Origin of the sequence: Novosphingobium fuchskuhlense (assembly GCF_001519075.1) — a bacterium.
GTDB lineage: Bacteria > Pseudomonadota > Alphaproteobacteria > Sphingomonadales > Sphingomonadaceae > Novosphingobium > Novosphingobium fuchskuhlense.
The window spans coordinates 828,238-885,908 of the sequence record NZ_KQ954245.1 but is presented as its reverse complement, the minus strand read 5'-3'; the positions used below and the strand labels follow the sequence as shown (position 1 = coordinate 885,908).

Here is a 57,671-nt window from a genome sequence, read left to right as displayed (position 1 = left end):
CGTGCCGATGGTGGTTTCCAACAGGGGCACATCGGTCGGCCCCTTGGCATAGGACAAACCGGGCATGGGTCAGGTCCTCAGAACTTTGCGCCTGCTGTCACGCCGTACATCCTCGGATTGCCCACGTGGTTGTAGTCGAGACCGAAGCCGGTGAGATCGATCCGCGAGGTGAAGTAGAACTTGTTGCCCAGATTGCGTGCCCAAGCCGAGAGGCTGTAGCGACCATCGGTGCTGTTCCAGTCGATATGGCCACCGAAGAGCGCATAGCTTTGCTGGCGCAGGCGCGGCACGTTGATGTTCTCGAAGAACTGGCTCGACTGGTAGGCGACTTCGGGATGGACCGAGAAGGCGCCGTAGCCGCCCTGCACCACGGTCCAGTCGACGCTGGCGTTGAAGGTGAGCGACGGCGCGTTCGAGAGGTGGTTGCCGGCGACGTTGATGCCGCTGATCACGCCGTTGGTGATCTTGGTCGAAAGCAGGCCGAGGCCCGAATGCAACGTGAAGGTATCGCTGGCGCGCACCGTCAGCTCTGCCTCGGCACCGTAGAGCCGGGACTTGGGAATGTTGAGCAGCTGCTGCGAGGCGTCGACCGGGTTCACGTTGATGAACTGCTGGTTCTTGTAGTTGTAGTAGAACGCCGCCATGTTGAGCGTGATGCGGCGATCCCAGAATTGCGTCTTCGCGCCGGCCTCGAACGCGGTCACTTCTTCGGACTTCGCCACACCCACTTCAGCAGGGCTGAAGAAGGCCTGCGCGTTGAAGCTCGGCGCGCGGTAGCCGCGGCTCACGCTGGCATAGAGCAGGTCGCCGCTGGCCAGCTTGTAGTCCAGACCGAGTTTGCCCGAGACGTTGTCCTGCTTGAACGCAAGGTTGGTGAGCGGGATCAGGTTGGCGATGAAGCGCTTGTCGATCGCGAGGGCATCGGACCGGAAGTCGGTCTGCTGGCCATCGTCGTGCGTGTAGCGCAGACCACCGCGCACGGTGAGTGCGTCGGTCAGCTTGTACTTGAGGTCCGAATAGAGCGCGATGCTCTTCTTCAGCTGGTCGAAGTGGTTGCGGATGCGGCATGCAGCCGGAAGACCTGCCGCGCAGTCCGCCGCCGTGACCCGTCCGTCACCGTTGACATCGGTATCGAGCAGGACTTCCAGTGTGCTCTGGTTGTAGACCTTCTCGCGGTTGTAATATGCGCCGAGGATGAAATCGAACGGCCCGCCGGTGTTGCTGGTCAGGCGCAGATCCTGCGCGAACTGGCTGGCCTGGTCGAAATAGGGCACTTCAAGCACGCGCGCGGCGATGCCGTCGGTGTCTTCCTTGAAGAACAGATAGCCCTTGTCATAGCTCGTGATGCTGGTCACCGCGAGCGTGTCGCTGACGTCGATGTTGGCGGTAAGGGCGACCGACGTGGTCTGCGCAAGCCGCTTCTGCGGGACGTTCGAGGCGATCTGCCACTTCGACAGGCCTGGCCGGTTGACCGCTTCGGGCTGGGCATAGATGCCGTAGTTCTGCGGGCTCTGGCGGCTGTGCGAGGCGCGCAGGGTGAACCTGGTGCCGCTGGTTGGCTCCCACTTCAGCGTGCCGCGGATGGCCCATTCGTTGGTGCTGGCAAGATCGGGATTCCCGACCACGACATTCTTGAACCAGCCATCGCCACGCGCATAGGTGCCCGCCACGCGCAGCGCAGCCTTCTCGCCGAGCGGTACGTTGACCGCGCCATTGAGATCGACGCGGCTGTAGTTGCCATAGCCAGCGTTGATGTAGCCGCTTGTCTCGCCGAGCTTGGCATCGCGGCTGATCAGGTTGACCGCACCGCCGGTGGTGTTCTTGCCATAAAGCGTCCCTTGCGGTCCGCGCAGCACTTCGACACGCTCGATGTCGTAGAGCGCGACGCCGAGGAACGCGAAGTTGCCCTTATAGACTTCGTCATAATACGTCGCGACCGGGCTCGACTGGTTGAGGCTGAAGTCCGACATAGAAACGCCGCGCAGCGCGAAGATCGGGGTGTTGTCACCCACCGTCGAGGTCAACTGGAGGTTGGCGACCTTGTTGACGAGGCTGTCGACGCTGGTGATGCGCGATTTGGCAAGGGCATCACCGGTGACGGCCGAAACGGAGATTGGCACCGACTGGAGGTTTTCCGAGCGCTTGGCAGCGGTAACGACGATCTCGCCAGTGTTTTCTGCCTCTGTCGCAGTCGCCCCGGCTGCCTGCGGCGCCTGCTGTGCAAGGGCCGGTTGCGCTGCCAGGATCATGGCCATCGGAGCAGCCAGCGCCGCGCTGGAAAGAAAGACGGTCCTCATGATATTCCCTCGCTTCTTATAAATTTACCTATCTAAACGCATCAATCGTGGCCGGTCTTGGCAAAACCGGCCACCAGACGCGCTCTCATGACGGCGCGTTCCAGGCGGAGCGGGCTGTGCCGCAGCCTTCCGATCTCCTCGGCAGTGTAAGGTTGAAAGCCTTGCGGTACATGTGCGGGATCAAATCGGTGTATCGTCCAGTTCACGAGATTGGCGAGCCGGTCATCCGGCAGATCGACTGTCGCCACGCCGGGCACCCGGCCGATGAATTCGCGCCCGCCCGGAACAGACAGGAACTTTGCAACGATGCCGCGCATGGGCGGGTTGGAGTGATCATCGCCGCTGCCATCGGGGCGGTGGCAGCCCTGGCACTTGAGCTGGTAGTCGGTGCGCGCCTGATAGGCGTCGCTCACGCCGGGGATCGCCGCCTCATCAGCCCGAACCGCAATGCCGACCACCAGCGCGAGGCTGAGCGCTGGCACGGCGAGCAGGGCAAGGCGGCCGGGCTTCATTGGCCGCCTGCGCTGGCGTGAAGTTTGCCCACGTCCTGCGCCGAAAGTCTGGCACCGCCCGCCCGCAATGCGGCGACTTCGGCTTCGGCGAAAGGCTTGAAGGCGGGACCGGTCTTGGCAATCTCGGTGCCCACGTGGTTCAGCACGGCGGCGACCGAGGCATCGTCCAGCGTGGCCTGCGCGGGCATCACCCCGGCATAGGGCTTGCCGCCGACCTTGATCGGACCGCTGATGCCGCGGGTCACCACGAGCGCGAGATAGCGACGTCCCGCATCGCTGGCAGCCATGACGCGGAAGTCTTCGCCAAGCGGCGGGAACACACCCGGAACGCCCGCTCCGGTCTTCGTGTGGCAGGCGGCGCAGCGGCCGTAGACCGCCGCACCATCCGCGGCGGCATGGACCGGCAACGTCAGGCCGACAAGGGCCCCGGCAGCGGTGGCTGCGAGGAAGAGCGGGGCCGCGCGCTTCACTTGGCCGCCGGCAGAGCGACGCCGATGACTGCAGCCACCGAGCAGTTGTAGACCGAGCTTTCGGAGCCGAGGCACCAGTTGTAGTCGTTGTTCGACTGCGGACGGACCTGGGGGCGATCGCCTTCGTTGCGGTTGCACAGGCACTGGCCGCACGAGGAGGTGCCGCAGCAGTCATTGTAGCTGATGACATAGGCACGGCCGTCGGCCGGGTTGGTGCAGGTGCCGATCCAGGTGATCGGCGACATTTCAGTCCCCGGCGGGCAGGTGTTCACCGAGCCGCCGCAGCACGAGCAGAGGAAACCGTCGATCGCGCAGTAACGCCAGTAGTCGCACGAAGTGCGGTCGCCCGGGTCTTGTTCGAGGCCTGAGACGACAGCCGGCCGAGCCGCGCCGGCACCATGGGGCCCATGCGGGGCTTCGGGGGCAGGTGTCGCCGCGCGGGCAACTGGGAGCAGCGGGATCGAGGCCGCGCCGGTCATGCCTGCGCCGAGCCAGGCGAGCAGCGAGCGGCGCGACGTGCCCCGGGCAATCCCGCGCGCGAGGTTTTCAGTCAGCTTGTCGAAACGCGCCATTGGTCAGGCCTCCTGATGAGCAGCTTGGCGGCGGGAAAGGAATTCCTGGATCGAGGCGACACCTCGCTCCTTGGCCTCGAAGAGGCTTTCGAGATGTTCGCGGCTGTTGACGAGGCCGAGCGAAGCGACCCGGCCTTCCTCGTCGAGCAGCACGGCATAGGGTAGTTTGGACACGCCGAAGGCACGGCCCAGCGCTTCGGAGAGCACCACCGGCATCGCATCGAGCCCGTGATCGCGCACCATCGCGAGATAGCCCGGCTTGCCGCCGTCCCCCGCGACAACGATGTCCAGCCAGCCCGCCTCGGCGCGGGCGGCGCTGCGCACGATGGGCAGCAGGGATTTGCACATCGGGCAATCGGGCGAGGCGAAGAACAGCAGCTGGCTGCGCCCCTGGCGCTGGCCGCCTATGGCAATGCCGACGCCGTTCATGTCGGCCAGCGTCATGGGCGTGGCCTTTTCGCCCAGCGCAACCTTCTGGTGCAGGGTGAGCGCGCCGGCAGGCGCGATCCGTTCGTGCAGGACGCCGACCTGGCGCGCGAGCGCGGCGATCAGCAGGGCCTGCACGATCACGGCCGCCCACAGCAGAATCTCGCTTGTCAGCATCATGCAGCTTTCCAGTATGCAGCAGGGATCGCGAGCAGTTCGCTGGCCCCGAGGTAGAGTGCAAGCATCCCGGCGGCCGCAAACGGCGCGTCGAGGGTGAACGGTGTGTCGGGCAGCAGCGCGACAAGGACGGCCAGAGCCGCGAGGGTTGCGGCACGCAGGACAAGGGCGGTCGTGATCGGCTTGCTGCGCACGGCGAGATCGCAGCCGCAATCGAGTGTTTCGCCCCGGCGGCGGGCAAGGGCGATTGCATAGGAGCCCCAGACCAGCGCGGCGATCCCCCCTCCGACGAAGCGCAGCGGCGGTGCGAGCAGGCATGCCGCCGCCACCAGCTCGAGGGTGCCCGCCAGAATCAGCAGCAGCTGCGCCGGCACTGCGCCAACGCTTGCTAGTCGCGCAGTGGCTTCGGCCAGCCGCGTGCGAGCGAGCGCCTTGTGCAATGCCGAGGCCGCCAGCAGCGCCGCGCAGAAGAGCACGAGCGCGATCATCAGGGAACCTGGATCAGGATCGGATTGGCCGCGACGGTGGCGCCGAGCGAACGGACGAAGGCACCGGTTGCCGCGTCATAGATGTCGATCTCGCCGCTGGCCTGTGCGGCCACCAGATGCGGCGTGCTTTCCTTCGTGACGGCGATGGCCAGGGTCTGACCTTTGAGCGGGATGCGCATGGTGCGCGCCTTTTTGGCCGGATCCACCACCCAGACTTCGGTGCCGCCGTCCTTGTGGCTGCCTTCCTTGCCGTAGGGGCTCATCAGGACGTAGAGCTTGCCGGAAGCGTCCGCATTGATGACCTGCCAGCCGCCGGGACGCCATTCGGGCGCTCCGCCTTCCGCAGTCCCGACGCTGAAGCTGCCGGGCAGTGGCTTCGCGACGGTGCCGGAGAGATCGAAGCCCTGCACCATGCCGTGGAAGCTGACGAACCAAGCCGTCTTGCCCACCATGGCGGGCGTGCTGAACAGCGCCTGGTTGTCGATATCCTGAACCTTGGGCACCGACTTCGACGAAGCGGCGGCGCCATTGGCATCCAGTGCAACGCTGAACAGCGAGCCGTCGGCGCAGAGGCTGGTGAAGCCGCGCTCACCAGTCGGGTAGATCTGTGAGCAGCCGGGCAGATCGATCTCGCCCAGTACTTTGCGCGCGGCGAGATCGACCACGGTAACCGACTGCGCGGGGGTGAAGTTGGCGACCAGCGCCCACTTCCCGCCGTTGGTGAACTGGAACAGGTGCGGGTAGGTTACCGATTGTTGGCGCTTGCCGCCGGGCAGGACGATCTCGCCCTTGGGCTGGAGCGTCGCCATGTCCCACACCGTGATCGCGTCGGTCCGTTCACCGCGGGTGAGGCGGGTGTAGAACGTCTCGGCAGTGTAGATCTCGCCCTTGTCCTTGGCGATCAGGGCATTGGCGAACTGCGATGCACGGACGAGGCCCTTGAGCGGCTGGACCTGGTTTGCCGTATCAACCACTGCGATGCGGCCATCTATGATCGCGTTGAAGTGAAAATCGTGGATAGTGACCCAGCTGAGCGGCCATTCAGCAGGCAGCTTCGCGACGCTGGGCAGGCTCTCTTCGGCAAGCGGCTGCGGAAAGCGGTTCTCGGCGGCTGCTGCCGGAGCAGACAGCAGCGCCGCGACTCCGAGCGCAGACGCGAAAACGGGTGCGATCAATCGCATGGTATTCCCCTATCAAAACGGGCTGACCCCGCCTTCCCGACGGGAGCGTGCCCCAATGGGCATAAAATTGTCAACTGTCCTAAATTGGACGATGGACATAAATTCGGGCTTCGCTAGGCTTGGCAAGGAAAGGGTTCGTCAAAGCGAGGGAGAAGAAGTTGGATCAGATCCCCAAGCTGGTAACCGATCTGCTCATGCCCGGCCGGGAAGGGGGGTATGCCAAGGGATACGAGACGCGCGAGCTGATCGTCCGCACAGCCCTCCATATCCTGATCGAGGAGGGGTATCGGGCCATGTCGATGCGGCGGATTGCGGCTGCCTGCGGCATGCGCCTGGGTAACCTGACCTATCACTATCCGACGCGCGAGGACCTCCTGCGCGAGCTGCTGAATGCGGTGATCAGCAGCTATGAGGCAGAATTTGCCACCATCGTTCATGCCCCTGGGGTGCCGCCTGAAGAACGGCTCGCGCGGGTCTGCGGCCTGATCATCGAAGACATCGGCAGCAAGAAGACGACCCGCCTGTTTCCCGAGCTCTGGGCACTCGCGAACCACGATGCATTTGTCTATGAGCGCGTGCACGAACTCTACGATCGCGCGCGTGCGCCGCTGGTGGAAATCATCGCGGAAATGCGACCCGATCTGGCAGAACCGGCGCGGCTCGATCTTGCGTTGTTCATTTCGGCTTCGATGGAGGGGCTCACCGTTTTTGCCGGGTACAGGATGCCGTTTGCCGAGCGGCTTCCCATCGTGGAGCGGATCGCGATACGCTCGTTCATCGATATCGTGCGCAGCTTCAGTCCGGCCGGTTGACGCGAAAGCGGCCCCGCTGCCACGAAGGCAACGGGGCCGCATTGGACTTGACGTCTCGCCAGTGATCAGAGCACGAGGTCGGCCAGCTCGATCGGGGTCGTGCCGTCGATGCGGATCGCGAAGTCGGCAAGACCGTCGCCATTGGTATCGCCCGAAAGCAGCATAGCCTTGCTGCCGATATCGAGGTGCAGCTCGCCAGCGGTGTGGCTGAAGGCCGCCGTGCCGATGAAGGCAAAGCTCTGGTGGCCGGCTGTTACGGTGTCGGCGTCGATCCCGCTAAGGTCGATCATGTCGCCCTGCGCATGGCTAAAATCGGTGATGCGGTCCGCCGTCTTGAGGCTCGTGCCTGATAGATCGCCATCGGCGAACACGAAGTGATCCGCGCCCAGCCCGCCGGTTAGCAAGTCCTTGCCCGAACCGCCCGACAGCGAATCGTCGCCCGCACCGCCGCTCACCTTGTCGTTGCCGGCATCGCCGGTGAGCGTGTCGTCACCGAGGTCACCATTGACCATGTCGTCACCCGCGCCGCCGGAGACGTGGTCGGCGCCGTCGCCACCGAGAACCTTGTCGTTGCCATCATCGCCCGAAAGGGTGTCGTTGCCCTCGTTGCCTTTGACTGTGTCGTTGCCGGCACCGCCCGAGCCGTGGTCATCGCCAAGGCCTCCCGAGAGACTGTCGCGGCCGTTGCCGCCCGACATGTCGTCGTTGCCCGTGCCGCCTGCCAGCGTGTCGTTGCCGTCGTCGCCCGCCAACTTGTCATCGTTGGCGCCGCCATTGAGGTTGTCGTTGCCGCCGCCACCGTGGAGGTCATCGAAGCCTGAGCCGCCGGAAAGATGGTCGTCGCCAAGGTCGCCGTTCAGCGTGTCGTCGCCGGCATCGCCCGAAAGTATGTCGTCGCCGCCGCCGCCGTGGACCGTATCGTCGCCGAAGCCGCCGCTGGTGATGTCGTTGCCGTCCGTACCGGTGACATGGTCGTCGTCATTGCCGTCATGGTCGATATCGTCCTTGCCGCCGTGCTGGTGGAGCTCGGGAATGCCCGGATCATCGGCTCCGTGGTGCCCGCCGCCCGAGCCGCCGCCCGAGCCGCCGGTGATCGGCGTGCCGTCGAGCGCGGTGAAGCTCGTCACCGGCTTGGTATAGAGCGAGGGATCGTCGAGCGTGCTTGCGGTCTGGTGGAACACCTGCACGCGGATATATTGCGCGAAGTTCGATGTCAGTGTCACGTCGCTCGTTGCCGCATCGAAGGACAGGGTCTGGTTGAGCTTGAGATCTTCGGGCGCGAACGAACCATCGTCCTGTTGCTCGAACCAGTTGATGGTGCTGCCATCGACGACAAACTTGTAAAGGTCGGACATTGCGGTGTTCCCTCTGCTTCAATCCTTGGCGGATGGCGGCTCGTCGTAACAAGTGCCTGCGATATCAACGCAGCGTCAGCGGGTTTATTCCGGTGGTGCTGAGCTTTTTGGCGAGACTGGCACAGAGCAAGGTGTACCTGATCACTTGCTCGCACTCCCGGGAAAGTCATCATGTCCGTGAATGCACGGTGTTTACTGGTTAACGCGCGGGGCCAGACCTCGTGCGATAAAAAATTTTTGATGGCCTGCAGAATAGATGCCAAGCAGGCCCGTTGAGGTACACATGACAGGTATGAAGCACGCCGGATGATCAGCGCCTGCGCCCTCGAAGGCCAGGAGGTCCTGCGCGCCCGTATCGTCGCGTTCCTGCCCCGATTGCGGCGCTTCTGCCGCGGGCTTGCCGGGGGGGACTCGGATCGCGGCGACGATCTGCTGCAGGCAGCCGTGGAGCGTGCGCTGGCGCGGCTGGATCAGTGGCAACCGGGCACCAGTCTTGAAAACTGGTTGTTCCGGCTGACGACCAATCTGCACATCGATCAGTTCCGCAGCCAGAAGGCGCGGGGCATCAAGGTCGATATCGAGGCCGCGTTCGAGCTGCCTGGCGAAGACGAGCTGGCCCGCATGGAGTTCCGCTCCGAACTGGAAGCGGTACGCGCCGCTCTGGCGGCGATGGCACCGGAGCTGCGAGCGGTGATGAGCACCGTGGTGCTTGACGGACAGAGCTATCGGGAGGCGGCCGATCTGCTCGGCATTCCGATCGGTACAGTAATGAGCAGGCTGTCGCGTGCCCGGCAATTTGTGGAGGCCTGGGTCCGGCGCGGGCCCGAAAGGATGGTGGCGGCATGACCCCCGACGATGCGATGATTTCGGCCTGGCTGGATGGAACGCTCGATGCTGAAGGAGACAGACGCATGACCGAGCTTGCTGCGCGCGATGAAGCCTTCGCCCGGCGCGTGGAGCGCCTGCGCCATATCGACGATCTGGTCCGCGCTGCGGTGCCGGCAGACGATGCGGTGCCTGATGCGCTGCTGGAGCGGCTGGGGTTGGCGCCAGCGTCGGCCGACAATGTCGTCAGTCTCGATGCGGCACGCGCCTCGCGGAAGGCCGCTGTTGCAGCGCCGGTGCGCGGCGGCGGCTGGATGCGCATGGCGGCTCAGCTTGCGCTGGTTGCCGGTCTCGGCATGGCGGTGTTCGTGGTGGCGCGCCCAGGCGACCGCGTCGCTGATTCAGCGGCGCCGTATCGCGCTCTGGGCAACGCTCCGGATTCGGCGGCACCGGCTGCAAATGCGCTTGTGAAGTTCGCACCCGGCGTCGGGGCCGATGAAGCGGCGCGCATTGCCGGGGCCGTGGGCGTACGGCTGGTCGGCTTGCCGAGCGACGCCGGGGCATGGAAGGCTGCAGCAGCGCCGGGTCAGCGGGCAGCGGCGCTTGATCGCCTGCGCGCCGACCCGCGCGTAGTGATGGCTGAACCGATCGATGGAGCCGCACCATGATGCGCGCTGCTCGCCTGATTGTGGCATTCGCGCTCGCGCTGGCGCTTGGCGGCAGCATCGGCGTGCGTGCGGCCGACCTGGTTGTTTCGGCCGAGGCCGCGGCACCGCGCCGCGTGATGGTCATGCTGCGGCTCGGTGCAGAGCATTACCGCGCCGGCGGTGACTACGGCGGCGCCTATGGCGATGCGATGGGCGAGCAGGCCCGCCTGCGCCTTGCCCGCAAGATCGCGCGCGAGCACCGGCTCAGCGTCGTCGAGGCGTGGCCGATGAAGCTGGTCGGCGTGGACTGCGTGGTGATGGAATTTGCCGACGAGCGCACCGCCGAAGCCGTCGCTGCCGAACTTACCGCATTGCCGGGTGTGGCCTGGTCGCAGCCCCTCAACGAGTTCCATATGCAGGCTGCAGCCTCTTCGTCGGGCTACAACGACCGCCTCGCCGCCGCGCAGCCCTGGCACCTGGCCCCGTTGCACAAGCTGGCGACCGGCAAGGGTGTCACGATTGCGATCATCGACAGCAGCATCGACACGAACCATCCCGACCTTGTCGGCCAGATCGCGGCCTCGCGCGATTTCACTCCTCCCGGCCATCCCGTTCCCGAACGCCATGGAACCGGTGTGGCGGGGATCATCGGAGCACGGGCGGGCAACGGCATGGGCATTGCCGGCGTGGCGCCTGGTGCGCGCATCATGGGGCTGCGCGCTTGCTGGGAACGGCCATTCGGGGGCGTTACAGTGTGCGATACGCTGAGCCTCGCCAAGGCGCTGACCTTTGCGATCGAGAACCACGCGGACGTGATCAATCTCTCCCTGACCGGCCCACAGGACCGGCTGCTCGAGGGCCTGATCGGCCTCGGCCTTGCGCACGGGGCGACGATTGTCGCCGCTGTTGATCGGCAAAACCCGCGCGGCAGCTTTCCGGCTTTTGTGTCCGGAGTGGTTCCGGTTGCGGCCACGCGCTTGTCAGCCAGCGAGCCGCCTGTCTACATTGCCCCAGGGCAGGATGTGCCGACCACGGAGCCGGAGGGAAAATGGAGCGTTGTCAGCGGCAGTTCGTTCGCCGCTGCGCATGTGAGCGGGCTCGCGGCTTTGCTGCGCCAACTCTCCCGCACCGGGCGGGCCGCCGCTTCGGAGGTTCTTCTGGGGCCACGCGGCGTGATCGATGCCTGCGCACTCGTCGGCCGGACCACGCGGCTTGATGTCGCGGCGTGCGAGGCGGGGCGCTGAAGCCGGGCTGATCCTGATCGGCGTGCTGGCGTTTGCCGCACCCGCGCGCGCGCAACTGGCAGGCTCCCTCACTGCTTCGTCGAGCGAGATGTTCCGGGGCGAAAGCATCAGCAGCGGCGACCCCGTTGTCGCTGCCGGGATCAGCTTCGATACGCAGATCGGCTTCTTTGCCGGAGCGAGTGCGAGCCTTGCGCTCAACACCGATGTGCCGCGCGTAAGCGCCTTGGTGCAGTATGCGGGCTTTGCCACGAAGCGCGGGGCGGTCACGCTTGAACTCGGGCTGATCCACCGCAGCTATGCCCGGATCGTTGATGCCGATTACCGCCGCGGGTTCTTCGAAGGTTTCGCCGGTGCCGGCGTGGGCGCGGTGCGGGCGCGGGTCTATGTCTCGCCCGATTATCTGCGCGATGGCCGGGCCTCCTACTATGCCGAAGTGAACGCCCCGCTGCTGCGGCATGACAAATGGCGGCTCGAGGGCCACGCGGGCCTTTCGCTGATCCCGTATGATCTTGCGGCAGGTCGGGGCGGGCTGCGCCGCTACCGTGACTGGCGCCTGACATTGACGCGGCCGGTGGGCCCGCTGTTCCTCTCGCTTGGCGTCAACGGAACCAACTATCCGGTCTACAGCGAGACCGGACGGGGGCGGGTGTTCGGCTCGGCCGCCTGGGCGTTCTAGCGGACGCTGCCTTCGAGGATCTGCAGCGTTTTGAGATCCGAGTGGAAGTCGAGAGCATAGTCGCCACCTTCGCGCCCGATGCCCGATATGCCGATCCCGCCGAACGGCGCGGTGAGATCGCGGACGAGGAAGGTGTTGACCCAGACTGTTCCGCCCCGCACCGCACGGCCGACGCGCTGGGCGCGGTCCTCGCTGCCGGTGTAGACGATGCCGGACAGGCCATAGGCGGTGGAATTGGCGAGGGCGACGCCTTCGGCTTCATCCCGGAAGGTCTGGAACGTCAGGACGGGGCCGAACACTTCGTTCTGAACGACCTCGCTCTGGTTGTCCTTGGGCACGATCAGCGTGGGTTCGATCCAGTTCGCGCCCTCCTTCCAGCGCTTTCCGCCGCGCACGACGGTATCACCAGCAGCGCGCGCGCGGTCGATGAAGCCGAGCACGCGCTCCGCATGGACAGGGTGGATCAGGGCGGACATCGTGGTTGCCGGATCGCGGCTGTCGCCCATCACATGCGCGTCGGTATAGCCGTGGAACTTTTCGAGGAATGCCTCCTTCACGCTTTCCTCGACAATGATCCGCGTGCCGGCCATGCAGACTTGGCCGCTGTCATCGAACTGCCCTGCCGCCTTCTTCGCGGCCGCATCGATATCGGCATCGGCGAAAACAAGCAGCGGCGATTTGCCGCCAAGCTCTGCCGTGAAGGGGACGATGTTTTCCGCCGCGGCCCTGCCGATGACGCGCGCGGTGGGGACCGATCCGGTGAAACTGATGCGCTTGATCCGCGGATCGGAGGTCAGCGCATTGCCCAATTCGGCGCCGAGGCCTTGCACGATGTTGAACACGCCAGCGGGGATGCCGGCTTCATGGATCAGATCGGCGAGAACCGAGGCGGAAAGCGGAGACCAGTCGGCGGGCTTGAGGATCACTGTATTGCCGGCAGCGAGCGCCGGCGCACATTTCCAGGTCGAGAGCATGAACGGCGCGTTCCACGGCGTGATGATCAGCGCAGGCCCCGCCGGCATGCGGATCACGCGGTTGAGCGTACCGCGCGAGGACCAGACGCGTTCCTCATGGTGCGCAGCAAGGTCTGCATAGGTACGGAAGTTGGCCGCGCCGCGCAGGATCACCCGCAGACGCAGACTTTCCAGCAGCATGCCCATGTCGAGGCATTCGACGACGGCCAGCTTCTCGACATTGGCCTCGATCAGGTCCGCGAGGCGATGGAGATAGACCCCGCGCTCGGCCGCTGTCAGCGCGGCCCAGGCGGGAAATGCTGCGCTCGCTGCTTCTGCAGCAAGCGCGGCTGTCTGCGCATCGCCGCGCGCGATATCGGCCAGCTTGCGGTCCCATTCGAACGGGCACCGCGTCTCGAAGGTTGCGGGCGAGCTGACCCGCGCGCCGCCGATGAAATGGTCGGGCGAGACGGACACCCCGTCGATATCGATGCGGCCGGTCATGGGCGTTCCGTCAGATGTAGTGGAGGTAGTAGGCGGTCTGTTCCTCGGCGGTCTTCCCTTCGAGGATGCGGACTTCCTCGCGCTTGATCGCGATGAAGTTGTCGATCATCTCCTGCCCGATGGCGGCGGAGAGCACGGTATCGGCCTCCAGCGCATCGAGCGCGGCCCCAAGGTCATGCGGGGTGTGGCGATCGGTGCTGATCGTCTCGAGCCCGTCGTTCACTTCTTCCGGCGGCAGATCATAGCCCTTCTCGAGGCCGAGGAGACCCGCCTGCAGCGCCGCGGCCATCGCGAAATAGGGGCTGGCGGCGCAATCGGCCATGCGGTGCTCGATCCGGGCGGCGGGGCCGGTCTCGGCCGAGACGCGCACGGTCACGCTGCGATGGTCGATGCCCCAGTTGGCCCAGTAGCCCGAAAGGCTCGCGGGCTGGAGCCGCGCATAGCTCTGGGTGAGCGGGGCCATGATCGCGGCGAGCGCCTCATGGTGGTGCAGCATCCCGGCGATGCAGCCTTTCATCGTGTCCGACAGCGTGCCGCTGGCGACATCATCGGCGAAGGCGTTGCTGCCGTCGCTGCTCGTGAAGCTCAGGTTGAAGTGCAATCCGCTGCCGCTCTTGTCGGCAAACGGCTTGGGCAGGAACGAGAGCAGGTAGCCGCGCCTGTAGAGCACCTCGCGCGCCATCTGGCGGAACAGGAAGGCATCGTCGGCCGCCTTCATCGCATCGGCATAGCGCAAGGTCAGCTCGAACTGCGGCGCGTCGTATTCGGCGTTGATGGATTCGATGGGAATGCCGCAGGCTGCCGCCGTCGCCCAGACTTCCTCGATCAGGCCGGCGGGATCGGCGAAAGGACCCGTGCCGTAAACGAAGGCGCCGGGGGTGTCATAAGGCACCCAGTCACCGTCCGGCCCGCGCTGGAAAACGTAGGCTTCCATCTCGATACCGACCATCGGATCGAGCCCGCGCGCACGCCAGCCCTCGATGGCCCGGGCCAGCGCGGAGCGACCGCAGAGGGCAAAGGGCTCGTCCTGAAACCGCAACGAGCCCAGCGCGATCTGCGTGTTTGCCTCCCACGAGGGGCGCAGATCCGCCGGGTCGAAGGTTACTTCCATGTCCGGAAGCCCTGTCAGCAGCCCGCCGCCGGGCGCCGCCACCAGCGCCTTGTCATACGTGACCGCAAAGGTGCCGACGCACATGCGCGCATGGCCCTTGGCCGCCTCGCTCATCGGCACATACTTGCCGCGCGCGAGGTTGAGTTGGTCGGCGAACAGGATGCGGCAGCGTTCGAAGCCTTCTGCGCGCACCTGGCCCGGTTCGATCCCGGACCCTGCGATTTTGGTCAGGCGGTTCATCTCTCTCCCCCTCAGCGCGCGCTCACGCGCACCGGCAGATGCTTTATGCCGTGAATGAAGTTGCTGCGCAGGTAGGCATGATCCGCCACCTGTTCGATCCCTGTCAGCCGCTTGGCCAGTTCCTGCATGACGATAGCGACTTCGAGCTTCGCAAGCCACATGCCAAGGCAGATATGCGGTCCGCCCTGTCCGAACGAGAGGAACGGATTGCGTTCCCTTCCGAGGTCGATCGCGTAAGGATCGGCGATCGCGGTTTCGTCGCGGTTGCCCGAAATGAACCAGAGCAGCACCTTGTCGCCTTCGCGCACCTGCTTGCCGTGGAAGGTGAAGTCGCGCGTGGCGGTGCGGCGGAAGTGGGTGGTGGGCGAGGCATAGCGGATCATCTCGTCCGCCGCGCCTTCCCAGCTATGGAAGTCGCCGGTCTGGAGCCGCTTGAGCAGCGCCGGATCATTGGCGAGCGCATGGATCGTCGCCGAGATCGAATAGCGTGTCGTGTCGTTCCCCGCCGCCACCAGCAGGCAGAAGAAGTTGCGGAATTCGTCGCGCGACATCTGTGTGCCGCTGTTGGTCTTCTCGCGCACGAGGTTGAGCACCCCGATCTGCTCGCCCGCATCCATCCGGTCGAGCAGCTTGTTGGCATAGTCGAACAGGTCCATCGCGGCGGGCGAGCGGAACGGCAGCATCCGGTAGGCATCGCTGTCGAGCTGGTCGACGACGAAATCGGTGTAGTCCGGGTCTGCGTTGGAAATCAGCGCATCGCCTTTGTCCACCAGCCACGGCCCGTCCTCCTGCGGCACGCCCATGATCTGGGCGAGCATCTGCATGGGCAGGCGCCGGGCGATGCGATCAACCGCGTCAAATTCGCCTTCCTCCAGCGCGACATCGAGGAGGTTCGTCACGATGCTGCGGATCTGGTCTTCGAATTGCGCAACGGTGCCCTTGGCAAAAGCCTTGGAGACCAGCGCGCGAAAGCCGCGGTGGTGCGGCGCATCGGTCTCCTGGAAGGTCTTGCGTGCCTCGACTTCCTCCATGGTCTGGTCTTCCATGCGGATGCCGCGCGCGGAGGAGAGCAGATCAGCCTGTCGGTTGAGGTCGAGCAGATCGGCATGGCGCGTCACCGACCAGAAGCCGTTTTCGCCGCTCGTCATCTCCGACCAGGCCATCGGGTCTTCGCGGCGCATCCGGGCGAACGTCTCGAACGGCGCGCCGTCGTTGAAGGCATCAAGCGAAGACAGATCGACATGGGGGTCGGTCTGGCGCGAGAAGGCAAATGGCATGGGAACCTCTCCTGTTCGCCTCTCGGGTTAGGCCCGGGCGGGCGGAGGGACTTGGCATAAGCGGACAGAGTGCGGCGGGGGCCTTCTGGTAAGGGTGCGGCGAGCCTATTGAGGCCATGTCAACACTCGCAAGGAGCAGCTCGCATGGGCGAAATCATCGGAGCCGGACTGGTCGCGCACGCACCGACCATCATGATGTCCGAGGCCGACCGTCATGAGCTCAACGAAGGCAAGGAAATCAGCCTAGTGCCCGGGCTGCGGCGCCTGAAGTCCGAAGTTCTCGATGTGCTCAAGCCCGATGTGATCGTGCTGTTCGATACGCATTGGTTCACCATCGTCGAGTTCTGCATCGCCGCACAGGCGCGGCGGACCGGGCTCTATACCTCGGACGAACTGCCGCGGGGCATGAAGCAGATTCCCTATGACATTCCGGGCTGCCCGGAGCTCGCCTTCGCCATGGCGCAACGCGCGACCGAGCACGGTGTACGCACCAATGCCATCGACGATCCCTACCTCCCGATGCACTACCCCACCGTCAATCTCTCGACCTTCCTTCAGGGCGAGGAGAAGTGGATTTCGGTAAGCCACGCCTATTCGGCCGAGCCGCACAATTTTCTCGGTGTCGGTGCCGGCATCGGGCAGGCGATCCGCGAATCCGACAAGCGCGTGGTGCTGATCGCCAGCGGTTCGATGAGCCACCGCTTCTGGCCCTTCGATCAGATCGCGCAGCACGAGGCTTCGGACCCGATCCATATTTCCTCGCCCGAGGCGCGCGAGGCCGATCTGGAGCGGCTCCGCTGGTTTGCGGAAGGCAACCACGCGGCGGTGATCGACACGATGCCGGACTATCTGCGCCATGCGCCGGAAGCGCGCTTTGGCCACTACCTGATGATGGCGGCGGCCTGCGGCGGGCACGCATGGAAGGCCAAGGGGCGGCAATTCTCGGATTACGAGAACGCGACCGGCACCAGCCAGGTGCATGTGTGGTTTGATATGTGAGCAGTCAGGGTGCTAGCTGCACCTCGTTTCGTGCACCATCAGGCAGGCCTCGTTATTCCCGCGAAGGCGGGAATCCAGAGCCCGATACGTGGTGCTGGCCGCTCTGGATTCCCGCCTTAGCGGGAATGACGATGGGGCAAATCAGAGAACCTTCGCCTCGATCCACGCCAGAATCTCCGCGCGGCGGGTGCGATCATCCAGCACGTCCCCGTCCACGCCCAGCTGCCATGCTAGGCCTGCATTGGCGGGATCGGCGGCCAGTGCTTCGAGCTTCTCGCGATAGGCCGCCAGCTCGGCCAAATCGGCAAAGAAGCCTTGGCCAACCATATCCTCAGCATAGAGCGTGTAGAGCTGGACGAGTTGGGCGAGATCGAATTCGGGGTGATATTGCACCGCCCAGACTTCGCTCTTGCCCAGCGGGATCACCGCCGCCTGGATTGCGCTGTGCGCGTTGGAGGCAAGCAGGGTCGCGCTGTCCGGAAGGCGGATCACTTCGTCGTAGTGGATGCAGGGGGCATCAAACACCGGCGCCTTGCCCTTGAACATCGGATGGGCGCGGCCTGCCTCGTTCAGCAGGATCTTGCGCGCAAAGCCCACTTCGCGGCCCTTGGGATTGAACGCGACTTCGCCGCCCGCCGCGACGGCGGCGATCTGGAGCCCCCAGCACGAACCGAAGATCGGCAGGCCCGCCTCGGCGGCGTCCTTCAGCAGTGCGATCTGGTTGGTGACCGCGAACTCGGCGTCATAGGCATGGAGCGCGGAGCCGGTGACGACGAAGCCCGCGTAATCGGTCCATGTCCGCCCACCAGGGATAGCCTCGCCCTCATCCGCGCCATTCAGAACATCGAGCGCGATGTCGGGATAGTGCGCAGCAATGGCCTCGATATAGATCTCGCTCGATGTGCGCACGCCGAGTTCGTGGGCGCGCGCGCGCTTGGGCGCGGTGTTGCCTTCGAGCAGCAGAAGTCGGGTCATGGCGTATCCTGCAAATCAGTGCGCGGTGCTGGCAAGCTGCGCGCGATAGGCCTGCGGGGAAATCCCGCTCCAGCGGTGGAAGGCGCGGGTGAAATTGCTGTGCTCGGCATAGCCCAGCCTTAGCGCGATCTGCGCGATCGACAAATCGGGGCGCACGCGAAACTCGAACACCGCCTGCCGCATCCGGCATTCATCGAGCACCTGCTGGAACGAGCTGCCCTGCTCGGTCAGCTTGCGGCGCAAGGTGCGGCTCGACATGCCCATCTCGCGGGCGAAGCGTTCCTGCTCGATGGCGCAGGAATTGAGATCGCGCAGCACCATCTGGCTAAGGCGGTCGACCAGCGGGGTCTCGCGCCGCTTGGTGACGATCGAGCGGGTGAGGTGCCGGACGTCGCAGGCCGCCTGTTGCGTGGCAGGCAGCGCCAGATCGAGCATTGCAGCCGGAAAGCGTATCTGGTTGGTATCGGCGCCGAACGTGCAAGGCGCGCAGACAACCTTGCCGATATCGCCGCGCATCTCGTGGCTTTCCGCCTCGAACGCGAATTCGATCTTGTCCCAGTGTCCCCGTGTCCCGCGCTTCAGGATCTGGCTGACGATGCCGAGCGTGAACATGGCATCATGGTGGCGCGGCCAGATGTCGGGATCGAGGATCCGGTAGCTGACCGAGGCCATGTCGTCCTCGAGCGCGAGGCGGATGTCGGTGCAGTCCTGCAGCAGCGAGAAGTAATCGACCAGTCGGCGCAGCGCCGAGCCGACGCGGCCCGCCGAATTGATCGCATCGCCCAGCGGCCCGAGCGCGGCGAGGTCATAGTTGCCCCCGGCCAGCCACGGGATCGCCACATCGCGGGTGCGGCGCACGACGTCTTCGGAAAAGCGGACGAATTCCGCCAGCGGCATGGAATCGGGAGCGGCAAGCTCTGCCGCGCAGGGACGCGCGGTAATGGCCGCCTTGTCTTCCAGAAAGCTATCCCAGCCGTTCATTGCGGCGGCGCGGACGGTCGCTGGTGCCATGCTGTCTCCCCGGGGGCACACGTTGGCGTGTTGCCATGACGGGAGGCTAAGCGATTCGGGGTCTCGGGATATTGATCAAAATCATCAAATGGTGATCTAAAAAGTCGTGGGTGGGGGCATGGACGCGGGCGCCGGAATGTCCGATCCTGCCAAGCGGGACTGGTCCTGCCATGCAAGGGCCGCGGGGAGTACGGGGAGACACGGTGGGTATGGCGAGAGCAACGCCGAGACTGCGCGACATCGACGTGAATGGCTGGCCGGCGATCCTCTGCGCGGTGATCCTCGGCACCATCGGTGTGCTGTCGTTCATCATCCAGCCGGGGGTGGTGCAGGGCTATGTCACGCAGCTGCACGTGGACGAGGCGACCGCGGTCAACCTCGCCGGCGTCGAGATGCTCGGCGTGGCGCTGGCGACGGTCTTCATGGCGGTGTGGGGGACCAGGATCAACTGGCGCTGGATCGTGGCGGGCGGCCTCCTCATCGCTGCGGCGGGTGATCTGGCCTCGCTCGCCGCGCCGCTGGGAGGGCGCTTCGAGCTCGCGCGCTTCGTGGCAGGCCTTGGCGAAGGGACGATCACCTCGATCAGCTTCACCTTCGTCGGCGTTACCATCCGCGCCGAGCGCAATCTCGCGCTCTACCTGACGCTGCTGCTCACCTACGGCGCGTTTGGTTTGTGGTACTTGCCAGACTTTCTGGGCAGTCACGGCCTCGATGCCATGTTCATCGGTTTTGCCGTCCTTTCGCTGGCCTCGCTCGCGACCTTGCCGTTCCTGCCGCACGCCTATTCGGCAGAGGAGATGGTGAATCCGGAAGCGCGCCAGCTAGGGACGCCGCTGCTTGTCGTCGCGCTTGCCGGGGTGCTGGCCTACAACGTGGCGCAAGGCATCGCATGGGCCGTGCTGTTCCTCGTCGGCATTGGAGCGGGGCTCGCCGAACAATCGGTGGCAGACGCGCTGTTTCTCTCGCAGATCCTCGCGGTTGGCGGCGCGCTCGCCTCTGTCTTCCTGGCTGGCCATATCAGCCGCAACGGGGCCATCGCGTTCGGCATTCTGGCAGGCGCGGCAAGTATCGCGCTGCTGATCGGCAAGCCCAGCCTCACGCTGTTCGTCGTCGGCGTCTGCGGGTTCAACGTGCTGTGGAACTTCGTGCTTCCATTCATCCTCGGCCGCGTCTGCGATTTCGACGAAAGCGGGCGGATGATGTCCTTCGCGATCATGATGCAGATGATCGGGCTGGGCGGCGGTCCGCTCATTGCCGGGCAGTTGCTCGATGGCAGCGGGTATCGCTCGGCGGAAATTCTCTGCGTGGCGCTTTTTATCGTGAGCTATGCGCTGTTGCTGGTTCCCATTCGCAGGCACCAGGCGCTATCCGCGCTGCCAACTGTCTGACTTTTGCCCGGAGGATTGTCCGTGTTCGAAACTGTGCCTGAAGGCACCGGCCTTGCTGTCCACAACCCCGCCACCGGGGCCCTCATTGCGACGGTGCGCGACTATGCGCCGGCCGAGATCGCCGCGATCATCGATGCGGCCGATGCGGCGCGGCCGGCATGGGCCGCCGAGACCGCCAAGGCGCGCGCTGCGGTCCTCCGCCGCTGGTATGCCCTCATCATGGAGCGGCAGGAAGAGCTTGCCGCACTGATTACCGCCGAATGCGGCAAGCCGCTGGCCGAAGCGCGCGGCGAGGTGGCCTATGGCGCCTCGTTCATCGAATGGTTCGCCGAGGAAGCCAAGCGCGCCTATGGCGAGACGGTGCCGACGTTCGCGGTGGGCAAGCGCGTCCTCACCATCAAGCAGCCGGTGGGCACTTGCGCTGCGATCACGCCGTGGAATTTCCCTATCGCGATGATCACCCGCAAGGTCGGTCCGGCGCTGGCGGCAGGTTGCTCCATCGTGGTCAAGCCCGCCGAGGCGACGCCGCTGTCGGCGCTTGCGCTGGAGACGCTCGCGCGAGAGGCGGGCGTGCCGGCGGACCTGTTCCGCGTTACCCCGTCAAACGATCCCGCCGGTGTCGGCGCGCTGTTCTGCCACCATCCCAAGGTGCGCAAGCTGAGCTTCACCGGCTCGACCCGCGTGGGCAAGATCCTGATGGCGCAGGCCGCCGAGAACGTCACCCGCCTCAGCCTCGAGCTGGGGGGCAACGCGCCTTTCATCGTGTTCGACGATGCCGATCTGGATGCCGCTGCCGATGGCCTGATGGCCTCCAAGTTCCGCAATGCCGGGCAGACCTGCGTCTGCGCCAACCGCGTGCTGGTGCAGGACAGCGTCCATGATGCCTTCGTCGAACGCCTGCGCGCCAAGGTTGCGGCGCTGGTGGTGGGCGATGGCGCCGCACCGGGCACGACGATCGGGCCGCTGATCAACGCGGCGGCCGTGGAGAAGGTCGAGAGCCTCGTTGGCGATGCCCTCGCAGGCGGCGCCACGGCGCTGATGGGCGGCCACCGCTCGGACGTCGGGGCCAGCTTCTTCGAGCCGACCGTGCTGGCCGGAGTGAACCCGCAAATGGCCATTGCCACGTCCGAAATCTTCGGCCCCGTCGTCCCGCTGATCCGCTTCAAGGACGAGGACCAGGCCGTGCGGATCGCCAACGACACCCCCTTCGGCCTTGCCGCCTATTTCTTCGCGCGGGATCTGGGGCGCGTGTGGCGCGTGATGGAAGCGCTCGAATACGGCATGGTCGGTGTCAACGACGGCATCATCTCGACCGAAGTCGCCCCGTTCGGCGGCATCAAGCAGTCCGGTCTCGGGCGCGAGGGATCGCGCCACGGCCTCGATGAATATCTCGAACTCAAATACTGCCTCATGGGAGGAATTGGCGCATGACCAGCAACACCGAGCTTTGGGCCCGCCGCGAAGCCGCCGTGCCGCGCGGGGTCGGATCGATCCACACGCGGTTCTTCGAGCGCGGCGTGAACGCGGAGGCCTTCGACGCCGAGGGCAACCGCTACATCGATTTCGCGACCGGCATCGCGGTTTGCAACACCGGCCATTCCGACCCGCGCATTGTCGAGGCGGTGAAGCGCCAGCTCGATCAGTTCTCGCACTGCTCGTTCCAGGTCACGCCGTACGAGAGCTACATTGCCCTTGCCGAGCAGCTCAATGCCGCTGCGCCGATCAAGGGTCCGGTCAAGACGGTGTTTCTCACCACGGGCGCCGAGGCGCTGGAAAACGCGGTCAAGATCGCGCGCTCGGCGACCGGGCGGCGCGGGATCGTGACGTTCCAGGGCGGCTATCACGGCCGCACGCTGCTGACCTTGGCGATGACCGGCAAGGTGCTCCCCTACAAGGCCGGATTCGGCCCGCTGCCGGGTGATGTGCACCACACCCGCTTCCCGATACCCTATCACGGGTTTGACGAGAAGCAGGCCGTGGCGGCGCTGGAGGCGGTGTTCGCCTCGACCATCGAGCCTGCGGCTGTCGCTGCCATCGTGCTTGAGCCGGTGCTGGGCGAGGGCGGATTCTATACCGCGTCCTATGCCTTCTTCCGTGCGCTGCGCGAGATCTGCGACAAGCACGGCATCCTGCTTATCGCGGACGAGGTCCAATCGGGCTTCGCGCGTACCGGCAAGCTCTTCGCGATGGACTGGGTGCGCGAGGCGACCGGCGTGACGCCGGACATCATGACGATAGCCAAGGCCATGGCGGGCGGCTTCCCGATTTCGGGCGTGATGGGCCGTGCCGATCTGATGGACGCTCCGGATACGGGCGGGCTGGGCGGTACCTATGGTGGTTCGCCGCTGGGCTGCGTGGCTGGCCTGGAAGTGCTCAAGATCATCGCCGAGGACAACCTGTGCGAGCGCGCTGTCACCATCGGCAATACCATCAAGGGCACGCTCCGGGCGCTCCAGCAGGGCGGCATGCGCTCTATCGGTGACGTGCGTGGGCCCGGTGCGATGGTCGCGATGGAACTGGTTCATGATGGCGATCCCGACCAGCCGAACCCGGAGCTGACCAAGGCTGTGGTGCAGGAAGGTATCAAGGATGGGCTGCTGCTGCTCTCCTGCGGGATGCGCGGCAATGTCGTGCGGTTTCTGCCGGCGCTGACCATGCCCGATGATTTGCTGGCCGAGGCCATGGACCGCCTGACCGGCGTGATGCGGCGGGTGGCGGGCTAACCGCTGCCCTTGCGGTAGCGGCCCGGCGATACGCCGAAATGGCGGGTGAAGGCGCGGGTGAAGCTCGCGCTTTCGGCAAAGCCGACGTCGAGCGCGATGGTACTGACATTGCGCCGGCTGGTGCGTAGCAGACGCGCGGCTGCTTCCATGCGCTGACCGTTCACCAGGGCGCGCCAGCCGGTGCCTTCGGCGGCGAGGCGGCGGTGCAATGTGGGCGCGGAAAGATCGAGCCGCTGTGCGACTTCGGTCAGCGCCGGCGGCGCATGGAGCGGCGTCGCCTCGATCATGGCCTTCACTTTTGCGGCCAGCGATGCACGCGTTCCGCGGCCAGCCAGCCGCTGGAGGTGTTCCTCGATGATGGGATGGAGGCTTGGGCTAAGCACGCGGCCGCGCAGATCGAGGTAGCGCCCTGCAAGGGTCAGCCTGTTGCAGTCCTGCTCGAAGAACACGTCGCAGCCGAAGTAATCGCGGTAGCGGGCATAATCGCCGACGCGCTCGTGTTCGAAGCGCACTTCGCTGAGTTCAAGGTCACCCCCCGCAAACTGCCGCGCAAGGTTGAACATCGCAGCGATGGAGTATTCGGCGTCCTGGCGCCTGCGGGTGATTGATTGGTCGAGCACTTGGTAGGTGAACGTCGCCCAGCCACCCTCGTCGGTGAAATGGTTGCGACTGGCCTGCTGCATGGTCGAGAGATAGCGCGTGAAACTGGCGAAGGCGGTTCGCAGATCGGGCGCGCTAAGAAACAGGAAGCTGAGCGGGCCAAGGCTTTCTGACCCTGCAAGGCGGCCGGTGTGAAGACCGAAGTGGGGATTGCGGACCAGTTCGGCCGCATCCTCGAAGAACGCAATGAAGCCAGCGAGGGGGATCAGGCCGTCCGGGTCCTCCAGCACTTCGCGCGGCACACCGATGCGCGCGAGCAGGCCCGCCGCGGAGTGGCCGGTCAGCTCGACGCAATTGGCCACGTGGCGCAGGAACTGCGCGGCGATCTGGGGTTCGGCCATGTGGCCAAGCCTATCAGCCGCCGCGCTCGTCGTCACTTCGTCTCGAGCGCGGATTCGTAGAATGCGGCGCCCTGGCCGCCCGCGGCGCGGATACCGCGGAACTCCCAGTCGCCGCCCATCGCCGTGGAGATCACTTCCTCGGATTCGGTCGGCTGCGCGCCGCAATCATCGCGGATCGGGGTGGGGCCGTGGACGACCGTGTTGGTCAGCTTGCCGAGGCCTTCGACTTCGACTTCCACCACATCGCCGGGCTGCACAGGGCGGCTGTTGGCGGGGGTTCCCGAAAGCAGCACGTCGCCCGGCTCGAGCGTGATCGTCCGGGCGATATCGGCGACGAGATAGTGCATGTCCCACTCCATCTCGCTCGTGTTGCCGTCCTGCCGGACTTCGCCGTTGACCAGGGTGCGGATCTGCTTGCCCCGGAAATCCCAGCCGGTCACAAGGCCCGGACCGATCGGGCAGAGCGTGTCGGACCCCTTCACGCGCAGCATGGAGCCGGCGTCGGTGTCGCGGAAATCGTGGAGGCCATAGTCGTTCGCGACCGAATAGCCGAGGATGTAGTCCGCCGCCTCGTCAGGCGCGATGTTGCGGCACGAGCGGCCGATCACGATGGCGATCTCGCCTTCATAGTTGAGGTACTTGCAGCGCTCGGGCCGCACCACGGCGCCCTTGTGGGTGTTGAGCGCGGTTACCGGTTTCTGGAAATAGGTGGGCGCGGGCGGGAGCTTTGTGATGAACTCCTTGACCCGGCTCTCGTAGTTCAAATGGACGCAGATGATCTTGCTGGGGTTGCACGGGGCAAGGTGCACCGCTTCATCGACGCCGATGCTGCGGCCATCTTTCGTGACGAGCTCGTCGCCATGGCGCGTGGTGAGGATGGGGTAGCCATCAAGCAGGATGCGGCGGTATTCGGTGGTCATCGCGGGGCCCTCGGTTCCAGTTGGGGTATGCCTTAGCGCCGCCGTGCGCCACAGGCATTGGCCGCTGCGGCCAAGCTCGTGCCGACGGGCGCGGTAGAAGCGGGTGCAGTTTTCCAGACGAGGTATCCATGAGCAACCTGAAGGGCCTGTTCTATCCGCGCACGCCGAGCGGCAAGGCGAGCATCGTGCCGCCGGTGCCGTGGCACTATTCGGGCGAGCTGATCACGCTGGAATACCGCACGGACCCCGCGAAGATCGCGGCGCTCCTGCCCGATGGCTTCACGCTGGCCGAGGAAGATCCCGGCGCTGTCGCGGCGATCTGGGCGGACTGGCAATCGACGTCCGACGATCCGCTGCAGATCCTCGATCCCGTGCGGGTGCAGTACAAGGAGATGTTTATCGTCGTGCGCTGCCAGTTCCAGGGGAAGACCTGGTCGCGCTGCGTCTACATCTGGGTGGACAAGGAATTCGCGATGCTGCGCGGCCAGCATCAGGGCTATCCCAAGAAGCTCGGCTCGATCCAGATGAGCCGCCCGGTCTATGTTGGCAAGGCCGGGCCACGGCTCCAGCCCGGCGGCACGTTCGGCGTGACGCTCGCGGCGTTCGACCGGCGGCTGGCGGAAGGGCGCTTCACGATCACCGAGGCGGCGGAGCGGCCCGGCTTCGTCAATGGTCTGCCGATGGTCCACAACCGGTGGATGCCCGCGATCGAGACCGATGGCACCCAGAGCCTCGACGAGGTCGTCACCATGTCGAGCTACGACGTGGAACTCGGCCGCTGCTTCAAGGGGGACTTCGACCTCAGCTATTTCGAATCTCCCGTCGAGGAGCTGCTGGATATCACGCCGCAGGAAAAGATTGCCGGATACTGGCACGAAGTCGGCGTTTCGTGGCGCGCAGGGACGACATTGGTGCGCAACAATCTCGCCTGATCAGCGGATCATCGAGCCTCCCTTCATCACCAGCCTGACGCGGGTGAGGGCGGTGAGATCACGGGTCGGATCGCCCTCGACGGCGATCAGATCGGCCAGCAGGCCGAGCTTCACCGCGCCGCGATCGGAGAGGCGGAAGGCCTGCGCGTTGCCCGATGTGGCGGCGATGAGGACTTGCGGCGGTGTCATGCCTGCAGCAGCCATCGCGTTGATTTCACGCACGTTCTCGCCATGCGCGAACACGCCGACATCGCCGCCCATGCAGATCGGCACACCGGCGGCAAGCGCGGCGCGCAAGGCGGTGCGGCTTGTCGCGACGGCGGCGGGCGCGGGTTCAGTGCCGTTCCAGCCGCGATAGCGGGCGATGGCCTCGCTGGCCGCCAGTGTCGGGCAGAATGCGATGCGTCTGGCGGCCATGGCCTTGAAGACGGCGGGCGTGCCTTCATCGCCGTGCTCGATGGTATCGACCCCGGCGGCGATGGCGCGGCGCATGCCCTCTGCCGTGACGGCATGGACCGCGACAGTGCGGCCGGCATCGTGCGCGGCGGCCGTGGCGGCAGTCATCTCGGCCTCGGAAAACGTGGGCAGGCTCGGCTCGCCCGGGCGGTAGTGATAGTCGGCATAGAGCTTCACGACATCGGCCCCGGCGGCGATCTGGTTCCTGACCGCGCGGACAATCCCCTCGACGCCGCTCGCTTCCTCGGCGCCTTGCGGGATGCTCACGCCGGGCTCGAAACCCTTGGGGCCATAGGCGCCCTGCGCGACGATGGCGCGGGTGGCGACGAGGAGGCGGGGCCCGGGGGTGAGGCCGCTGTCGATGGCCTTTTTCAGCCCGACATCGGCGTAGCCCGCGCCTTCGGTGCCAAGATCACGCTCGGTGGTGAAGCCCGCGCGCAAAGTGATTTCGGCCTGCTTCGCCGCGCGGATGGTACGCAAGGCCAGCGGTTCGTGGAGGACCTGATCGTCCCAGTCCGTCTCGTTGTAGGGATGGAGGAACAAGTGGCCGTGGCCCTCGATCATGCCGGGCATGAGCGTCTGGCCGGGGAGGTCCATGGTGGTGGTGCCAGGCGGCACGGAAAGGTTGGGGCCGACGGCGGCGATCCGCTCGCCCTCCACCAGCACCTGCCAGCCGGGATGGGGCGCGGGATCGGTGCCGTCGAACACCTGTGCTGGCCGGAGCAGGATGCGCGGAGGCTCGGCACGTGCGGCGGCGGGGGCGATGGCGGGAAGGGCGAGGACGAGCGCGAGCGCGGTGGTGACAAGAGCCTTCATGCGCGGCGCGCTCCGTTTGAATTTAGGTCAGGTTGACACAGTTGACACAGTCCAGAGGAGAAACTGTCAGGGGCGGTTCCGGCGGACGCTCCGGTGCGCGCTGCGGTGGGGTGATGGGCCGTGCGGGCGGCGCAATTGCGAGGGTTCCAGACCATGGTGGGAGTGTAACGCACAGAGCGTGTGTAGGACAGGGGCGTGTAGGACTGGGTGCGAGGGAGGACCGTTGCACTCGTGCCGCAAGGGCTTGTGGAGCGCCCCTCGAACCGGGGTGACAAATCGGGCGGAGACGGTTAGCTGATCGGCGTGACCGTCATGGAACTCCAGAAGCCCGCCCACGTCCCTGCCGAGTGCACTGTGGCTGCACCGATCGATCCACGGCAGCTGATGCGCGAATTGCAGGCGTTTCGCGATCCGCGACCGGCGCGCAGCGGGTGGGAGCTGGCGATCACGCTGGTTCCGTTTCTTGTTCTGTTTGCGGGAATCGCGGTTGCGGTGAAGGCGGGTTACTGGCTGGCGCTGGCGGCAACGCCGCTGGCCGGGCTGTTTCTGCTCAGGCTCTTCATCATCCAGCACGATTGCGGGCACGGCTCGTTCCTGCGCAACCGGGCGAGCAACGACTGGATCGGCCGGGCGCTGGGTGTGCTGACGCTGACGCCCTATGATTGCTGGCGGCGTTCGCACGCGATGCATCATGCGGGAACCGGCAATCTTGCCGCGCGCGGGGTTGGCGATGTGGATATGCTGACAGTGCGCGAATATCGCCAGCGGACGTGGCGGGGACGTCTGGCCTATCGGCTCTATCGCCATCCGCTGGTGCTGCTGGGGCTTGGCCCGGCCTATCTGTTCCTGGTGCGCCACCGGCTGCCGATCGGCCTGATGAATTCGGGCTGGATCTATTGGGCGAGCTCCATCGGCACCAATCTGGGCACCGCCCTGGTGCTGGCGCTGCCGCTTGTGCTGTTCGGTTTCGGCGTTACGGCGCTGGTATTCTTCCCCGTCCTGCTGAGCGCGGCCTCGCTGGGAGTCTGGCTGTTCTTCGTCCAGCACCAGTTCCGCGATGCCCACTGGCAGGAGGCGCAGGACTGGTCGTTTCACGATGCGGCGCTGCATGGCAGCACGCATCTGGAATTGCCGCGAATCCTGGGCTGGTTCACCGGCCATATCGGGATCCATCATGTCCATCATCTGGCGAGCCGGATCCCCTTCTATCGCCTCCCCGAAGTGCTGGAGACGCATCCGCGTCTGCGCGAGGTGAACCGGTTCAACGCACTGCAGGCCTGCGGTACCTTGCGCCTCGCCTTGTGGGACGAGCACCGGCAGGAAATGGTGACCTTCGGCGAGGCGGCCCGGATCGGGTAATCCTTCCCCGAACGAGAAGAGACTTGCGGGGGGCCGGAAAGTGCATCCGTTGGCTGCAAAACCCCCTTGCCAAGGGCGCCGTTCCAGCGGACACCTTGCAGCATGATGACAAAAAAACTGCGTGCGTCGCTGCTGGGTCTTCTCTGTACTGTCAGCCTGGCGGCTTCTTCACTTCAGGCGGGCTCTCCCCAATTGCCGAGTGCATTTCCGGCGGCGACGCATCCGGTCGCAGGGGACGAGTGGCCCTATGTCGGCGGGGATGAGGCGGGGACATGGTTTTCCGCACTGGCTGATATCAACGACAGCAATGCGGCGCAGCTTGGCCTCGCCTGGGCCTATGACATGGGCACCGAGCGCGGGCAGGAAGCGACGCCGCTGGTGGTCGACGGGGTGATGTATACCTCGGGCGTGTGGGGCATCGTCTATGCGTTGAAGGCGGATACGGGTGAGGTGCTGTGGACCTTCCATCCGGGGATCGATCCTTCCGCCGCGCGCAATGCCTGCTGCGATACGGTGAACCGCGGCGTCGCGGTGCGTGATGGCGTTGTGTTCGTCGCCAGCGAGGACGGACGGCTTCATGCGCTCGATGCCAAGACAGGCGCGGAGAAATGGACCGCCGACACGATCATCGGCCGGGGTACGAGCAAATATACATACGCTTCGACCGGAGCGGTGCTGCTGACGAGTGATGCGGTGGTGATCGGCAATTCGGGTGCCGACCTGGGCGACGGCTCGACGCGCGGCTACATCTCGGCTTGGGATATCAAGACCGGCAAGTTCAAGTGGCGCTTTTTCACGGTACCGCCGCCGCCGGGGCAGCCCTTCGAGCATCCCGAGCTGGAAATGGCGGCAAAATCGTGGGGTCCGAACCACGATGGCCGCTATGAGAACGGCGGCACGGTGTGGGACGGGCTTTCCTATGATGCAGAGACCGACCAGATCGTGTTCGGCACGGCCAACGCATCGCCTTATGTGCGCGCCAAGAGCGCGGCGGAGCGGCACGACGACTTGTTCAATGCCTCGATCGTGGCGGTGAACGCCAGGACCGGCCGGATGACCTGGTACTATCAGGAAACTCCGGGCGATGCCTGGGACTATGACGCGGTGCAGAAGTTCGTGTTCGCCAACCTGCCGGTGGGCGGCGAAACGCGCCGGGTGGTGATGCAGGCTTCGAAGAACGGGTTCTACTACACGCTCGATCTCAAGACGGGCAAACTGCTCGCGGCCGATCCCTTCACCTACGTCAACTGGGCGAGCGGGGTGGACCTTGCCACGGGCCGGCCCAAGTTCACGGAAATTGCGGATTATTCGACCAAGCCCAAGAACGTCTATCCCTCATGGGCGGGAGCGCATACGTGGAACCCGATGTCGTTCAGCCCGAAGACGGGCCTTGTCTATATCCCGACGATCGACATGCCCAACGTGATGGTCAACCTGCCGCTGAACAAGGGCAGGCTCGATCACCTCGAAGGGTTCTTCAACACCAACGGGATCATTCCGGACGACACCTATGACGAGCCGACGCTGACGCGCCTGTTCGGGCCGATCCCGACCAAGGCGGAGCTGCAGAAGGAGCGCGGCAAGACCAGCCTGGTGCGCGAGGTGCTGAAGGCCTGGGACCCGGTGGCGCGCAAGGTGGTGTGGGAGCATGTGACCTCCGACGTGAACCGCGGCTACGATGGCGGCGTCCTTTCGACGGCAGGCAATATCGTGGTGCAGGGACGCGGCGACGGGACTTTGCGCGTTTATAATGCGACGACGGGGGCCGAGCTGGCCTCGATCCAGACCGGATCGCACATCATGGCGGCGCCCATGACCTACAAGATCGGCGGCGTGCAGTATATCGCGGTGCAGGTGGGCTATGGCGGGATCGGCATCAGCTATCCGCTGCCGCCGGTGGACATCGCTTACAAGAACCGCAATGCCAACCGCATCCTGGTCTTCAAGCTGGGCGGCGGCCCAGTGCCGCAGCCGGAGCCGCGTGTCGATCCGCTGGTCTACCCGGAGCCGCCGGCGTCGAAGGCGAGTCCGCAGCTTATCGCGCACGGTGAGGCCAAGTTCACCGAGTTCTGTTCGCGCTGCCACATGTTCGGTCCCGGGATCACGCCGGACCTTTCGCGGCTGCCGAAGTATGTCCACGGCCTGTTCAACCAGATCGTGCTCAAGGGCGCGCTGGCGGGCAATGGCATGGCGCCGATGGGCGACATGGTGAGCAAGTACGACGTGGAGGCGATCCACGCCTACCTCATCAATGTCCAGCGCAAGGGCTGGGAAGCCCAGCGCAAGACGGTGGCGGCGAACTGATCGGTTGCCCCTTTACCCTGAAGGGGAGGGGGCGAGCTTAGGGCAGCGGCCCTTCCGGAAGGCCCAGGGCGGCGCGGTCCGCCGTTGCGCCGGCGAGGTCTATGCCCGCCAGCGCCGCACGGGCCTCGGCATCGAGCAGGCGCACGCGCGCGTCCGTTGCGGCTTCCTCGCGCATGTTGAGAAGGAAGAAATCGCTGGCCCCAAGATCGAAGCGGCGGCGTTCGGCGGCGGCGAGATCATCGGCGAGGCGGGCCTCGTCGGACGCGAGGCGGGCGGTCTTTGCCGCGCCGTCGACGGCGATGGCGATGCCCTTGACCTCCACGGCGATCTGTTCGCGCACCAGTTGCTGGCGGGTGCGCAGGCCGTCGATTTCGGCGCGAGCCTCGGCGATCTTGCCCCTGGCGGAGCGGCGTTGGAGCGGCACGGTGAGGCGCACGCCGACAATGGCTTCCTCGCCCGAGCGTGATTTGCCGCCGCGGCCTGTGGGGCCGACATCGTAAGCCAGCTCGCCGCGCAGATCGAGCCGGGGTTTGAGTTCGTTTTCGGCCAGCGCGAGTTTGAGTTCGGACTGGGCGAGGCGGGCGCTGAGGGTCTGGACGTCCGGGCGGCCAGACGGAATATCGGCGGGCTGGCCCGGGCGGGTGGGCCTGAAGCCGGGAAGGGTCGCCGGCAGACGGTCTGCGCTGGGCACGAGACGCTCGCCGCTTTCGCTGCGCAGGAAGAACGAAAGCGCGTTGGCGGCAGCGCCGAATTCCTGCTCGGACCGCACGACAAGGGCGCGGCGGCGGACGATGTTGGTATCGGCCTCGGTGAGGAGGATCGCGGGGCGCGCACCGAGCTGGACCTGGCGCGCGATGCCGGCACGGCGCTGCTCGGCCAGAACGAGGAGCGCCTGATAGGCCTTGAGGCGCAGGCCGGCGGCGACCCAGTTCTGATAGGTGGCAGCCGCGCGCGCCTGAACGCCGATGGCGACCATCTCGCGTTCCAGCCGCGCGGCGTCGATATCGCGGGCGGCCAGGGCGATGCGGCCGCGGCGTTCATCGATGGCGCGGTCGCGCAGCAGCGCAAACAGGCCGCCGATCTTCAGTTCGCCGAGACGGTCGGTATAGGCCTTGTCCTCGTAGACGGGGAAGGAACCGGTGGAGACGCGGTAACCGCCATAGAGCGAGCCGCCGTTTTCGGTGAGCGGGCGAGTGGCCTTGCCTTCGAGATAGGTGCCCGAATAGTAGCCGAGCACGCGGCTTTGCGCGTCGATATCGAACACGGTGTCGAACGCGCCGTCAGCCGAAAGGGCGCGCCCTTCCGCCTGGCGCACGCGGGCCATCGCCTCGACGATCTGCGGGGCCTGCGTGGCCGAGGACTGCAGCACCTCGATCAGCGTGAGGGGCGCGGTCTGGGCTGCCAGCGGGGACCCCCACAGCAGCGCCAGCGACAGTGCCGCGGCCAGAGCGGGGCGGCGGATCATTTCGGCTTGCCAGCCTTGCGCACGGTGGCGTCATCGTCCTTGCCGGGCCCGTCGGCGCTGCCGCCTTTCCCGTCCTTGCCGCCGATCGAGGCCTTGATCTCCTTGCTGAATTCGAGCGGGAAATCGTTGAGCTGACGCCACAGCTCATAGCCGACCTTGACGGTTTCCATCTGGATCCAGCCGCGCACCCGGGCGCCGAGCCTGGTGAAGCGCAGATCGGGCCAGGGCTTCTTCGCTGGATCGGGTTCGACAAGGACGCGGAACAGGCCGCCCGAGCCGGAGGTGGGATCGACCGCGCGGACGCGGCCATCGAAGATGCCCTGAGCCACCGAAGGCCAGCCGCTGAACTGGATGGCCGGCCAGCCTTCGAACTCGAGCCTGACATGCCGGCCGGGGCGGACGAGCGCGATATCGCGCCCATCGATGTAGAGCGCGACGGCGCGCTCTGCGGTTTCGGGCGCGACGGTGGCGAGGATCGAGCCGGGCGAGACAACGCTGCCGCTGAGGCCGGCGTTGACCGCCTGGATGCGGCCGGCGCGGGGCGCGCGGACGACCTGGCTGGACTGGCGCGCGAGCTGGACGTCGATGCGCTGGAGCTTGGCGCGGGATTCGGCGAGCTTGGCACCGCCCTCGGCGACCTTGATCTGCGCCAGTTCGTAGTCACGGCGGGCAATGAGCCCCTCGCGGAAGAGCGCCGCCGTGCGGTTGACATCGAGCTGCGCGGTGGCGCGCGACTGGGTGACGGCGGCGATCTCCGCTTCGATCTGCGCCCGCTCGGCGGCGAGGCGGGTGAGGTATTCGGGATCGAGATCGACCACGCGCGCGATGGGCTGGCCGGCCGCGACCTGCTCGCCATCCTTCACATACCATTCGGTGATGCGCCCGCTGACGAGCGAGGAGACATCGGCGGTGCGGTCATCGGGATCGAGCGCGACGACCATGCCATCGCCATTCGCGGTCTGGACCCAGGGCACGAAGGCCATGACGAGCGCGGCGGCCGTGATGCCGAGCGCGACCATCCATGCGGTGATGACGGCCACGCGCGGGGCCTTCATCGAGGCGAGTGTCGGGAAGTGGTCGATATGGTCAAGCCGATAGGGCACGTGACGCCTCCCGATCCTTGATATGCGCCTGCAGTTCTGCGGCGGAGGCGAAACGGATCTGCTCCTGACGGCCGAGCCACAGCCAGCCATCGAGCGCGAAGCTGCCCGGGCGCGCGGTGCACAGCAGCACGGTGGTGCCGGCGGCCTTCAAGCGTTCCAGCACCCCGTAGAGCTGCGCGGGCGGCATGACATCGAACACCGGCGCAAGGACGAGCACCTTGGGGCAGGCGAGCAGCGCATTGGCGAGCTTGAGTTCCATGACCTCGCCCACCGTCAGCGGCCAACCCGAGGAGGCGAGCGGAGTGTCGAGCCCTTCGGGCAGGCTGGCGATGCGTTCGCTGAGGCCGACGGCATCGACCGCATCGAGAATGCTGGCAGGCGTCAGATCGGATATCGCGAGATTGAGGTATTCGCGGATCGTGACTTCGACGATGGTCGGGCGGTCGAGCACGATGACGTCCGAGCGCAGCATGTACATGTTGAGACCGCCGAGGTCCGAACCGCCGACGGTGACGAGCCCGTGTTCGGGCGCGACATGGCGCTTGAGCAGCATCGACAGTGTCCGCTCGACCCCGGGCTCCGGCACGGTGACGAGGCGCTCGCCGGCGGCGAGCGAGAAATTGAGGTGGGTTTCGCCCAGCTTCACATCGCGCAGCGCGATCGCGCCGTCGCGCGGGCCCCGGGTGCTGGCCGCGGGCAACTTTTCCTGCGCGATGCCATAGAGCAGCGAGAGTTCCTCGCAGCTGGCGACCAGATCGTAGAACGTATCGAGATACCAGCCGAGCTGGCCGACGCCGTAGAACACGCCCGAGAGGATCAGCTCCGCGCCGACGAGCTGGCCGATGGTGAGCTCGCCCGCGAGGATCAGATTGCCGCCGAGCGCGAGAAGCGCGGCCGAGGCAAAGGCATAGAGCATGAAGAACGCCAGCGTCTGCGCGAAGCTGTAGCGGAAATAGGCCTTGTGCCTGGCGATGTAGTTCGCGGTCATCGCTTCGGATCGGTCCATCGCGAAGCCGACATGGCGGCTGGACTTGTAGAAGCCGTTGGAGCCGCCGACGCTTTCGAGCCAGCGCGCGGTATCGTGCTTGGCATGGCTGAGAGCGACCGCATTGGTCATCGACCCACGCGACCACAGCAGCCAGATCACCAGCAGCGCAAGCAGCAGCACCACGTTGAAGGCGAGGAAGAACGGATGATAGAAGCTGGTGACGATAAGGCCGACCGCCGACTGCAGCATGATGGTGAAGCCGCCGATCACAAGGCTGGGCACCGATTTCTGCACGACCGCGAGATCGAAAAAGCGGTTGAACAGGTCTGCCCGGCGCGCATCGCCGAAGAAGGGATCGCGCGCATGGACGGCGCGGATCGTGATTTCGGCAACGATGCGGGCAAACAGGCGGCGCTCGAACAGTGTCATGACATAGACGCGCAAGGTGCTGAGCAGCGCGACGACGAGGAGGAGCACGAAGAGCAGCCCCGCCAGCGTCCACAGCGGCGCGGGCAGCGCGGTATAGGCGACGCTGTTGATCAGCAGCTGCACCGAAATCGGCGTGGCGAGCGAAAGCAGGCCGATGGCAATGCCATAGACCGCAGCCAGACGCAGATAGCCCGCATCGGGGCCGATGATTTCGGCCAGCCAGCGAATTGCATCACGCAGTTCGACGCGTGCGGGTCCCGCCATGACATTCCCTGAAAGTGTTCTCTTCCGAGATCGGTACGGTGTGTTTTAGGTGAGCGAGGAGAGCAGCGCCAATCAGAAGTCTTGCGGAGGCGCTATAGGCTGTGATTATAACCTCCCATGACGACGATCCGCCAGCTGCAGTACCTGGTCGCCCTCGCCGACACGGGCTCCTTTGCCGAAGCCGCGCGGGTCAGCCATGTCTCGCAGCCGGCGCTGAGCCAGCAGGTGAAGGCGCTGGAAGAGCGATTGGGTGTGCGCCTGCTCGAACGCTCGACCACCGGCGCGATCCTGACGCCGATCGGTCGCAGCGTGGTTTCCAAGGCGCGCGGCATTCTGGGCGAGGTGCGGGGCATCGAGGAACTGGCGCGTTCGGCCGCGACGGGCCTCACCGGCACCCTGCGCATGGGGACGACGCCGACGCTGGGGCCCTATCTGCTCTCGCCGATCATCGCCGATCTGCACCGCGCCGCCCCCGGGCTCAGGCTCTATGTGCGCGAAGGCATTCCCGACGAGCAGGCGCGGCAGGTTTCGCGCGGGGAGCTTGACGTGATACTCGGACCCCTGCCGATCCGGGGCGATGACCTGGAGATCGAACCCCTTTTTCGCGAACCGCTCGATCTGGTGGCCGCGGTGGACAGTGAACTGGTACGCGGGCCGGTGGACCCTGCGGCGCTGGCCGGGCAGGTGCTGCTCTCGCTCGATACGCGGCACCACCTGCACCGCGAGACGCAAGGGATCGCCGAAGCGCACGGCATGGCGCTGAGCCCGGACTACGAGGGCACCAGTCTCGACAGTCTGCACATGATGGCCGCCTCGGGCCTTGGCCTTACCGTGCTGCCGCGGCTCTATCTGCAAAGCGACGTGGGCGGGCTGGCGGGATTGGCGGTTGTCGATGTCGCAGGGTGGCGGGCGCACCGCTCGGTAGCGCTGGCCTGGCGGCGCGGCAGGAGCATGGAAGCGGCGTTCCGGGTGATCGCCGAACATGTGCAGCGATCCGCGCGGCGGATGCTGGAGCGGGGGCTGGGGTAGGTCCAGACCCTAGGGCGCCGGGTTTTCCCAGCCGCCGCCCAGCGCCTTGAACACGCTGATCTGCGCATCGGCACGCTCCGCCTCGGCCTGGGCGAGCGCGGCGCGGGTCTGGGCGCGCTGCCGCTCTGCATCGAGCAATTGCAGGAAGCTGTCCGCACCATAGTCGAACCGGATGCGCGAGAGGCGGGCGGCATCGCTGCTGGCGACCATCGCGCGGCGCAGCGCGTCCTCCCGCGCAGTGGCCCCGCCGGCGCGGGCGAGGGCCTGTTCGGCTTCCTTGAGCGCGGTGAGCACGGCGGCATCGAAGCGGGCGAGCGAACCTTCGGCCACCGCCTTGCTTTGCTCGACCCGGGCGCGCGCCGCGCCGTTCAGCGGGAAATTCCAGCTGATCAGCGGGCCGACCGAATAGCCGACCGAGCCCGAATTGCCGAGATTGCTGAAGCGCGTGGCGCCGAGGGACACGCTGCCGAGCAGCGTGATCGAGGGATAGAGCGCGGCCGTGGCGACGCCGATCCGGGCGGTATCGGCGGCCAGGGCGCGTTCGGCCTCGCGGACATCGGGGCGGCGGACGAGGAGCGCCTGGCCATCGCCGACGGGGAGCGGTTCGGCGGCGGTCGGCACGGTGCGGCATTTCGCGGCGGGGGCTTCGAGAATGGCGCTGGGAGCATCGCCCGTGAGCACGGCGAGGGCATAGAGCGCGGCGCGGCGTTCGGCTTCGAACACGGGGACCGCAGCGCGGGCCTGCTCGACCAGCACGGTGGCCTGATCGACTTCGCCCCGCGTGCCGCGCCCGGCGGCAAGGCGGCGCTGGGTGAGATCGAGCGTGCGGGCCTGCAGGCCTTCCGTCTCGCGTGCGACATCGGCCTGTTCACCGAAGGCGCAGGCCGAGGCATAGGCGCGGGCGGTTTCGGCGGCGACCGCGACGCGCGCGGCATCGACGGCGGCCTGTGCGGCGGCGGCATCGGCGCGCGCTGCCTCGAGGCTGCGGCTGACCCCGCCGAACAGTTCCGCCTCGTAGCTGGCGTCGAAACCGAGCGAGAAGAAATCGTTGGTGACCGCGCGTCCGAATGCGGGGATCACCTGACGGCTGTGCGAGAACTGGGCGGAGGTGCCGGTGGTGGGCAGGCGCGCGGCACCGGCCTCGGAGAGGACGGCGCGGGCGCGCTGGAGGTTGGCGGCGGCGACGCGCAAGTCGGTGTTCTTCGCCAGCGCCTGCGTGACGAGCCGGTCAAGCTCGGCATCCCTGAACAGGCGCCACCATGCATCGGGGAGCGGCGAGGGCGCCACCGCGCCGTTGTCCAGCGCTTCGGTCAGGCGGACCTGCTCGGGCGGGAGCGCGGCGGGGCGCTTGTAATCTGGCCCCACCACGCAGCCGGTAAGCGCGAGCGCGGGCAGCAGCGCGGCGAGACGCTTCATGCCTCGCCCTCCGCATCGGGGAGCGGCTTGGGCTTGCGCGGGAACGCGCGGACGACCCGGTCGCCGAACTTGCGGCTGATGATGTAGAACGAGGGCGTGAAGAGGAGGCCGAACAGCGTCACCCCGATCATGCCGAAGAACACCGCGATGCCGAGCGCCGAGCGCATTTCCGCACCGGGCCCGCTGGCGGTCACCAGCGGCAGCGTGCCGAGGATGAAGGCGATCGAGGTCATCAGGATCGGCCGGAGGCGCTGGTGCGCGGCGCGCTGGGCGGCGGCGCGCGATTCCAGGCCCTCGTCCTCGCCCTGCCGCGCGAATTCGACGATGAGGATCGCGTTCTTGGCGGCCAGGCCGATCAGCACGACGAGGCCGATCTGCGTGAGGATGTTGTTGTCGCGGCCCATCACGTCGACGCCGATGATCGCGGCAAGCAGGCACATCGGCACGATCAGGATCACCGCGAGCGGAAGGACGAGGCTTTCGTACTGCGCCGCGAGGAGCAGGAAGACGAACACGACCGCGAGGCCGAAGACGAGGATGCCGGTGTTGCCCGCCTGCTGCTGCTGGTAGGCAAGCTCGGTCCATTCATAGGTGAACCCGGCCGGGAGATTAGCCTTGGCCAGCTGGTCCATGGTGATGAGCGACTGGCCCGAGGAGAAGCCGCGCTTGGTATCGCCCTGCAATTCTGCCGCCGGGTAGAGATTGAAGCGCACGACGCGGTAGGGGCCGCTGTCGTTCTTGAGCGTCATCACGGCGGCGAGCGGGACCATGGTGCCCGAGGCCGAGCGCGTTTTCAGGCGCAGGATATCGCCGACATCGTCGCGGTAGGGCGCATCGGCTTCGGCCGTTACCCGGAAGGTGCGGCCCAGGAAGTTGAAATCATTGACGTAGGTGCTGCCGAGATAGGTGCCGAGGGTGGAGAACACGCGCTCCACCGGCACGCCGATCTGCTCCGCGCGCTCGCGGTCGACCTCGGCCTTGAGACGCGGGGTCTTGGTGTTGAAGGTGGTGAACACCGAACTGAGCCCGGGCTCCTGACCTGCGGCCATCATCATCTTGAAGGCGGCGCCTTCGAGCGCGGCATAGCCGGCACCAGAGCGGTCCTGGATCATCATCTTGAAGCCGCCCCCGGTGCCGATGCCGCGCACTGGCGGCGGCGGCACGACAAGGACATTGCCGGCGGTGATCGCGCCGTAGGCCTTGCGCAGCTCGTTCGCGACCTGATCCGAGGACGCTTGGCGGTGATCGAAATCCTTGAGCGTGATGAAGATCGCGCCGGCATTGGGCGCGGTGGTGAAGGTGGCACCATCGAAGCCGGCGAAGGCGATGGTGGTCTTCACGTTGGGATTGTCGCGCGCCATCCGCGCGGCCTGCTGGACGATCTCGTCGGTGCGCTGGAGCGAGGCGCCGGGTGGCAGCTGGACGACGCCGATCAGGTAGCTCTGGTCCTGCGCGGGGATGAAGCCCGTGGGCGTTTCGTAGAAGCGCCAGCCGGCCACGGCGAGGAGCAGGACATAGGCCACCGCGATCATGCCGAGCGAGCGGACAAGCCGCGCGGTGAGGCGGCCATAGCGGGCGGACAGGCGTTCGAACCGGGTGTTGAAACCGCGCGCGAAACGGACCGGGAGGCCGCGCCAGCCGGGTGGGCAGGGTGTTTCGCCGTGATCGCGCGGGCGAAGGATCAGCGCCGCGAGTGCGGGCGACAGGGTGAGCGAGACGAACGCCGAAATCGCGGTCGCGCTGACGATGGTGAGCGCGAACTGCTTGTAGAACGCGCCCGAGATGCCGGGGATGAAGGCGGTGGGGATGAACACCCCGCACAGCACGAGCGCGATGGCGATGAGCGCGCCGGAGACCTCGTCCATCGTCTTGTGCGCGGCGGCACGGGGGGTGAGGCCTTCCTCCTCCATCAGGCGCTCGATGTTTTCGACCACCACGATCGCGTCGTCGACCACGATGCCGATGGCAAGGACGAGGCCGAACAGCGAAAGGTTGTTGAGCGAAAAGCCGAACGCCGCCATCGCCGCGAAGCTGCCGATCAGCGAGACCGGGATGGCGATGATCGGGATGATCGACGCGCGCCAGCTTTGCAGGAAGACGAGCACGACCAGAGCGACGAGGATGATCGCCTCGAACAGGGTGTGCTGGACCGCCTCGATCGAGGCGCGGATGTATTCAGTGGGGTGAAACGGCACCGAATAGATGAGGCCGGGCGGGAAGGTTTTGCTGAGCGCTTCCATTTCGGCATCGACGGCCGCCGCCGTTTTCAGCGCGTTTGAACCCGGCAGCTGCGAGACGCCGATACCGATCGAGGGGTAGCTGTCGCGATAGGCATTGGTGCCATAGTCCTGCGCGCCAAGCTCGATCCGCGCGATATCGCGCAGGCGGGTAAGCCTGCCCTGGTCGTCACGCTTGAGGATGATCGCGCCGAACTCGTCGGTCGAGGTCAGACGGCCGCTGGTCTGGATGCCAAGCTGGAAGGCGGTGCCGCCCTGGTTGAACGGCGGCTGGCCAACCGAGCCGGCGGCGACTTGCGCGTTCTGCGCGCGGATCGCCGCGATGATCTCGTCCACCGTCAGGTTGCGGCTCGCGGCGGCATCGGGATCGATCCACACGCGCATGTTGTAATCGCGCGCGCCGATGATGCGCACGCCGCCCACTCCGGGAATGCGGCTCAGCCGGTCGAGCACCTGCAAGGTGGCGTAGTTGGCGACGTACTGGTGGCTGAGCGACTTGTCCGGCGAATAGAGGTTGATCACCATGAGCAGGTCGGGCGAGTTCTTGCGCACCGTCACGCCGATCTGGCGCACTTCCTCGGGAAGGCGGGGTTCGGCAGTGGCGACGCGGTTCTGCACCAGCACCTGGGCCGAATCGACATTGGTGCCCGCCTTGAAGGTGACGGTGATCGAGACATTGCCGTCGCCCGTGGAGGACGACTGCATGTAGATCATGTTCTCGACGCCGTTGATCGATTCCTCGAGCGGAGCGGCGATGGTTTCGGCCAGCGTTTCGGCGGTGGCACCCGGGTAGCTGGCCGAGACGACCACCGTGGGCGGCGCAATTTCCGGGTACTGGCCGACCGGCAGCGAGGGATAGGCGATCGCGCCGATGATGACGATCAGGATCGAGAGCACCGCCGCAAAGATCGGCCGGTCGATGAAGAAATGCGGCAAGCGCATTACTTGGCCGTCGCCTCGGCCGCAGCAGGCGCTTTGATCGCGTTGGAGGCGGGCGAATCCGCCGCCGCGCGGGGCTTCATCGTGATCACCTTGGCATCGACGTCCACGCCCGGCTGCAGCCGCGCGAGACCATCAAGGATGACCTTTTCGGTGGGCGCGAGGCCGGTCTTGACCACGCGCAGGCCTTCGACCAGCGGCCCGGTCTCGACATTGCGCTGCACCGTCTTGCCGTCCTTGCCGACGACGTAGACAAAGCGCCGGGTCTGATCGGTGACAATGGCTTCATCGGGGACGAGCAGGGCGCTGTAGGTGCCTGAACCCAGCAGGCGGGCGCGGCCGAACATGCCCGGGACGAGGAACCCGGTGGGGTTGTCCACCTCGGCAAAGGCGCGGATCGTGCCCGAATTGCGATCGATCGCGTTGTCGACGAACTTCATCAGGCCATGCCAGCGGTAGCTGGTTTCGTCGGCCAGCTTGATATCGACCGGATTGGGCGCATAGCGCGAGGACTGGCGCTCCCCGGATTGCGCCTGGCGGACATACTTGAGGTAGAAGGTCTCTGCGCCTTCGAAGGCGAAGCGGATCGGATTGACGGTGACGATGCGGGTGAGGACCGTCTGGCCCGCCGCCACGTAGGTGCCGATGGACACGCGCTTGTCCGAGACGCGGCCGCTGATGGGCGCGCGGACGGTGGTGAAGGAGAGATCGAGCGACTTGGCTTCGAGGTTGGCGCGGGCGGCCCCGGCGGCGGCCACGGCGCTGCGCAGGGCCGCCTGCTTGGTCTCGAACTCCTCGCGGCTGATAGCCTGCGCGTCGACGAGCTTCTGCGCCCGGGCGAGTTCGGTGCGGGCATTGGTGACCAGCGCCTCGGCCTTGGCGAGATCGGCGCGGGCCTGCTCCGCAGCGGCACGATAGGGGCGCGGATCGATGGTGAAGAGCACCTGGCCCCGGGCGACTTCGACGCCTTCGCGGAAGTTCACGCTTTCGACCGTGCCGGATATGCGCGGCCTTATCTCGACATCCTGCACCGCCTCGAACCGGCCGACGTAGTCGTCCCAATCGACCACCTTGCGCTGCAGCGGGAGAGCTACCGAAACGTGGGGTTTGGGCGGTGGTGGCGGAGCGGCCGGCGCGCAGGCGGCAAGCGCCAGGGTGCCGGCAAGCGGGAGAGACATGATTCGACGCACTTAACCTTCGTATGGGTCCTCCTGCCCAAGGGCAAGTGTTGCTGCAGTGCAGCGCCTTGTCCGAAAGGGCCGGGCAAAGCGGCTCGCCTCCGTTCGCCTCAGATGATCAGGATGTCGCTGGCCAGCAGTTCGCCACCGCCCGCGAGAGCAGCGATCACGATCGGATCGGGGCTTGCGCCGACCGTGACATAGCTGAGCCGGCCGCTCGCGGCGTCATAGACGAGGTGGCCGGTGCCGTCCGCCAGCTCGGCTGCCGGAAGGGCGCTGCCGGCATAGGCGCTGAACTGGGTGAACACCCGGCTGTCGAGCACGATGTGATCCTCGCCCGAATGGAAATCGGTGATGGTATCTGCTCCCGACCCTGTGGTGGGGAGCAGATCGATGCGGAAGGAATCCGCGCCATCGCCGCCCGTCAGCCGATCGGTGCCCTTGCCGCCCGACAGGAGGTCGTTCCCCGGGCCGCCGACCAGCACGTCGTCGGCAGCGGTGCCGATGAGCGTGCGCGGACGGTACTCGAAGGTCACGCTTTCGAAGCCGGTGGCGACCATGCCGTTGGCGAACGTGTAGGTGGTGACAGCGCCGACGGTGTGCGTGGTGTAGCTGACCACATCGTCGGCTACGATGACGAGCGTATCCGTGCCGGCACCACCATCGAGCTGGTGGAGGCCGTAGTCGGCCCGCACCGTATCGTTGCCGCTGCCGAAGGTGAGGACATACTCCTCGAAGCCTTTGAGTGCCGAACCGCGCGCCGGCAGGGCGACCGTGCCACCGAGCGCGAGCGTGACGGACAGGCCGGTGTAGGACGAGAGATCGGCGGTGATCCGGTCGTTCCCCTCGCCGCCATCGACGAGGGCGGCCTGCTTGCCGATGGTCACCCGGTCGTCGCCGCGCCCGGCGTCGATCACGTCGCCGTTGCCGCCCTGATCGATGAGCAGGTCGTTGCCATCGCCGAGCGAGACGGTGTCCGCGCCGAGACCGCTGTTCACGCGGTCATCGCCGCTGCCGGTGCTGATGCGGTCCGCGCGTGCGCCGCCGGTGACGGCATCGCTACCCGAACCGGTGGTGATCACGAGCGCCTCGACCGAGGTGAACCGGACCGGTGAGACCGGCCTCGCCGCGCCGGTCCCGGGCAGCGGGAGGGCCGTGAGCAGAACCGAGAGGTGCGCGCTCGAACTGGCCAGATCGATGTCGGCCGTATCAAACCCGAGCCCGCCATCAAGCACGGCTTGCCCGGTGATCGCGCCGACCTTGAGCATGTCGTTGCCGCCCATGCCAGAGATCGTGTCGTTTCCGCCGCCGCCATCGAGCGTGTCGCCCGCATCGCTGCCGACGAGGCGGTCAGCGCCCGTGCCGGCCCGGAGGCCCACCGCGCCGCCGGCAAGGTCTGCGGTGTAGTCGAGCGCTTCAAGGTCGGTGTAGTCGATGCCGGCAAGGGTGCCGGTGCCACCGGCGATGAACACGCCGCGGCCTATCGCGGCGTTGAGGCCGTGGATCTCCAGGGTGTCGGTGCCGGCACCGCCATCGGCGCGGCCGGCGTTGTCGAAGACGAGGCGGTCGTTGCCGGCATTGCCCACGAGCGAATCCAGCGGGGCCGCCGCGCCGGAGGCACCGGTGCCGGGACGCAGGGCGACACCGAGGCCATAGAGCACGTCGTTGCCGCCGCCGCCGAGGATCGTGTCGCTGCCGAGGCCGCCGCGGATCGTGTCGTTGCCAGCACCCGCAGTTACGAAATCGTTCCCATCGGACAGGGCGATATCGAGCACCTCGACGGTGACGAGCTTGAGATCGGGCGCGACCGTGGTGGTGCCGGTGCCGGCCAGGGTGAAGGAGAGCGGCCCGCTCCGGCCGGTATAGGCAAAGCGCACCGTATCGGTGCCCGCGCCGCCCGTCACCACGAGCGGCGAGGCCGGCGGGGTGAGGGTGGGCGCGATGATCACGAGATCATCGCCGAGGCCGCCGAACACGCGGTCCAGCCAGTCGGCGTTGATCGTGTCATCCCCCCGGCCGCCATAGAGCTTGTCGGCACCGGCATCGCCGTAGATCACATCGTTGCCGATGCCCCCGCGGATCGTGTCGTCACCGCCGCCGCCGCGGATGTAGTCATCGTCTAGCTGTGCGAGGTCGATGCCGCTGCGCAGGTTGGCCGGGGCGGTCTCGTCGTCCGGGCCGCCGAAGATGATCTCCGCCTCGTTGCTGCCCTGGATGTGGTCGTTGCCGCCATCGCCGTTGATCAGTGTGACAAAGGCCCCGTAGTTGCCGCCATCGCCGACCGAGATGTCATCGTCGCCGAGGCCGCCTTCGATGCGGTTGGCGCTGTTGGTGGCGATGATCGTGTCGTTGCCATCGCCGCCGAAGGCCTGGTCGCCGCCCAAGCTGGCCGAGCCGCCGGGGGTGGCAAGATCGGTGATGTCGAGAAAATCGTTGCCCGCATCGCCATAGACCCGGTCGCGCCCGGCCCCGCCGATGAGGGTGTCGTCGCCGCTGCGCCCGCTGAGGTTGTCGTTGCCGGCGCCGCCCTTGAGGAGGTCCGCTCCGATGCCGCCACTGATGCGGTCGTTGCCCGCGCCGCCACCGGTCATGCGGATTGCCTCGATACTCGAGAGCACCGTGCCGAAGCTGCCGCCGCCCTCGCCGGGGAGAGTGGTGGTGGTGGTGACCCCGCCGACGGTGGCCTGGAACAGGGTGTCACCCGAACCGGCATCGAGATAGAAGGCCTGATTGGCGCCAAGCTCGTCACCGGCGGGGATGCGGAGATAGAGCGTGTCGTTGCCGCTGCCCCCGTAGTAGTGGGCGCCAAGGCCGCCGACGAGCGCATCGTCGCCTTCCTCGCCATAGAGGTTGTCGCGCCCGCCGCCGCCGTCGAGGTAATCGTTCCCCTTGCCGCCGCGCGCGGTATCGTCGCCCTTGCCGAAGAGGATCGCATCGGCGCCGGCAGTGCCGCGCACGTCGAAGTTTTCGATGCCGACAGCGGTGGTGCCGTTGGTGAGTGTGACATTGCTGTCGTACAGCATGACCTGGGCGCGGTCGAAATCGGCGAACTGGTAGCTCGCGGGCGCGGCCTCGTTGATGGCGGCAACCCCGGCGCCGAGGACGAGAAGATCCTGCCCCTGCTTGGGATCGCTGGTCTTCTCGCCTTCGCCGAAGATCTGCATGCCGGTCATCTTGGCGGTGACGTTGAAGGTATCGCTGCCCGAGCCGCCATGCATGATCGCTGTGGCGGCACCCCAGAACTGGTCGTCGCCATCGCCGCCATAGAGCGTGCCGCCATCGGAGCCGGCATAGAGCCGGTCGTTGCCGGCAACGCCGTTCAGCTCGTCCTTGCCGGTGCCGCCGCGCAGCACGTCGTCGCCGTCGTCGCCCGTGGCGACATCCTTCACGCCGTCCTTGTCGTCGACGTAGATCGTGTCGTTGCCGGCGTCGCCGCTGACCACGTCGCTGCCGCTGCCGGCGCGGATCGTGTCGTTTCCGACGCCGCCGTCGATACCGTCGTCGCCGGCATCGCCAAAGAGCTGGTCATCGCCCGCACCGCCCGAGACGACATCGTTGCCGCCATCGCCATGGATCGTGTCGACGCCGTCCCGCCCGAGGATGGTGTCGTCGCCGCCCGCGCCGCTGAGGATATCGTTGCCGCCGCGCCCGTCGAGGGTATCGGCTCCCTTGCTGCCGGTGAAGACGTCCTTCGCAACGCTGCCCTTGAGCGTGAAGGTCTCGATCCCCTCGTACGTGACAGCGGGCCGGCTCGCGGTCGCGGCAAGAAGGGTGCCGGTGCCGCTGTCCGCCAGCGAGACGCTGACGCCCTTGGTGTGGAACAGGAAGTCGGCGGTGAGCTCGTCGTTGCCGGTGCCGCCGCGCACGGTCTGGCCGCCGAGGACCGAGACGACCAGCAGGACCTGGTCGTCGTCCGCGCCGCCGTCGTAGGTGCCGGGGCCCCCGGCCTCGATCCGGTCGTTGCCCGCGCCGCCGGTGATGACCTCGGGCTTCGTCGCCAGCGCGGCCTCGCTGTAGAGCAGGTCGTTGCCGGCCCCGCCATCGATGGTGTCCGAGCCCTTGCCGCCGTGGATCTCGTCATCGCCGGCGCCTCCGGAGATCGTATCGTTACCCTCGCCGCCATAGATGAGGTTGCGATCGGCATTGCCGATGACGGTGTCATCGCCGGCGAGGGCGTCGACCATTGGCTGCTTGTCGGCCATGGTGATCGTCTCGCCGGCATCGGTGCCGGTGACCGCGACATGGGTATCGACCACACTGACCATGCCGGGCAGCGTGATCGTGTAGTCGGAGCCCTTGTGGCCGATTTCCTGGGTGACCTTGAACAGCTCGAACTCGTCCGGGTGGTAGAGCCAGTGTTCGAACTTCTTCTCGTCGATGAAGATCGGGTTCACGATCAGCTTGAAGTAGAGCAGCCCCAGTTCGATCGTGGCGCGGGCATCGAGCGCGACCGTGCTGTCGGAATGGAGGTGGAGCGTATAGGTCTCGGTGATCCGGGTGCCGAGCCGGTCCCCTTGCGAGAAGGGCAGGCTGACGGTGCTGCCATAGGCGACGCTCTGGTCGAAGATGGTGGTGTAACCGTCGCCCGCCGACCGTTCCTCAACCTTGACCGCGCTGTCGACCCCGGCGAGCGTGACCTTGAGGTCCTGCGCAAGGCCGAGATGCATGTTGAGCGAGAGGTGGAGGAGTTCCCATTCGAGGATGACATCGAGCGGATCGCTGGCAAGCAGCTGGACGCCGCCGCGCAGCACCTGGCCGATCACCGGCACGAATTCGAGCGGCATGATCTTGAGCAGGCCGATATCGGGCCCGACACCGCTGCTGGTCGCCGTCGCCCCGACGCCGCCCGAGGCCGAAACTGCAAGATCGGGCAGGCGCGGAGCGGTGAGCGATCCGTAGATCCCCTTGGTATCATAGACGGACGGCGGATCGCCCTGATCGAGTTTGAACAGGCTGGTGTAGCTGTCGAGCGACTTTGAAAAGAAGAAGTCCGAGCTGTTCTTGTAGACCGACCCCAGCGGGGTGTAGATATCGATGTCCTTGAAACCGATATCGAAATTGCCCGAGGTCTTGACGCCGAGGCCGAGCACGGTCTCGCCATTCTGGGGCAGGACATTGTGTACGCCGAAGGTGAACTGGGCCTTGGCGGTGTTGAGATCGTAGGCGCCGTAGAGATCGACACGGCCGTCCCCGTTGGCATCGAAGGTGGCGTCGAACGCCTTGGTGCCCGAGGCGCTGGCCTGAGTCTGGCCTAGGTTGAAGGTGTAGTTGAGGGCAAGGCCGAAGCTGAAATCGGCGAAGAACTTGGCCTTTGCGCCAAACCCGGCGGCCCCTGCATCGATATCGATGTAGTTCGTGCCCGGCGTGTGCGAGGTGAACGGGATTGCCGAGATGATCTGGTCGATCTGGGCATCGCTGAAGCTCGAGAGGCCGAGGTGGAAATCGGCCGGATCGAGGAGGACGATATCCTCGCCGCCCGGGCCGGTGCCCCAGTTGTCCTTCAGATCCGAGAGCGTATCGGGCATTGGCTGTGATCTCCCGCGAACACGTTCTGCCGGCGTGCAACGCAGTTCGGGCGCAGGATCCGGCTTTGGCCCTTGGGATAGGGGATTGTGCCATAAGCAAATACCCCCGGTTTGGGGTATTGGCGGGCTTGCCTGCGGCGCGGTTCCCATGCCAACTGGAGCAATCGGGCCGCATCCCAGAAAAAACGACGATCCTGCTTTCCTGTGCACATCCACGTGGAGCATTCGCGGTCCCATGCCATCCGCCCAGACCCATCTGAAGCACTTGCGCCTGATCGCCGCGCTGGGGCTGCCCGCGCATCAGTCGATCGGCCTGATGGCGGCGGAGATCGAGCGGATGATCGGCTGCTCGTTCGTCAATTTCTTCTGGGTCGATCCGCAGGGACAGCCGGTGGACGCATGGATCCGCGAGGTCATTCCCGCCGCGATGGACGCCTATGTCGGCAGCCATGCGGCGCTGCAAAACGATCCGCATGAGCCCACGCTCGACAAGTATGTGGCGCAGGGCCTGCGCGTGGGCGCGGGCGAGCGGATCAGCAGCGGGCCGGACTTTGCGCGCACGGTGGTCTACAATGAAGTGTTCCGGCCCTATCGCATCGCGAGTTCGCTCGACCTTGTCGTGCGCGATCCTTCCGGGCAGGCGCGCGGTGTGCTGATGGTCAACCGCGCCACCAGCAGCACTGCCGGCAATCGCAGCGAAAGAGCGCTGCTCTCGGCTCTGCACGATCATGTCCTCGCCGCGATTTCGCCATGCGGGGCGCAGGCGGATGGTGCCTTTGCCGCCGGGACCGACGAGAGCGGCACCTTTCTGGTCGATGCGGCGGGGCGGATCGAGTATGCGGCCGGCACCGCGGTCACCCTCGCGGCGCAGCACGCCGGGTTGCGGCTCGCGCCCGGGGTGATGCTGGGCGCGCTGGGCGAACGGCTGACCCCGGCGCTCCATGCCCTGCTCGACCGGGCCATCGCGGTCACGCGCGGGCTGCCGTCGCCGCCGCCTTACGAGGTGCGCCGCACCCCGCAGGGCGAGATCGCGGCGCGCGTGATGCCGTGCCGGCGGGGCAGCGCGATGCCTGCCGCCGAGGATGGTGCGGACGAGCGCTACATGGTCAGTCTGGAACGGCGCCCGCCGATCGGCGCGGTGGTGCTGGGGCGGGCGGCGGCGTTGCCGCTGAGCGCGCGCGAGCGGGAACTGGCGGTGCTGCTGGCGCTGGGCCAGTCCCCGGCCGAGGCGGCGCGGCGTATGGCGATTTCGCTGGCGACGCTGCGGACCTATCTCAAGTCCGTCTATGCGCGGACCGGCGTCAGCGGCCGCGAGGGTCTGGTGGCGCAGCTGCGCGGGATCTGATTGGCCTCAGGCCTTCCGGTCTCGACGTCTTCCCGTCTTGCCAGTGGCGTTGGCCGCGATCAGTTGCTACAAGAAACGCAATAACGGAATGGCAAGGGGAGTCCGCAACGTGGCGATCGTGGCGAAGGTGAATGGGAAGCCGGTGAGCTTCGAGGCCGAACCGGATACGCCGCTGCTCTGGGCGATCCGCGAGGAGCTGGGGATGACCGGCACCAAGTTCGGCTGCGGCATCGCCGCCTGCGGGGCGTGCAGCGTGCATATCGACGGCGAGATCACGCGCTCGTGCAGCGTGCCTGTGAGTGATGTGGCCGGCAAGTCGATCACCACCATCGAAGGCCTGGCGGCTGCCGACGGCACCCTGACCGCGCTGCAACAGGCCTGGATCGAACATCAGGTGCCGCAGTGCGGCTATTGCCAATCCGGCCAGATCATGGCGGCGGCGGCGCTGCTGGCGAAGACGCCGAAGCCGAGCGATGCCGATATCGACGCAGCGATGACCAACATCTGCCGCTGCGGGACCTATCCCCGCATCCGCGCCGCAATCCACTCCGTTGCGGGCACCAGCCCCGCGACCGCAGCCTGAGGAGCGCGCAGATGGGCATGATCCGCAGAACATTCCTGATCGGCGGCGCGGCACTGGTTGGCGGCGGCATCTTCGCGGTGCAGTACGGCGACAGTTCGGCGCGCTCGCAGGCGGGCAAGCTGACCGATGGCAAGGACGGCCACAACTTCGGCACCTGGCTGCGCATCGGCGAGGACGACACCGTCACGCTCTATTCGCCGCACACCGATATCGGACAGGGTTCCAACACCGGCCTCGCGCAGATGCTGGCCGAAGAGCTCGATGCCGACTGGAGCAAGCTCTCGGTCGTTTCGGCACCGGCGGAATCGGCTTTTGCCAACGTGGTGCTGGGCAAGGGCTTCCTTTCGGAAATGAGTGGCTATCCCGGTATCATCGGGGCGATGCCGATGTCCTTGCTGGGCATGGTGGCGCGGCAATTGAACCTGCAGATCACCGGCGGCTCCTCGGCGCTGCGCTTCACCGGGCAGCAGGGGCTGCGCGTGCTGGGCGCAGGCACGCGTCAGGCGCTGATCGAGACGGCGGCGGGGCGCCTGGGCGTGCCGGCGGGCGAACTGACCACGGCGGACGGCAAGGTGCTCCACGCGAAGTCCGGCAAGGCGCTCCGCTATGGCGAACTGGCGGCGGAGGCGGCAACGCGCAGCCTCTCGGCCAAGGTGGCGCTGAAGGACCCCAAGCAATTCAAGCATATGGGCAAGTCCGTCCCGCGCTTCGACATTCCGGCCAAGGTCAACGGCACCGCGCAATACGGCATGGACGTGGCGAAGCCCGGCATGCGGGTCGCAACCGTGATTGCGGCGCCCGTGCGCGGGGGCAAGCTGATCTCCGTCGATCAAAAGCCGGCGATGGCCGTGGCGGGGGTCGAGAAGGTCATCAGCCTCGAGAGCGCGGTCGTGGTCGTCGCCAAGGGCTACTGGCAGGCGCTCAAGGGCGCGCGAGCGCTGGCGCCCAAGTTCAGCGATGGCGGGCACGGCCTGATTTCCACCGCCACGATCTTCGCCGAGCAGGACAAGCTGCGCGCCGAAGGCAAGCCGACCAAGACCGCGGGCGACGGCGATGTCGATACGGCGCTTAAGGCCGCGGGCGTGAAGGTGATCGAGGCCGATTACAAGATGCCGTTCCTCCACCACGCGATGATGGAGCCGTTTGCGCTGACGGCCCACTACAAGGACGGACACCTCGATGTGTGGGGCGGGATGCAGGACCCGCTCGGCGCCAAGGCGGCTGCGGCGAGCGCGGCGGGCCTCGGCGCGGACAAGGTGACGTTCCACCCCATGCTGATCGGCGGCAGCTTTGGCCGCCGCCTGCCGATGTATATGGAAATCGTGGATCAGGTCGCGCGGGTCGCCATGCAGGTGCCCTATCCGGTCAAGATCATCTGGTCGCGCGAGGAGGAAGTCTCGCAAGGGGCCTATCGTCCGCAAAGTTCGGCCAAGTTGACGGCGGCGCTGGGCGGGGACGGCAAGATCGCCGCCTGGCGCAACGATTTCGCCCAGCCCGAAGACGGCCTGCGCGAAGTGCCGTTCTTCTATGATGTGCCCGCCGTCGCGCGGCGGCATTTCAAGCAGGTCTCGAACCAGACGGTGGGCGCATGGCGCTCGGTCAACGCGACGCAGCACGGCTTCACGACCGAGAGCTTCATGGACGAGCTGGCCCATGCGGCGGGCGCCGATCCGGTGGCGTTCCGCCTCAGGCACCTCAAGCCCGGGCGGCACCGGACGGTGCTGGAGGAAGTGGCGAAGCGCAGCGGCTGGGGCTCGCCGCTCGAGCCGGGCCGGGCGCGCGGTGTGGCCATGGTCGAGTGCTTCAACACGATCGTCGGGCAGGTGGTCGAGGCTTCGCTGGCCGAGGACGGCACGCCCAAGGTCCACAAGGCGTTTGCGGTGGTCGATTGCGGCACGGTGGTGAACCCCAAGGCCGCCGAGGGGCAGATCCTTGGCGGGCTGGTGATGGGGCTTTCCTCCGGCATTGGCGAGGCGATCACGCTGGAGAAGGGCGCGGTGCAGCAGAGCAACTTCAGCGACTATGAAGTGCTGAAGCTGGCGAATGCGCCGGTGGTCGACGTGCACTTCATCGACAGCGGCGCGGAAATGGGCGGGATCGGCGAACCGGGCCTGCCACCGGCGACGCCCGCCTTGGCGAATGCGCTGTTTGCGCTGACGGGCAAGCGGGTGCGCGCGCTGCCGATCAAGGACCAGGCGAAGGCTTGAGGCGCGGGCAAGCGGGACCCCGGGTCAAGCCCGGGGGGGGACGGTCTAGCTCCCTCTCCGTTCGTCATTCCCGCCTTCGCGGGAATGACGAGGGGGAGGTTGTTGTTCACGGCGTGACCGGAACCTTGCCTTCCGCAATGTTCCAGCCCCGGAGAGCAATGCTGGCAGGCTTGGCACCGACGGGAACACGTACGGTAAGCGTGCGCATCTCGCCGGGCATCAGCGAGGCGTAGTTGTCCTCGAAGTAGGCCGGGAGGACGCGCGCACCGGCCTTATCGAGCACCGTCAGCTTGATCGCGAGCGCGGGGGTCTTGCCGGTGTTGGCGAGCGTGACCGTAAGCGGGCGGTCCGCGCCCTGTGGCTGACCCGAAGCGGCCTTGAGGTTGATCGTGGCGGCGGGCATCGCGTTCAGTTCCCGGTAGGCGGCGGGATCGCGGCCGCGCCAGTACAGATTGCGACTGAGGACGGCGCCTTGTCGGTCGACGAGGTCCAGCGCGGCGAGGACCATGCCGCCCTTGGCGATGAGCGGGGCGAGATCGACCACGCCCGCAGCTGTGGCCGCATTGGCCGGGGCCGTGAGCGACTGTTCCGTCTGCAACAGCGTCCTGCCCGCCAGATCGGTAACGCGCACCCTTGCCGTGAGGCCCGCTAGATCGCCGCGCGTGGTGTTGATCACCATCAGCCGGTTATCAGGGAGATTGAGCTGCACATGCACCGGCTCTGCCCCGGCCCGCGCGCCGTAATAGGCGGCGTGGGTGTCCATGTCGGAGCTGTAGAGCTGCCAGGCGTTCGAGGGCCACGAAGGGTGGGTCATCCAGAACAGGCGGCCGGAGTTCTTCGTCCAGAGGTGGCCGACGAACCCTTCCATCATCGCCTTGTGCGTCTCGAGGTTCATCATCTGCGCCTTGCGCTCGAAATCGGCGAGGCTGGTGGCGGGGCCGAACATGGTGTTCAGCGTATCCATGAACGTACGCGTGTCGCCATTCCCGCTGAAATGCCAGTCGTGGTAGGCCATGGTATCACCCATCGGCCAGCGGTCGGCGGCGGGGACGCTGGCTGCGATGGCTTCACGCGTGGCGAGCGAGGGGGTTCCGGTTTCGACCGAGAAGCCCGCGGCAAGATCGGTGAAATAGCCTTCGGGCGGGCGGTAGTTGTAGGGGCCGCTGCCCTGCAGGTTCACGACGTTGGAGGAGCCAGTGTACCAGCGGGTCCCGTCGAGCTTTTGCACCAGCGCATCGAGGCCTTCGTTCAGCGCGGGATAGGGCACGCCCTCGTTGCGGCCGAACCAGACCACGATGCTGGGGTGATTGCGATAGCGCGCGATGGTATCGGCCGCGTTGGCGAGGAATAGTTGCGGGTCTTCGGGTTCGATCTGGAAATCCTGCGTGGACTGCCAGAAATCGTTTAGGATCATCATGCCGTTCTCGTCGGCCAGATCGTAGAACGCGGGCTCGGTGTTGTTGCCCATCCAGTTGCGGATCACGTTCATGTGGGCTTCGCGCTCGAGCCGGAAATAGGGTTCGAGTTCAGCCCGGCCAAAACGCTTCATCGCATCGTCCATGCCCCAGCTGCCGCCGCGCGCGGCGATGCGGACGCCGTTGACGCGCAAGGTGAGGTGAGGGAGCTGGATGGAGGGCGCGACGGGGCGGACGGCGGCGGACTTTTCGCCTGCGGGCGTCAGGCTCTGCGCCCAGCCAAGCGGGGTCTGCTTGATCGCGCTGTGGCGCACGTCGATCAGCGGGCGTTCGCCGGGCCTCGCATCAGTGGGATCGACTTCGACGCGGTTCAGGCGGCCTGCCTGATCGAAGAGCGAGAGTTCGTAGCTCACCTCGCGGATGCCGAAGCGCAAGGTGCGCGTGTCCGAGGGTTGGCCTTCGGCCGCTGCGCTAAGCGTGAGCGTGTAGAGCGCGGGATCGCCATAGCCATTGGGCCACCACAGGCGCGGGTTTGCGATGTGGAGCGCGGCGTCGGTCTGCGGTGAGAAGGTGACCGTGGTTTCGCCGGGGGCGGCGGTCATCGTGCGGGCAAGGGTGATCTCGCCCACCTTGGCCGTGACGGTGAGCGGGATCGGTTGGCTTCCGGGATTGATTACCGGAACCGTGATTGTCACGTCCGCGCTGTCCGTGCGGGGGAGCGGGAGATCGGTGACGACGTGCGGATCGCCGAGCCGGACGGGGCCAGTGGCTTCGAGGGCGACGCCTTGCCACAGGCCGGTGTTGCGGTCGCGGATGCCCGGGATCCAGTCCCAGCCTTCGGTGGCGACAAACGTCGGCCCGTCGATGGCGAGCTGGCCGCCGTTGTCGCCGACGCCGCCCTTGACCGATTGTTCGTGCGGGATGCCGGGGTGGGGCGGCGGGCTGACACGGATGGCGACGACGTTTTCGCCGGCCACGGGTGTGAAGGCGAAGCGGCCGCGGGCGAAGGCCCCCTTCATCGCGCCGGCGCGCTCACCGTTGATCCAGATTTCGGCGGCGTAGTTCACCCCGTCGAAGCGCAGGGCAAGGGCCTTTCCGGAGGCTTCGGGAGGCACGGTGAAGCTGGCGCGGTACCAGTAGTCCTGCCGGGCAAGGCTTTCCGGAATCGCGAGATTGTTGAGGCCGTAATAGGGGTCCGGATAGATCCCGCGATCTACCATGGTGGCAAGGACGGTGCCGGGCACGCGGGCAGCGAGCCACCTGGCGGTGTCAACTCCGGAGCGCGAAAGCGCGGCGGGGTCGGCGGGGCCGAGATCGGGGGCGGGGATCAGCTTCCAGCCACCCACTTGCCACTGGCCGGAGGCGACGGGGACGAGCGCGGGCTGGGGCACGACCGGTATCGCGCGCGGTGTGCTGGGCGGCGTGTTGGACCGGGGGAGCAGCCAGGGGTCCTGCTGTTCGGTGAGGCCGATATTGGCCTTGCGCTGAAACGGCCAGCCGGCGCCGACATCGCGGAACTGGACGGCGGCGAAATCGGGGCGCGCGGCGAACAGCGCGGCGGGATCGCGTGCGGTGTCGTCAAGCTGGGCGGCGGCGAGCGATCCGGCGAAGTGGGGTTGGCCGGGGAGGGGCGGCGCGATTGCGATCTTCGGGGCGATGCGCGGGCCGGTGGCGGGTGTGGCGAGGGCTTGCTGTGCTGCTGGTTTGCCATCGACAACGAGGCGCGCGGTCTTGCCATCGAAGGTGGCGGCGAGGTGGGTCCACCGTCCGGCCGCGAGCGGTGCGGAGGCAGTCAGCAAAGTTGTTCCGAGCCGCAGGGCAGGGCGGCCGTCGAGCAGGACGAGCGCGCGGCCCTGTTCGATCAGGGTGACTTCGCCGGGCAGGATGCGGTCGGGCTTGACCCATGCCGAGAGCGTGAACGGCGCATTGGCGGCGAGCACTGCGCTGCCGGATGGCAGGTCGTGCTCGATGCCGATGCCGCCTTCAAGGATGCGGACGTTGTAGGGGCCGCCGCCATCCGGGACTTCGGCATAGACCGGCGAGGCATTCAGTGCGCTGGCGGCAATGAGGAAAGACGCCAGATGGCGCGAAGTTCCGGGCATTCCTTTTTCCTCCCCGCGCCGCACCGTTGATTGGCCGGACGTCTGACAACGCAATCAATTGTAATTGACATAGTCCATTTAAAATGCATAATAAATGCATTAATTTCCCGACGACTTGCACCCTGCGATGATATCGCCCTTGGTGCCCAGCGTCACGCTGGCAAGGCCGAAGGACAGCGGGCCGCGTGTGGCGATGACGAACGGGCTGGAGACAGCGTTACTGGCCGAACCGGCGGGCAGCAGGCACTTGAGCGGGACGGCCAGTGTCTGCCACTGGCCAAGCGGCAGGGCCGCCAGTTCCGGAAGGGCAAGGGGCGCGGCGCAGGGGCCGCTGCCGCAGCGTGCGGCAAGCGTGACCGGCGCGCCGGGCCTTGCATCGAGCTTCACTGTTACCAGCAGCAGGACGTCGCCGTTTGTCTCGCGCGAAAGATCGCGAGGGCTCGCGGCTTCCAGCGCGATCGTGGCGGGTTCCGCCCCCTTGCCGACCACGATGCGGCGCGCGCCTTCCTGCACGTCCTTGTCGATGGCGGTGATCGCGATGCGCCCGCCGGGGGTCGCGGCGGGGACCGGGCCGACAACATGTGGCGCGGCCGCAGGGTCGGTCAGCACGAGCGACCAGCCGGTCTGGGCCTGTCCGCGCTGGAGATAGACGCCGGGCACGGCTTCGGCGGCGACGCCGGGGTCTTCGGGCAGCGGCGTCCACGGCGCGGGGCCGCCAGACATTGCAAGGCCATAGCCATAGGCGAAGAGCGGATCATCGCCGGAACGCGCGCTGCGCGGCCATGCGGTGGGCAGGCGGCCGGTGAAGTCTGCGCCGTCTTTCGCGTAAAGCACATCGGCGAGGCCGCCGCCTTCCGAACCCGGCAGCCACGCGACGACGAAGGCATCGGCGGCGTTGAGTTCAGGGTTCACGAACAAGGGCCGGCCGGTAAGCATGACCGCGACGACCGGGATGCCCTGCGCTTTCAGCGCCTTCATTGTTGCGAGCGGGCCGGTGAGATCGGAGCGCAACTGGAGCGAGCGGATATCTCCCTGGAATTCGGCGTAGGGCATTTCGCCGAAGACGACGACGGCGGCATCGGGTTTTTGCGAGAAGCGGCCATCGGGCGCGAGTTGTGCGCTGCCGCCGGTGGCTTCGGTGGCGGACTTGAGCCCTTCCCAGAGCGTGGTTGCGCCGGGGAACTGATCGCGCGTGAGGCCGGTGCCCTGCCAGCTGATCGTCCAGCCGCCGGACTGGCGGGCAACATCGTCTGCGCCGTCACCCGCGACGAGCAGGCGGGCGCCCTTCCTGAGTGGCAGGATACCGGTGTTCTTGAGCAGGACCAAGGACTTGCGCACAGCTTCGCGCGCGATGGCGCGGTGTTCGGGGCTGCCGAGGAGCTGCCACTGGCCGGAGAGCGGGCGGGTGGAGGGGGCACCCATCTCGAACAGGCCGAGACGTGCCTTCACGCGCAGGATGCGGCTCACCGCATCGTCGAGGCGGGCCATGGGGACGGTGCCGTCCTGCACCTGACGGAGGAGGCTGGCGTGGAGCGGCTTCCAGCTGTCTGGCGCCATGTACATGTCGACCCCGGCGAGGAGCGCCTGCGGGCAGCTCGCGTTTGTGCAGCCGGCGATCTGGCCGTGGGCGTTCCAGTCTGTCACCACAAAGCCGCCGAAGCCGAGACGGTCCTTGAGCACATCGGTGACGAGGCCCCGGTTGCCGGCGATCTTGACGCCGTTCCAGCTGGAGAAGCTGGTCATCACCGTGGCGACCCCATTCTCGATCGCGGGGAGATAGGGCGCACCATGGACAAGGCGCAGTGTGGCCTCGTCGATTTGCGCATCGCCCTGATCGTGGCCATCCGTGGTGCCGCCATCGGCGAGGAAGTGCTTGGTGCTGGCGATGACGTGGGGGCCGGCAAGCACGCGGTCGGTGGTGGCGGCGCCCTGCAGCCCGCGCACCATGCGGCCGACGTAGCTGGCAACAAGCGCCGGGTCGGAGGAGTAGCCTTCGTAGGCCCTGCCCCAGCGGTAGTCCTGCGGGACGGTGACGGTGGGGGCGAAGGTCCATTCCTGCCCGGTGACGCGGATCTCGGCGGCGGTGGCGGCGCCGATCTTCTCGATGAGATCGGGATCGCGCATCGCGCCGAGGCCGACGTTGTGCGGGAACAGCGTGGCACCGATGATGTTGGAATGACCGTGGACCGCGTCCGTGCCCCAGATCACGGGGATGGCAGGGCAGCCGGGGCGGCCGCGCATCGAGGCGGCGTAGAACAGGTCGGCATACTTCAGCCAGTCGCGCGCCGGAGCGAGGTCGTTGTTTCCGGGTCCGGAGTTGCCGCCGTTGAGCACCGAGCCGAGATTGTACCTCGCGACGTCCTCGGGCGTGAGGCTGGCGATATCGCCCTGGATCACCTGACCGACCTTGCAGGCGGGGTCCATCTGCCTGAGCAGTGCGGCAATTTTCGCCTCGTCGGCATCGGTCACCACCTTGGGCCAGGCGATTCGCGGCCATTGTTCGGGGTGAACGTTCGCAGCCGAACCGGGGGGCGCGGCGGGAGGGGCCGCTAGGATAGCGGCGGGTGCGATTGTGGCGGCGAGGACCATGGCCGAGGCCCGCATCGCAAGTGACCCGGTCAGGCGCGAAATCCGCTTCATTCCTTGGCGTTCCTCTCGATTTTTCCGCTCGGCCGAATCCGCCGGCTTGCCTTAATAATGCATTATGATAATATAAAATGAATGACAACGTTGACAATACGGCGGACTTGATCGTATTTCAACCTTGCGACGCAGACCGGCTCGCGGAGCGCCAT

General features: G+C 66.6%; 42 protein-coding genes (1 of these 42 running past the window's edge). 16 read left to right on the top strand and 26 right to left on the bottom strand.

The genetic code is table 11. The features are described from left to right. The 8 genes in view from AQZ52_RS13680 to AQZ52_RS13650 are tightly spaced (at most 41 nt apart) and all read right to left on the bottom strand, a layout consistent with a single transcriptional unit that may run on beyond the window. Nucleotides 1-66, bottom strand: the 5' portion of a protein-coding gene (locus AQZ52_RS13680) for an AMP-binding protein (RefSeq protein ID WP_067911793.1). Its footprint begins 1,569 nt before the window's first position; 66 of the gene's 1,635 nt are visible here — the first part of the coding sequence; its start codon is at nucleotides 64-66; its stop codon lies beyond the left edge, outside the window. 11 nt (nucleotides 67-77) lie between these two features. Continuing rightward, nucleotides 78-2,297: a TonB-dependent receptor gene (locus AQZ52_RS13675; protein WP_067911790.1), complete on the bottom strand. Its 2,220-nt coding sequence runs from the start codon at nucleotides 2,295-2,297 to the stop codon at nucleotides 78-80. A gap of 41 nt (nucleotides 2,298-2,338) precedes the next feature. Next, nucleotides 2,339-2,809, bottom strand: a complete 471-nt coding sequence (locus AQZ52_RS13670; RefSeq protein WP_067911775.1) for a cytochrome c family protein — start codon at nucleotides 2,807-2,809, stop codon at nucleotides 2,339-2,341. Further along, nucleotides 2,806-3,279 carry a c-type cytochrome gene (locus AQZ52_RS13665; RefSeq protein ID WP_067911772.1) on the bottom strand — a complete coding sequence of 158 codons (474 nt, stop codon included), beginning with the start codon at nucleotides 3,277-3,279 and terminating at the stop codon, nucleotides 2,806-2,808. The genes AQZ52_RS13670 and AQZ52_RS13665 overlap by 4 nt, the downstream gene beginning before the upstream one ends. Further along, nucleotides 3,276-3,851: a methylamine dehydrogenase light chain gene (locus AQZ52_RS13660; protein WP_067911769.1), complete on the bottom strand. Its 576-nt coding sequence runs from the start codon at nucleotides 3,849-3,851 to the stop codon at nucleotides 3,276-3,278. The genes AQZ52_RS13665 and AQZ52_RS13660 overlap by 4 nt, the downstream gene beginning before the upstream one ends. A 3-nt stretch (nucleotides 3,852-3,854) precedes the next feature. Further along, nucleotides 3,855-4,457 carry a thioredoxin domain-containing protein gene (locus AQZ52_RS13655; RefSeq protein WP_240481635.1) on the bottom strand — a complete coding sequence of 201 codons (603 nt, stop codon included), beginning with the start codon at nucleotides 4,455-4,457 and terminating at the stop codon, nucleotides 3,855-3,857. Next, nucleotides 4,454-4,942 (bottom strand): MauE/DoxX family redox-associated membrane protein, encoded by a 489-nt coding sequence (locus AQZ52_RS18195; protein ID WP_082697960.1) that lies wholly within the window; start codon nucleotides 4,940-4,942, stop codon nucleotides 4,454-4,456. Before AQZ52_RS18195 ends, AQZ52_RS13655 begins: the two co-directional genes overlap by 4 nt. After that, complete coding sequence (locus tag AQZ52_RS13650) at nucleotides 4,942-6,123, bottom strand: amine dehydrogenase large subunit (RefSeq protein ID WP_067911766.1); 1,182 nt, start codon at nucleotides 6,121-6,123, stop codon at nucleotides 4,942-4,944. The genes AQZ52_RS18195 and AQZ52_RS13650 overlap by 1 nt, the downstream gene beginning before the upstream one ends. Nucleotides 6,124-6,281: 158 nt before the next feature. Between AQZ52_RS13650 and AQZ52_RS13645 the strand changes: the two genes are divergently transcribed. Next, a complete protein-coding gene (locus tag AQZ52_RS13645; protein WP_240481634.1) occupies nucleotides 6,282-6,935 on the top strand; it encodes a TetR/AcrR family transcriptional regulator in 654 nt (217 codons plus the stop codon). Nucleotides 6,936-7,000: 65 nt separating this feature from the next. Here the strand turns inward: AQZ52_RS13645 and AQZ52_RS13640 are convergent, their stop codons facing one another. Further along, complete coding sequence (locus AQZ52_RS13640; protein ID WP_067911763.1) at nucleotides 7,001-8,290, bottom strand: calcium-binding protein; 1,290 nt, start codon at nucleotides 8,288-8,290, stop codon at nucleotides 7,001-7,003. A 306-nt stretch (nucleotides 8,291-8,596) separates the two neighbouring features. On the opposite strand from AQZ52_RS13640, the gene AQZ52_RS13635 reads away from it, so the two are divergent. Genes AQZ52_RS13635 through AQZ52_RS13620 form a run of 4 tightly spaced genes read left to right on the top strand, consistent with a single transcriptional unit; the run spans nucleotide 8,597 to nucleotide 11,682 of the window. Continuing rightward, complete coding sequence (locus AQZ52_RS13635) at nucleotides 8,597-9,136, top strand: RNA polymerase sigma factor (RefSeq protein WP_067911760.1); 540 nt, start codon at nucleotides 8,597-8,599, stop codon at nucleotides 9,134-9,136. Next, a complete protein-coding gene (locus tag AQZ52_RS13630; RefSeq protein ID WP_067911757.1) occupies nucleotides 9,133-9,783 on the top strand; it encodes an anti-sigma factor family protein in 651 nt (216 codons plus the stop codon). Before AQZ52_RS13635 ends, AQZ52_RS13630 begins: the two co-directional genes overlap by 4 nt. Then, complete coding sequence (locus tag AQZ52_RS13625) at nucleotides 9,780-11,006, top strand: S8 family peptidase (RefSeq protein WP_067911754.1); 1,227 nt, start codon at nucleotides 9,780-9,782, stop codon at nucleotides 11,004-11,006. The genes AQZ52_RS13630 and AQZ52_RS13625 overlap by 4 nt, the downstream gene beginning before the upstream one ends. After that, entirely contained in the window at nucleotides 10,978-11,682 is a 705-nt protein-coding gene (locus AQZ52_RS13620) for a TorF family putative porin (RefSeq protein ID WP_067911751.1), read from the top strand. The genes AQZ52_RS13625 and AQZ52_RS13620 overlap by 29 nt, the downstream gene beginning before the upstream one ends. On the opposite strand, the gene AQZ52_RS13615 is transcribed toward AQZ52_RS13620, so the two are convergent. From AQZ52_RS13615 to AQZ52_RS13605, 3 genes are read right to left on the bottom strand one after another with little or no spacing between them, the layout of a single operon-like run. Continuing rightward, complete coding sequence (locus AQZ52_RS13615; protein WP_067911749.1) at nucleotides 11,679-13,139, bottom strand: aldehyde dehydrogenase family protein; 1,461 nt, start codon at nucleotides 13,137-13,139, stop codon at nucleotides 11,679-11,681. The two genes, AQZ52_RS13620 and AQZ52_RS13615, sit on opposite strands and share 4 nt — an antisense overlap. A 10-nt stretch (nucleotides 13,140-13,149) precedes the next feature. Next, nucleotides 13,150-14,490: a type I glutamate--ammonia ligase gene (locus AQZ52_RS13610; protein WP_082697956.1), complete on the bottom strand. Its 1,341-nt coding sequence runs from the start codon at nucleotides 14,488-14,490 to the stop codon at nucleotides 13,150-13,152. Between the two features lie 11 nt (nucleotides 14,491-14,501). Then, nucleotides 14,502-15,767, bottom strand: coding sequence for a cytochrome P450 (locus AQZ52_RS13605; protein ID WP_067911746.1), 1,266 nt, complete (start codon nucleotides 15,765-15,767; stop codon nucleotides 14,502-14,504). Nucleotides 15,768-15,911: 144 nt separating this feature from the next. Here AQZ52_RS13605 and AQZ52_RS13600 point away from each other — a divergent pair, with 144 nt between their 5' ends. Further along, nucleotides 15,912-16,766 carry a 3,4-dihydroxyphenylacetate 2,3-dioxygenase gene (locus AQZ52_RS13600; RefSeq protein ID WP_067911743.1) on the top strand — a complete coding sequence of 285 codons (855 nt, stop codon included), beginning with the start codon at nucleotides 15,912-15,914 and terminating at the stop codon, nucleotides 16,764-16,766. A gap of 141 nt (nucleotides 16,767-16,907) precedes the next feature. Here the strand turns inward: AQZ52_RS13600 and AQZ52_RS13595 are convergent, their stop codons facing one another. Both AQZ52_RS13595 and qhpR read right to left on the bottom strand, forming a co-directional pair. Continuing rightward, nucleotides 16,908-17,741, bottom strand: coding sequence for a type 1 glutamine amidotransferase (locus AQZ52_RS13595; RefSeq protein WP_067911741.1), 834 nt, complete (start codon nucleotides 17,739-17,741; stop codon nucleotides 16,908-16,910). Nucleotides 17,742-17,756: 15 nt separating this feature from the next. Further along, on the bottom strand, nucleotides 17,757-18,752 hold the full coding sequence (gene qhpR / locus AQZ52_RS13590) for an AraC-like transcriptional regulator QhpR (RefSeq protein ID WP_082697954.1): 996 nt from the start codon (nucleotides 18,750-18,752) through the stop codon (nucleotides 17,757-17,759). A 203-nt stretch (nucleotides 18,753-18,955) separates the two neighbouring features. Here qhpR and AQZ52_RS13585 point away from each other — a divergent pair, with 203 nt between their 5' ends. Genes AQZ52_RS13585 through gabT form a run of 3 tightly spaced genes read left to right on the top strand, consistent with a single transcriptional unit; the run spans nucleotide 18,956 to nucleotide 22,863 of the window. Then, nucleotides 18,956-20,140 (top strand): MFS transporter, encoded by a 1,185-nt coding sequence (locus AQZ52_RS13585; RefSeq protein WP_169793746.1) that lies wholly within the window; start codon nucleotides 18,956-18,958, stop codon nucleotides 20,138-20,140. Between the two features lie 21 nt (nucleotides 20,141-20,161). Further along, nucleotides 20,162-21,571, top strand: coding sequence for an NAD-dependent succinate-semialdehyde dehydrogenase (locus AQZ52_RS13580; RefSeq protein WP_276203276.1), 1,410 nt, complete (start codon nucleotides 20,162-20,164; stop codon nucleotides 21,569-21,571). Then, entirely contained in the window at nucleotides 21,568-22,863 is a 1,296-nt protein-coding gene (gene gabT, locus AQZ52_RS13575; RefSeq protein WP_067911729.1) for a 4-aminobutyrate--2-oxoglutarate transaminase, read from the top strand. The genes AQZ52_RS13580 and gabT overlap by 4 nt, the downstream gene beginning before the upstream one ends. Here the strand turns inward: gabT and AQZ52_RS13570 are convergent. Next, nucleotides 22,860-23,864: an AraC family transcriptional regulator gene (locus AQZ52_RS13570; RefSeq protein WP_067911725.1), complete on the bottom strand. Its 1,005-nt coding sequence runs from the start codon at nucleotides 23,862-23,864 to the stop codon at nucleotides 22,860-22,862. The two genes, gabT and AQZ52_RS13570, sit on opposite strands and share 4 nt — an antisense overlap. Before the next feature lie 32 nt (nucleotides 23,865-23,896). Then, nucleotides 23,897-24,784, bottom strand: coding sequence for a fumarylacetoacetate hydrolase family protein (locus tag AQZ52_RS13565; RefSeq protein ID WP_067911722.1), 888 nt, complete (start codon nucleotides 24,782-24,784; stop codon nucleotides 23,897-23,899). 128 nt (nucleotides 24,785-24,912) lie between these two features. Here AQZ52_RS13565 and AQZ52_RS13560 point away from each other — a divergent pair, with 128 nt between their 5' ends. Continuing rightward, complete coding sequence (locus AQZ52_RS13560) at nucleotides 24,913-25,716, top strand: acetoacetate decarboxylase family protein (RefSeq protein ID WP_067911719.1); 804 nt, start codon at nucleotides 24,913-24,915, stop codon at nucleotides 25,714-25,716. Here AQZ52_RS13560 and AQZ52_RS13555 read toward each other — a convergent pair whose 3' ends face one another. Beyond that, nucleotides 25,717-26,988: a metal-dependent hydrolase family protein gene (locus tag AQZ52_RS13555; protein WP_067911715.1), complete on the bottom strand. Its 1,272-nt coding sequence runs from the start codon at nucleotides 26,986-26,988 to the stop codon at nucleotides 25,717-25,719. It lies immediately after the preceding gene. Nucleotides 26,989-27,300: 312 nt separating this feature from the next. Here AQZ52_RS13555 and AQZ52_RS13550 point away from each other — a divergent pair, with 312 nt between their 5' ends. Then, nucleotides 27,301-28,347 carry a fatty acid desaturase gene (locus tag AQZ52_RS13550; RefSeq protein ID WP_156424935.1) on the top strand — a complete coding sequence of 349 codons (1,047 nt, stop codon included), beginning with the start codon at nucleotides 27,301-27,303 and terminating at the stop codon, nucleotides 28,345-28,347. A 192-nt stretch (nucleotides 28,348-28,539) separates the two neighbouring features. Beyond that, the gene (locus AQZ52_RS13545; RefSeq protein ID WP_240481633.1) at nucleotides 28,540-30,651 is read left to right on the top strand and encodes a PQQ-dependent dehydrogenase, methanol/ethanol family; all 2,112 of its coding nucleotides are present in this window, start codon (nucleotides 28,540-28,542) and stop codon (nucleotides 30,649-30,651) included. 37 nt (nucleotides 30,652-30,688) lie between these two features. On the opposite strand, the gene AQZ52_RS13540 is transcribed toward AQZ52_RS13545, so the two are convergent. From AQZ52_RS13540 to AQZ52_RS13530, 3 genes are read right to left on the bottom strand one after another with little or no spacing between them, the layout of a single operon-like run. Then, nucleotides 30,689-32,116: a TolC family protein gene (locus AQZ52_RS13540; protein WP_067911709.1), complete on the bottom strand. Its 1,428-nt coding sequence runs from the start codon at nucleotides 32,114-32,116 to the stop codon at nucleotides 30,689-30,691. Then, nucleotides 32,113-33,171, bottom strand: a complete 1,059-nt coding sequence (locus AQZ52_RS13535; protein ID WP_067912215.1) for an efflux RND transporter periplasmic adaptor subunit — start codon at nucleotides 33,169-33,171, stop codon at nucleotides 32,113-32,115. Before AQZ52_RS13535 ends, AQZ52_RS13540 begins: the two co-directional genes overlap by 4 nt. A 31-nt stretch (nucleotides 33,172-33,202) precedes the next feature. Beyond that, entirely contained in the window at nucleotides 33,203-34,900 is a 1,698-nt protein-coding gene (locus AQZ52_RS13530; protein ID WP_067911706.1) for an ATP-binding cassette domain-containing protein, read from the bottom strand. Between the two features lie 117 nt (nucleotides 34,901-35,017). Here AQZ52_RS13530 and AQZ52_RS13525 point away from each other — a divergent pair, with 117 nt between their 5' ends. Next, complete coding sequence (locus tag AQZ52_RS13525; protein ID WP_067911704.1) at nucleotides 35,018-35,929, top strand: LysR family transcriptional regulator; 912 nt, start codon at nucleotides 35,018-35,020, stop codon at nucleotides 35,927-35,929. Between the two features lie 9 nt (nucleotides 35,930-35,938). Here the strand turns inward: AQZ52_RS13525 and AQZ52_RS13520 are convergent, their stop codons facing one another. The 4 genes from AQZ52_RS13520 to AQZ52_RS13505 all read right to left on the bottom strand — a co-directional run bounded on the left by AQZ52_RS13520 (nucleotide 35,939) and on the right by AQZ52_RS13505 (nucleotide 47,224). Then, complete coding sequence (locus AQZ52_RS13520) at nucleotides 35,939-37,345, bottom strand: efflux transporter outer membrane subunit (RefSeq protein ID WP_067911701.1); 1,407 nt, start codon at nucleotides 37,343-37,345, stop codon at nucleotides 35,939-35,941. Beyond that, nucleotides 37,342-40,524, bottom strand: coding sequence for an efflux RND transporter permease subunit (locus AQZ52_RS13515; RefSeq protein ID WP_067911698.1), 3,183 nt, complete (start codon nucleotides 40,522-40,524; stop codon nucleotides 37,342-37,344). The genes AQZ52_RS13520 and AQZ52_RS13515 overlap by 4 nt, the downstream gene beginning before the upstream one ends. Beyond that, nucleotides 40,524-41,699: an efflux RND transporter periplasmic adaptor subunit gene (locus AQZ52_RS13510; RefSeq protein ID WP_067911695.1), complete on the bottom strand. Its 1,176-nt coding sequence runs from the start codon at nucleotides 41,697-41,699 to the stop codon at nucleotides 40,524-40,526. The genes AQZ52_RS13515 and AQZ52_RS13510 overlap by 1 nt, the downstream gene beginning before the upstream one ends. 110 nt (nucleotides 41,700-41,809) lie before the next feature. Further along, nucleotides 41,810-47,224: a beta strand repeat-containing protein gene (locus AQZ52_RS13505; protein WP_067911692.1), complete on the bottom strand. Its 5,415-nt coding sequence runs from the start codon at nucleotides 47,222-47,224 to the stop codon at nucleotides 41,810-41,812. Between the two features lie 235 nt (nucleotides 47,225-47,459). Between AQZ52_RS13505 and AQZ52_RS13500 the strand changes: the two genes are divergently transcribed. The 3 genes from AQZ52_RS13500 (at nucleotide 47,460) to AQZ52_RS13490 (ending at nucleotide 51,359) form a co-directional block, all read left to right on the top strand. Beyond that, nucleotides 47,460-48,569, top strand: coding sequence for a helix-turn-helix transcriptional regulator (locus AQZ52_RS13500; RefSeq protein WP_067911689.1), 1,110 nt, complete (start codon nucleotides 47,460-47,462; stop codon nucleotides 48,567-48,569). 88 nt (nucleotides 48,570-48,657) lie between these two features. Then, on the top strand, nucleotides 48,658-49,152 hold the full coding sequence (locus AQZ52_RS13495; RefSeq protein ID WP_067911686.1) for a (2Fe-2S)-binding protein: 495 nt from the start codon (nucleotides 48,658-48,660) through the stop codon (nucleotides 49,150-49,152). Between the two features lie 17 nt (nucleotides 49,153-49,169). Next, nucleotides 49,170-51,359: a xanthine dehydrogenase family protein molybdopterin-binding subunit gene (locus tag AQZ52_RS13490; protein WP_240481632.1), complete on the top strand. Its 2,190-nt coding sequence runs from the start codon at nucleotides 49,170-49,172 to the stop codon at nucleotides 51,357-51,359. Nucleotides 51,360-51,465: 106 nt separating this feature from the next. Here the strand turns inward: AQZ52_RS13490 and AQZ52_RS13485 are convergent, their stop codons facing one another. Beyond that, nucleotides 51,466-54,876 (bottom strand): glycoside hydrolase family 2, encoded by a 3,411-nt coding sequence (locus tag AQZ52_RS13485; RefSeq protein WP_067911683.1) that lies wholly within the window; start codon nucleotides 54,874-54,876, stop codon nucleotides 51,466-51,468. 99 nt (nucleotides 54,877-54,975) lie between these two features. After that, nucleotides 54,976-57,516 carry a glycoside hydrolase family 3 protein gene (locus tag AQZ52_RS13480; protein WP_067911681.1) on the bottom strand — a complete coding sequence of 847 codons (2,541 nt, stop codon included), beginning with the start codon at nucleotides 57,514-57,516 and terminating at the stop codon, nucleotides 54,976-54,978. Nucleotides 57,517-57,671 lie beyond the last annotated feature (155 nt).

Coding starts and splice junctions, on each gene's coding strand:
- AQZ52_RS13510 (WP_067911695.1), bottom strand. CDS start 41,699: ATGTCTCTCCCGCTTGCCGGCACCCTGGCGCTTGCCGCCTGCGCGCCG.
- AQZ52_RS13480 (WP_067911681.1), bottom strand. CDS start 57,516: ATGAAGCGGATTTCGCGCCTGACCGGGTCACTTGCGATGCGGGCCTCG.
- AQZ52_RS13565 (WP_067911722.1), bottom strand. CDS start 24,784: ATGACCACCGAATACCGCCGCATCCTGCTTGATGGCTACCCCATCCTC.
- AQZ52_RS13485 (WP_067911683.1), bottom strand. CDS start 54,876: ATGCCCGGAACTTCGCGCCATCTGGCGTCTTTCCTCATTGCCGCCAGC.
- AQZ52_RS13550 (WP_156424935.1), top strand. CDS start 27,301: ATGGAACTCCAGAAGCCCGCCCACGTCCCTGCCGAGTGCACTGTGGCT.
- AQZ52_RS13570 (WP_067911725.1), bottom strand. CDS start 23,864: ATGGCCGAACCCCAGATCGCCGCGCAGTTCCTGCGCCACGTGGCCAAT.
- AQZ52_RS13490 (WP_240481632.1), top strand. CDS start 49,170: ATGATCCGCAGAACATTCCTGATCGGCGGCGCGGCACTGGTTGGCGGC.
- AQZ52_RS13605 (WP_067911746.1), bottom strand. CDS start 15,767: ATGCCATTTGCCTTCTCGCGCCAGACCGACCCCCATGTCGATCTGTCT.
- AQZ52_RS13505 (WP_067911692.1), bottom strand. CDS start 47,224: ATGCCCGATACGCTCTCGGATCTGAAGGACAACTGGGGCACCGGCCCG.
- AQZ52_RS13600 (WP_067911743.1), top strand. CDS start 15,912: ATGGGCGAAATCATCGGAGCCGGACTGGTCGCGCACGCACCGACCATC.
- AQZ52_RS13620 (WP_067911751.1), top strand. CDS start 10,978: ATGTCGCGGCGTGCGAGGCGGGGCGCTGAAGCCGGGCTGATCCTGATC.
- AQZ52_RS13640 (WP_067911763.1), bottom strand. CDS start 8,290: ATGTCCGACCTTTACAAGTTTGTCGTCGATGGCAGCACCATCAACTGG.
- AQZ52_RS18195 (WP_082697960.1), bottom strand. CDS start 4,942: ATGATCGCGCTCGTGCTCTTCTGCGCGGCGCTGCTGGCGGCCTCGGCA.
- AQZ52_RS13675 (WP_067911790.1), bottom strand. CDS start 2,297: ATGAGGACCGTCTTTCTTTCCAGCGCGGCGCTGGCTGCTCCGATGGCC.
- AQZ52_RS13495 (WP_067911686.1), top strand. CDS start 48,658: ATGGCAAGGGGAGTCCGCAACGTGGCGATCGTGGCGAAGGTGAATGGG.
- AQZ52_RS13525 (WP_067911704.1), top strand. CDS start 35,018: ATGACGACGATCCGCCAGCTGCAGTACCTGGTCGCCCTCGCCGACACG.
- AQZ52_RS13595 (WP_067911741.1), bottom strand. CDS start 17,741: ATGACCCGACTTCTGCTGCTCGAAGGCAACACCGCGCCCAAGCGCGCG.
- AQZ52_RS13650 (WP_067911766.1), bottom strand. CDS start 6,123: ATGCGATTGATCGCACCCGTTTTCGCGTCTGCGCTCGGAGTCGCGGCG.
- AQZ52_RS13625 (WP_067911754.1), top strand. CDS start 9,780: ATGATGCGCGCTGCTCGCCTGATTGTGGCATTCGCGCTCGCGCTGGCG.
- AQZ52_RS13555 (WP_067911715.1), bottom strand. CDS start 26,988: ATGAAGGCTCTTGTCACCACCGCGCTCGCGCTCGTCCTCGCCCTTCCC.
- AQZ52_RS13660 (WP_067911769.1), bottom strand. CDS start 3,851: ATGGCGCGTTTCGACAAGCTGACTGAAAACCTCGCGCGCGGGATTGCC.
- AQZ52_RS13630 (WP_067911757.1), top strand. CDS start 9,133: ATGACCCCCGACGATGCGATGATTTCGGCCTGGCTGGATGGAACGCTC.
- AQZ52_RS13655 (WP_240481635.1), bottom strand. CDS start 4,457: ATGATGCTGACAAGCGAGATTCTGCTGTGGGCGGCCGTGATCGTGCAG.
- AQZ52_RS13635 (WP_067911760.1), top strand. CDS start 8,597: ATGATCAGCGCCTGCGCCCTCGAAGGCCAGGAGGTCCTGCGCGCCCGT.
- gabT (WP_067911729.1), top strand. CDS start 21,568: ATGACCAGCAACACCGAGCTTTGGGCCCGCCGCGAAGCCGCCGTGCCG.
- AQZ52_RS13540 (WP_067911709.1), bottom strand. CDS start 32,116: ATGATCCGCCGCCCCGCTCTGGCCGCGGCACTGTCGCTGGCGCTGCTG.
- AQZ52_RS13530 (WP_067911706.1), bottom strand. CDS start 34,900: ATGGCGGGACCCGCACGCGTCGAACTGCGTGATGCAATTCGCTGGCTG.
- AQZ52_RS13560 (WP_067911719.1), top strand. CDS start 24,913: ATGAGCAACCTGAAGGGCCTGTTCTATCCGCGCACGCCGAGCGGCAAG.
- AQZ52_RS13520 (WP_067911701.1), bottom strand. CDS start 37,345: ATGAAGCGTCTCGCCGCGCTGCTGCCCGCGCTCGCGCTTACCGGCTGC.
- AQZ52_RS13535 (WP_067912215.1), bottom strand. CDS start 33,171: ATGAAGGCCCCGCGCGTGGCCGTCATCACCGCATGGATGGTCGCGCTC.
- AQZ52_RS13610 (WP_082697956.1), bottom strand. CDS start 14,490: ATGAACCGCCTGACCAAAATCGCAGGGTCCGGGATCGAACCGGGCCAG.
- AQZ52_RS13515 (WP_067911698.1), bottom strand. CDS start 40,524: ATGCGCTTGCCGCATTTCTTCATCGACCGGCCGATCTTTGCGGCGGTG.
- qhpR (WP_082697954.1), bottom strand. CDS start 18,752: ATGGCACCAGCGACCGTCCGCGCCGCCGCAATGAACGGCTGGGATAGC.
- AQZ52_RS13670 (WP_067911775.1), bottom strand. CDS start 2,809: ATGAAGCCCGGCCGCCTTGCCCTGCTCGCCGTGCCAGCGCTCAGCCTC.
- AQZ52_RS13500 (WP_067911689.1), top strand. CDS start 47,460: ATGCCATCCGCCCAGACCCATCTGAAGCACTTGCGCCTGATCGCCGCG.
- AQZ52_RS13615 (WP_067911749.1), bottom strand. CDS start 13,139: ATGACCGGCCGCATCGATATCGACGGGGTGTCCGTCTCGCCCGACCAT.